Raw genomic sequence first — 54,870 nt, forward strand, 5'->3', positions numbered from 1 at the left:
CGGGCAGTGGGGCTGGGGGAGCGCGCGGGTCATCGGCCTGTTCGCCGGTGCCGCCGTGATCGGCGCCGTGTGGGCGCGGCAGCAGCTGCGGACCGACCGTCCGCTGGTGGACCTCCGGCTCGCCTCGGGCCGCCGCGTCGGCCTGCCCCACCTCGCCGCCCTGCTCGCGGGATTCGCCTTCTACGCCAATTCCCTCGTCACGGCGCAGCTCGTCCAGGCTCCCAAGGCGAGCGGCTACGGACTCGGCCTGAGCATCGTGCAGACCGGCCTGTGCCTGCTGCCCAACGGCGTGATCATGCTCCTGCTCTCCCCGGTGTCGGCCCGAATCTCGGCGGCGCGCGGCCCCCGCGTGAGCCTCGCGATCGGCGGCGCCGCCATGGCCCTCGGCTATGTCGTGCGGATCGCGGACAGCCGTGACCTGTGGGTGATCGTCCTGGGCGCCGCCATCGTGTCGACGGGCACCACGTTCGCGTACTCGGCGCTGCCCACGCTGATCCTGCGGGCCGTGCCGGCCGGCCAGACCGCGTCCGCGAACGGGGTCAACGTCCTGATGCGGACCATCGGCCAGGCCGTCTGCAGCGCCGCCGTCGCCGCGGTCCTCGTCCATCACGCGACCGGCGCCGGGTTCCCCTCGCTGCGCGGCTATCAGCTCGCGTTCGCCATGGCGGGTACGGTCGCACTCGTGGTGATCGCCGCGGCGTTCACCGTCCCCGCCGACGTGGCGAAGAACGACGGGCGCAGGTCCCTGTCCGGCAGGACCGGGAGCCTGGGCAAAGCACTTGAAGGAGCGTGACCTCGTGACGAGCCCGGCCCGGACCGTGTCCCCGGCCCGCCGTGACGCCGAAGCGACCAAGGCGGCGATCATCCGCGCGGCCCGCTACCTCCTCGCGCGGAACGCGCACACCGACATCACCCTCAAACACGTCGCCGAGCGCGCCGGGGTCAGCGCCCCGCTCATCCTCAAGTACTTCGGCAACAAGGACGCCCTGTTCTCCCAGGTCATGAACTTCGAGGCGGACGTGGACACCCTCCTCGACGCCCCGCTCGACGACCTCGGCCGGCACATGGTCCGCCACCTCCTCACCGGCCAGGCCGAACGCGGCACCGACCCCATCGTGCGCATCGTCTTCGCCCCCCTCCACGGCGAACAGGGCGAGATCCTGCGCGCCAACTTCCGCGCCCAGGTCAGCGACCGGCTCGCCCGGCGCCTGAGCGGACCCGACGCCGGCCTGCGCGCCGAACTGGCCGTCTCCCTGCTCCTCGGCCTCGGCGTCATGTACGGGATCGCACGCGGCCCCCATGTGCGCTCGGCGCCCGTCGAAGACGTCGTGGAACGCTACGGCCCGTCCGTACAGGAGCAGTTGACCCCTGGCACACTGGCCGGATGACCACAGCGGCGAAACATCCCGCGGACACGACCGACCTGCTGACCGGCTTTCTGGCCGGACTGCGCGAAGCGCTTCCCACCCCTTTCTCGCTCTGGGCGCACGGCTCGCTCGCCGGCGGGGACTACCAGGAAGGGCGCAGCGACCTCGACCTCATCGCCGTCGTGGCACGCCCGCTGACGCCGGACGACGAGGCACGGCTCACGGCGCTGCACGAGGGGCTCGACGCCGCGCTGCCGCTCGCCGCGCACCTCCACTGCTCGTACATCGCGCGCGGCGAGGCCGACGATCCGGACCGCCCCCACTTCACCTGGGCCCACCGGGAGGCGTACACCCGCCCGGTCACCCCGGTCACCCGGCGCGAGCTGCACGCCTTCGGGCTCGTGCTCCACGGGGATCCGGTCGACGGCACGCTGCCGCCGGTCGACGACCGCACCCTCAAGCGGTACATCGTCGACAACCTGGCCGAGTACTGGCGTCCCGTGGCGGAGCGGCGGGAGTTGTGGCTGGAGGACGTCTGGGTCGACCTGGGCCTGCTGGTACTGGCCCGTTCCAGGGTCACCCTCAGCGAGGGCACCCTCCCCAGCAAGGCCGAGGCCCTGACCGTCCTCACCGAACTGGGCGCACCCGCCGACGTCGTGGCCGACATCTCCCGCCGCCGGTACGGGAACGTCCCGGCGCAGGCCGCAGCCGACCCCGACTGGCCGGAACGCCGACGGGACCTGACTCTGGACTGGCTGGTCCCTGCGATCGAGCACACGGTGCGCACACACTCGGCCGACGCGTAGGTAACCGGCAGGTGGCTGACGGGCGGTGCGCCGATGGCGCAGGCCGAGCGATGCCCACGCCCACCTCACCCCAGCTCGCACCGCCGCTCAAGCCCCGCCGCGCGCACGCCCCCCCGGCGCAGCCCTCGCGCGCGCCCCCGGCGGAGAAGCCCCCCCGCACGCCCTCTCCAGCGCAGCGCCCCGCCACCGCAGCGCGCCGCCTCACGTATGAACGCGCGTCTCCGTCCCCATGTCGTAGAGCCGTTCCAGCAGCCACGCCTCGTTGCCCGCGAGCCCGGCGCGGGACAGGGCCTCGTCGGCCTCCGCGATCGGCACGGCGAGCAGTGACGCGGCCGTCGCCGGCTCACAACTGGTCAGCGCGGCGCGGGCGGTGTGCAGCAGGCGATGGCAGGCCTGGGCCGCGGCGATTTCGGCATTCCTGGTCGCGTTCATGTCGATGGACCCCTCAGCTCGGCTTCATGGCGAAGACAGGTGGAGACGCGTGGAGACAGGTGTCTCCACTGCCTCCACTCTTACGCACGGGTCTGACAATTCGTCCGCGACGCGGGGACCGGTCGTGATCAGTTTGCCGTGCGAACCTTCGTACGACGGCCCAGGTTGAGCCGCAGGCCCTCCGGCATCAGCGTGAGGCGTTCCGCGACGCGCAGTTGGTAGCCGGGCTCGGCGTGCAGGTCGTAGCGGCGCAGCAGCAGACCGAGGACCAACGTCGCCTCGTGCAGGGCGAATTGGCGGCCGATGCACGCGCGGGCGCCCGTGCCGAACGGCTTGAAGACGTGCGGCGCACGCGAGCGGACGGCCGCGGGATCGAAGCGATCGGGGTCGAAGGCCTCCGGGTCGTCGCCCCACGCCTCCGGGTCGCGGTGCAGGAGCGACGTCAGGACCAGCGCCCACGCACCCCTGCGCATCGGATGGATCCCGCCGAGCGTGGTGTCGGCCAGGGCCTCGCGGGCGAACGCCGGAGCCGTCGGCCACAGCCGCAGCGCCTCGTCGAGCACGCGGCGCAGATACCGGAGCTTGGCGACTTGCTCGTACGCGGGCTCGTCCACGCCGCCCCACACCCGGTCCACCTCCTCCTGCGCCCGCGCGAGGACGTCCGGGTTCTGGGCCAGGTAGTGCAGCGCGAAGGACAGTGCGCCCGACGTCGTCTCGTGCCCGGCGACGAGGAAGGTGATGACCTGACGCCGGATGTTCTCGGGGGAGAGCCGCTCGCCGGTCTCGGGGTGGGCGACCTCCAGCATCCGGTCGAGCAGGTCGCCCTGCGCGCCGGTCGGCCGCCCGGCCCCGGCCCGGCGTGCGGCGACGACCTCGTCCACGGTCCGGTTGAGGTAGGCCATGTCCGCCTCGTTGCGCCGCTCCGCGCCCCGCAGGAGCAGCCGGGAGAGGCCGGGCGGCACCGTGTTGCGGCGCTGCGCGAACGACAGGGTCCCGACCATGGCGGTCACGAAGGGGTGCAGCTGTTCGCGCTCGAACGACCCGAAGTCATGGCCGAATCCGGTCCGCGCGATCGTCTCCAGGGTCAGCTTCGTCATGTCGCCGGGCACGTCGACGGCCTCGCCCGCCGCCTCCTGAGTGTCCCACCTGGCCATCAGACGCCCGGCCACGTCCAGCATCAGCGGGTGGTATCCCGCCATGGCCTCACGCCCGAAGCCGGGGGCCAGCACGTCGTGCGCCAGCTGCCAGTTGGGCTCGTGGTTGTACGCGGTGAACAGCCCGTCGCCGGCCACCGGCCGCAGGTTGGCCACGCCGAGGCCGACATGCTTGGCGAAGCGCGACTCGTCCGCCATGTCGGCGGCGAACCGGGCACCCCACACGATCACGACCTCGTTGTTGAAGGCCTTGCGCCGGAACACGGGCCCGAGCTGCTTGCCGATCCGCATCGAGTCCTGCAACGGCGTGCGCACGTTCACCCCGAGGACGTCGCCGACCAACGGCAGGCGTCGCGGCGGGTGCGGGATCTTCTCGAGTTCGGGCCAGCCGAGTTCGGCGCTGCGAAAGCCCTTCGGTGGTGCCGTGTCCGCCGCCGGCCGCGTCAACTGAGCCATGATCCCCACCTGTTGGACGTAGAAGCTGTCTGTACCGGACCGTTGTTAGACGTGGGTTCAATACGGTTCCCAGTGTGGTCCCGCTATTGAATTCGCGTCAAGTAAGCCGGGTGGGGTGAGTAAGGTGCTGCCATGGTTGCCGGGGAGCAGGAGCGCACGCGCCGCCGGCTGAGCACCGAGGAGCGCCGCGAACAGCTGCTCTGCGTAGGTGCGCGGCTGTTCGCGGAGAGTGCGTACGACGACGTCTGGATCGAGCGGGTCGCCGAGATCGCCGGTGTCTCACGCGGGTTGCTGTACCACTACTTCCCGACGAAACGGGACTTCTTCGCCGCCGTCGTCCGGCGCGAGAGCGAGCGGATGCTGCGCCTGACGGCGGCCGTTCCCGGGGTGCCGGTACGCGAGCAGCTCGACGTGGGACTGGACGCGTTCCTCGGCTATGTGGAGGAGCACGCGGAGGGCTTCCGTGCCCTGCACCGGGCCGAAGCCGCGGGCGACCCGGCCGTGCGCGAGGTCTACCGGCAGGGCATGGCGGCGCAGGAACGCCAGATCGTCGAGGCCCTCGCCGCCGACCCCGACAGCGCCCACATCGACGGCGACGCCCCCGCACTCCGGCTCGCCGTCCGGGGCTGGCTGGCCTTCCTGGTGGCGGTGTGCCTGGAATGGCTGGACGAGCCGGGGCTGTCACGGGAGCAGGTGCGTGATTTGTGCGCGCGGGCGCTGCTCGGAGCGATCACGTCATGAGGCGCGGCACCCGCGATCTCAGCCCAGCGCCTCGTACAGCGCCCTGATCAGCGCCATCTTGCGTGGATCGTCGGCGATGTGCGGGCCCATCCTGTTCATCACGTAGCCCAGCGAGACGCCCGCCTCGGGGTCGGCCAGGCCGCAGGAGCCGCCGAAGCCGTCGTGGCCGACCGCGCGGGGGTTCGGCCCGTACGAGGCGTTCGGGCCGCTCAGCCACAGGCCGAGGCCCAGCTCCGTGTCGTGCGCGAACCCGGCGCCGAGCACCAGGTCGCGGCAGCTGCCCTGCCCCTCGCGGATCCGCTCGGCGCCCTCCGGGGACAGGATCTGCCGGCCGCCGGACCGGCCGCGGCCCGCGACGATGCCGTACAGCGCGGCGACGGCGCGCGCCGTGCCGTGTCCGTTGGCCGCCGGGATCTCGGCGGCGCGCCATGCCGCCGTGTTCGCCTCGGCCGCGCCCGCGAGCGGATTGGTGAGCGAGGCCAGCGCGGCGGGCGTCAACTGGGCGAAAACGGCGGCCTGTTCACTGGTCGCCTTGGCGCGCGGATGCACGAGTTCCGCCGCCCGTACCGACTCTTTCTCCGGCAGCCCGATCGTGAAGTCGATGCCGAGCGGCCCCGTCACCTCGCGCTCCAGGAACGCGCCGGGCAACAGCCCGCTGACTCGCCGGACGACCTCACCCACCAGGAACCCGTACGTCAGCGCGTGGTACCCGGACACCGAACCCGGCTCCCACCACGGCTCCTGCGCCGCGAGCCGGGACGTGGTGAGCTCCCAGTCGTAGAGCTGCGCCAGGGTGTGCGGCTCGCGCAGCCCGGCGAGCCCGGCCCGGTGCGACAGCAGATGCCGTACGAGTACGCGCTCTTTGCCTGCGGCGGCGAATTCGGGCCAGTACGTGGCGACCGGTGCGTCCGGGTCGAGCAGGCCGCGGTCGACGAGGATGTGGGCGCAGAGCGCGGTCGGCCCCTTCGTCGTCGACCACACGTTGACGACGGTGTCGCGCTCCCACGCGCGCGTGCGGGCCGCGTCGGCCCAGCCGCCCCACAGGTCGACGACAGGGGAGCCGTCGACCAGGACGGTGACGGCGGCGCCCAGCTCCTCGCGCTCGTCGAAGTTCTCCTCGAAGGCCGCGCGGACGGCGTCGAAGCGCGCGTCGCAGTGTCCTTGGATGCCGGGCGCGTGCTGGGTCATGGAATCTCCGTGGGCCGAAGCGATGAGTCCGGTGAAATCCGTAAGGGGAACATACCGACTGGTCGGAGTGGCGGGAAGGGGGTGGCGGTGAGGCGGGTGGGCGTGGTTCCTGAGGCAACCAGGCCGCTGCTGTCGCCCGGCACGCCCCGGCCGACGACCTCGGCTCCGCCGGACTGCAGCGCACCACCCAGTACATCGGCGCGATCACCGCGTCCAGCCTCATCGCCCTGGCGTACGGGCAGCGCGCCGACGACGGCGGGCTGCATGTGATGGCGGGCGTGTCCGTCGTGCTCGGCCTGCTGCTGATCGTGCTGACGGTCAGCGACAGGGCGCTACGCGGGCGCGCCTGACGCGAACGGGGCTCGGCGGCAGGGGAGTTACTCCGGGTCGCCGCGCCGCTCCTCGGTGCTGTCGAGCGGGTCCTCCAGAGCGGGGGGCGTCGCGAAGAAGTCGTCCACGGCAGGGGGAGGTGCGGGGGCTTCCTCGATGCCGGGGGGTGTCGCGGGGAGGTCGTCCACGGCGGCGGGCTGCGCGGGGAGGTCGTCCACGGGGGTGGGCGGCGGGGTGGGCTCCTCGGCCGGGGCGGGCGTGCCCTGGGCCGGTGTTCCGGGCGCCGGAGCTCCGGGGGCCTGGTTGGCCGCCCGCTCCAGGAAACGCAGCAGCTCCACCGGGAAGGGCAGGACCAGGGTGGAGTTCTTCTCGGCGGCGACGGCCACCACGGTCTGCAGCAGCCTGAGTTGGAGCGCGGCGGGCTGCTCGGACATCTGCTTGGCCGCCTCGGCGAGCTTCTTGGAGGCTTGGAGCTCGGCGTCCGCGTTGATGACGCGGGCGCGCCGCTCACGGTCCGCCTCGGCCTGCCGCGCCATGGAGCGCTTCATGGTCTCGGGCAGGGACACGTCCTTGATCTCGACCCGGTCGATCTGCACGCCCCAGCCGATCGCCGGGCTGTCGATCATCAGCTCCAGGCCCTGGTTGAGCTTCTCGCGGTTCGAGAGCAGGTCGTCCAGGTCGCTCTTGCCGATGATGGACCGCAGCGATGTCTGGGCCATCTGCGAGACGGCGAACCGGTAGTCCTCGACCATCACGACCGCGTTGGCCGCGTCGACGACCTTGAAGTAGATGACGGCGTCCACCCGCACCGTGACGTTGTCCCTCGTGATCCCGTCCTGAGCCGGCACCGGCATCGTCACGATCTGCATGTTGACCTTGTGCAGCCGGTCGATCATCGGGATGACGGTGGTGAACCCCGGCCCGCGGACGTCCCCGTACAGCCGGCCGAGCCGGAAGACCACGCCGCGTTCGTACTGCTTGACGACGCGGGCCGCCGCGGCGGCGTACACGGCGCCGGCCGATACGACCGCGACCACGGCCGTGACAACTTCCGCCACCATGACGACCCCCTGAGGTCCGAGTCGTCCAGCTCGGCGCGCGGAAAACCGGCTCGATGCGTGAAGCCGGCTCGACGCGCGTCAGCCGGTTCGATGTACGTAATCCACTCCGTAATCCACGATATGCCCGATGTGACCGTGGCGGCGAGAGAGCGTCCGCGCCCCGGACGCACTGGGTGAGCGAGCGATGACACAGGGGTGGTTCGGGCTGGCCCCGGCAGTGTGCTCCGCGGCCCCAACTCCCCGCCGGGCGCGGCGACCTCTGCGGTAGTGTTACCGCTCCCAGCAGCGCTTCGGCCGAGGAGGTGAGCCCCATTACCGCTGTGTCAGGTCGGGTGCTCCCCTCGCGGACCCGGGCGGTCCGCCCGGCGTAGGCGGCCGCGGGTCGTCGGGAGCCCCAGCGGCATCCCGAAAGGTCACGCTTCACATATGTCGGTTCCCGCGTCACACCCCGCAGTCGTCTCCGCGCTGCGCACGGCAGGCTGCGTCTTCGCCGAGGAAGAGGCGGACATCCTCGTCTCGACGGCCCGCACCCCGGACGAACTCACCGCGATGGTCGCGCGCCGTGTCGAGGGGCAGCCCCTCGAACACGTCGTCGGCTGGGCCGAGTTCTGCGGACTGCGCATCACACTCGAACCCGGCGTCTTCGTGCCGAGGCGCCGTACCGAATTCCTCGCCCGGCAGGCGGTGGCACTCGCGCCGCCAGGGGCCGTCGTCCTCGACCTGTGCTGCGGCAGCGGCGCGGTCGCGGCGGTCCTCGCCGGTCACGCCGAACCCGCCGAACTCCACGCGGCCGATCTGGACCCGGTCGCCGTGCGCTGCGCCCGCCGCAACGTGTCCCCGCTCGGCGGCCACGTCCACGAAGGCGATCTCTACGCGCCCCTGCCCACCGCACTGAGGGGCCGCGTCGACATCCTCGCCGCCAACGGCCCGTACGTCCCCACTGACGACGTCGCCCTGCTCCCGCCCGAGGCCCGCGACCACGAGCGGCGCATGGCCCTCGACGGGGGCGCCGACGGGCTCGACATCATGCGCCGCGTCGCCGCGGAGGCTGCCGACTGGCTCGCACCCGGCGGCCACCTCTTCGTGGAGACCAGCGAACGCCAGGCCGCCGAAGCCGTCGCGGCCGTCATCGGCGGCGGCCTCGCGGCCCGGGTCGTGACGGATGACGACCTGTACGCGACGGTCGTCATCGGTACGAAGGGGCGCTAGGGCCTTTCGTCTGGATCAGGCCGGGCCAGGGAGCGGGGTCTGGTGCCGTGCATCGCAAGGTGGAGGAGGGAGCCCACGCGATGGGGTGCCCCCGGCTGGAGCGCAGCCGAGAGCTGGGGGGGAGGCGAGTGACGACAACGCCGCGAGGTGCGGTGCCAGGCCCCCCCCGCGAGCCCGGCGTGATCCCAGCGAAGGGACCTAACTCCCGGGGACCGCCACGCGCCGGTTCCGTGTCCAGTCGAGGAGTTGGGCGGCCGGCCAGGTGTTCACCACGCGGTCGGGCGGTACGCCGCACTCCTCGGCGCGGGCGCAGCCGATGTCCTGCCAGTCGAGCTGGCCCGGCGCGTGCGCGTCCGTGTCCACGGAGAACAGCGTGCCCGCCGCCACGGCCTGGCGCAGCAGCCGGCGGGGCGGATCGCGGCGCTCCGGACGGCTGTTGATCTCGACGGCGGTGCCCGACTCCGCGCACGCCGTGAACACGGCCTCCGCGTCGAACCGCGACTCCGGCCGGCCCCGGCCCGAACCCCCTCCCCGAGGCATCAGCAGCCGTCCCGTGCAGTGCCCGAGCACGTCGGCAAGCGGGTTGGTGACGGCGGCCACCATCCGCCGCGTCATCGCGGGCGCGTCCATGCTCAGCTTGGAATGGACCGACACGACCACCAGGTCCACCTCGTCGAGGAGTTCCGGCTCCTGGTCGAGCGAGCCGTCGGCGAGGATGTCGCACTCGATACCGGTGAGCAGCCGGAACGGCGCCCACTGCTCGTTCAGCTCCGCCACCACCGCCAGCTGCTCGCGCAACCGCTCCGGCGACAGGCCCTTGGCCACGGTGAGCCGGGGCGAGTGGTCGGTCAGCACCGCCCACTCATGGCCGAGGGCGATCGCCGCGCGGCCCATGTCGTCGATCGGGCTGCCGCCGTCCGACCAGTCGGAGTGCAGATGACAGTCACCGCGCAACAGCGCACGCAGCTGCTCACCGCCCTCGGCGAGCGGGTCCGCCGCGCCCTCGCTCTCCAGGCGTGCGAAGTACGCGGGCACCTCGCCCGCCAGCGCCTCGCGCACCACCTGCGCCGTCTTGGGCCCGACGCCCTTGAGCGATTCGAGCGTCCCGGCGGCGGCGCGCTCGGCCACCTCCGACTCGGGCAGCGCGCGGACGACCTGGGCGGCGGTACGGAAGGCGCCCGCTCGGTACGGCGGCGCGAGTGTGCGCTCCAGCAGGAACGCGACCCGCTCCAGCGCCTCCACGGGATCCATCGCCACCTCCTGCGTCGCGGGGCCGGGTCCCTCCAGCGTCGCGTACGCGCGCCGGCCTCGCGACACGCGCGCGTGGCCCACTGCGAAGCGGACGCCGTGCGCGTGGCCCCCGCGAGGCGTGCGTCGCGCGCGTGGTCCACGCCGGGCAGACGTCGGCGGCCCGGGAGCGTATGAGTGCTCCCGGGCCGCCGAGACTCCAGATTCCGTTGGGTGCCGACTCCGTGAGGCGTGCGTGCCGACTCCGTGGGGACGGCGGTGTCCGTTACGTGTTCGCCCGGCCGTTTTTCATCGCCATGCCCGCGCACAGCAGCCCGAGCAGGACGGTGAGGCCACCGAGGATCACGTTGTTGAGGATGACGCCCTTGTCGGGACTCGATCCCACGACCCACGGCGCGATGATGAGCCAGGCACCCATGGCGCACATGGCCCAGCTCAGGCCGTACATACGGGTCGGCGTGACGGCGAACCCGATGGCCAGGACCCCGATCGCGATACCCACGATGAGGTTCATCGTCGCGAGATCGGCCTGCGTGGTCGTGAAGTGGACCACCCAGGGAGAGATGGCGCAGTACAGACCGATCAGGAAGACCGGGGCGTCCATGAGCGCCACATCGCGGCCACCGAGTACGCGCGCGTACCGGTCCCGCATTTCGGAGACATCAGGGTGACTGGCGAGGTCAGACCTGTGGTGTGACACGTCGGCCATGAGAATCGACTCCTTAGGTTTCGAAGTCTGACCGCGTTCGCGGCGGTATGCCGCATACCTTCATTCTGCGCTTACTTAATCCTTATGTGTAGTGGTGGAGGGCATGAGGTGCCGATTGGGGCGAATTGCCTCATCGGCGAGGTCGCCGATCTCCGCGACGACCACTCCCGCGCTCTCCAGGAGGCCGATGCCGTCGGCGCCCGGCACGAACGTGTCGGGCTCGCGCCAGGCCGTCACCACACGCCGAGCGCCGGCGTCGAGGATGAGCCGCGCGCACGGTTTCGGGCGCGAGGCGCGGCGGGCGCACGGTTCGAGGCTGCTGTACACGGTGGCCGTCCGCAGCCAGGGATCCGCCGGGTCGATCTTGGCGAGCGCGGCCTCCTCCGCGTGCACCACGGGGTCGCCGCCTTCGCGCGAGTGACCGCGGGCCAGCTCCGTACCGTCGCTCGCGACGATCACCGCGCCGACGCTGAACGCCGTGTCGGACGGCGGGCAGTCGGCGGCCAGTACGCAGGCCAGGGCGAGCCAGTGCCGGTCGGCGGCGGTGGGGGAGGAGTCGGTGCCGGGTGCGCTGGGGGCGTACCGCATCAGGACGACGTCGTCGACGGGGCGGGTCTCCAGGAGCCGCATCCGGTGCCGGGCGCCGCCGGGGTACGCGCCGGGGCCGAAGAGGCGGGGGGCGTCGGGTTCGCCCACCACGAGGGGCGCCACCGCCAGCTGCACCTCGTCGGCGAGTCCCTGCTGGAGCAGCTGGGTGTGCACCCGGGCGCCTCCCTCCACCATCAGGCGCCGCACACCGCGGGCCGACGCGAGGTCGTGCAGGACGGACGGCCAGTCGACCGTAGCCCCGAGCGCGACCACCTCGGCGAGCGCGCCCAGCCGCTCACGGGCGAGGACCGCCCCGGCGTCGGTCGTGTAGACGACCTTGTCGCCGCCCGTCGTCCAGAACAGGTCCTTCGCGTCCAGGTCACCCGACGCGGTCACCGTCACCTTGACCGGATCCGCGGGCAGCCCGGCGGCGACCCGGTCGGCGCGCCGCTGCTCCGACCTCACGAGCAGGCGCGGCCGGTCGGCGCGCAGCGTGCCCGCGCCCACCAGGATCGCGTCGCACGAGGCGCGCACCGCGTCGACCCGGTCGAAATCCGCCGCGTTGGAGAGGAGCAGCCGCTCGGGTCCCGAGTCGTCGAGACAGCCGTCGAGCGAGACCGCCGCCGACAGGAGGACGTAGGGACGGGACGGGCGGGACATGGCGGCTCCGGATACGGGGCGGGGCGAGCGGCGGCTCTTGGCTTCGGTGTGTCAGTTTGGGTTCTGAACAGTAGCGGGGCGCGTGCGCGAGGCCCTCACGGTGCCGAGGGAACGACCGGCGCCCCCGATGCGCGCACGCCCGCGCGGACGACGGACCAGCGAAGGACGGAACGCCATGACCACCCCGCACGACGGAATCACCGGCAGCTACGCCCCGCTCGACGACGGCCGCCCCGCCGTCCGCCTGCCGCGCGCCTTCGCCCACCCGATCGAGCGCGTCTGGCAGTACGTCTCCGACCCCGCCGAACTCGCCCGCTGGTTCCCGTCCCAGGTCGAGATCGAGCTGCGCTCCGGCGGTGCGATCCGCTTCCACGGCGACCCGAACATGCCGGTGTCGACCGGTCAGGTCCTTACGGCGGACGCCCCGCGCCATCTCTCCTTCAGCTGGGGCGCCGACGAGCTGCACTTCGACCTGGAAGCGCTCGACGAGGGCCGCACCCGCCTCACTCTGACCAATGTCCTGGAGACTGCCGACGCCGCCGCACGCAACGCGGCGGGCTGGGAGATCTGCCTCGCCGCGCTGGACGCCGTCGACCGGGGCGAAGGCCTCGGCGGCCCGCCCCTGGGGGCGTCCGCGCACTGGAAGGCGTACTACGACGCGTATGTCGAGGCGGGATTCCCTTCGGGGGCGCCGATTCCGGGGCTGGATGAGAAGTAGGCGCGTGGGGCGGGGCGAGCGACTGGGGGAGCGCGGCCTCAGGAACGGGGGGCGGGGGAGTGCGTGGCTGGCAGCGTGGGCGGCCGGGGGGACCGTGACGCAGAGGGAGCACGCGGGGCCCCGCCGTCCCCCCTAGGCCGGGTGACCGTGACGCCGAGGGGCACGCGGGGCCACCGCCGTCATCCCACCTACGCCCCCACCACACCTACGCCCCCACCACCCGCGGCGGCCACACCCCCGGCGCCAGCACCCCCGACGCATAGGCCCGCGCCACGAGTTCCGTCCGGTTAGCCGCGCCCCAGCGCTGTGACAGCCGCCGCAGGTGATAGTTCACGCCGTCCGTGGTCAGCCCCGTGTCATGCGCGGCCTGCGCCGTCGTGGCCCCGGCGGCGAGCAGCGCCAGGATGCGTGACTCCGTAGCGCTCGCCGTTGCGGACGCGTCCCCGGCGGGTGCCGGCGGCCGTGTCTCCATGACCCGCAGCATCACCAGCAGATCCGGCGTCCCGCCGGCCGTGTCGCTGACCGTGTCCACCGTCAGCTCGCCCTCGCGCGCGCTGCCGTCGGGGGAGTTCCACGTGACCGAGACGGGGTAGCGGGAGCGCCGTCGCAGGCGCAGCGCCTCGGCGATCCGGTACAGCTGGGCCTGGTCCTGCGGCCGGAACAGACCGAGCAGATCCTGGCCCTTGAGGCGGCCCGGAGTCGTGTCGCACTCGGCCGCCATCGCCGCGTTCGCCAGCATGATCGTCCCGGGTGGCCCGCACACCGCGACCGGCATCGGGATCCTGTCGAAGAGGATCATCGCGCGGTTGCGCCACAGCACGCCGTCCACCGCGGGCCCCTTTCCGTTACGCCATTCCGGGCGAGCCCGCCCCGGGTGTCACGTACGGGCCCCCGGCGCAAGAGCGGCGCGCCGCACCCCGCTACACAATCATGTAGTGCGCGGGCCAGGGCGGCCGGGGTCACGGGATCAAGCTGGTCAGGCACCGAATCTCGTACCGCGAAAGGCAGTTGCCGCACCATGCCCGACTCCGCGCTGCTCCCGCCGGCCCCCACCGACGGCCTTCCGCTCGTCGACATCTCCGACACGGGCCCCGGGCCCGCGCCCCTCCAGCAGGCGATGGAGCTGTCCCGCCGCCATGGCCCCGCGCTCGTGCGCCGGCTGCACGGCCGCGACGCCATCTTCGTCAGCGACCTCGACCTCGTCACCGAACTCGCCGACGAGACACGGTTCGCCAAGCACGTGGGACCCGCCCTGGAGAACGTCCGTGCCTTCGCCGCCGACGGCCTCTTCACGGCGTACAACGAGGAACCCAACTGGGCCCGCGCCCACGACATCCTCATGCCCGCTTTCGCCCTCGGCTCCATGCGGACCTACCACCCCGTGATGTACGAGGTGTCCCGCCGCGTCATCGAGGCCTGGGATCGTGCCGCGCGCTCGGGCAGCCCCGTGGACGTACCCGGCGACATGACGCGGATGACGCTCGACACCATCGGGCTCGCCGGATTCGGTTACGACTTCGGGTCCTTCGCGCGTTCCGAGCCGCACCCCTTCGTCGAGTCGATGGTGCGCTGCCTGGAATGGTCGATGAAGCGCGTGGCCCGCGTTCCCGGCGGCGACTACGCGGCCGCCGACGCCGCGTTCCGCACCGACGCGGACTATCTCGCCCAGGTCGTCGACGAGGTCATCGCGGCGCGGGCCGAGGCGCCCGACGGCGACGACCTGCTCGGCCTGATGCTCACCGCCCGCCACCCCGACGGCAGCGCGCTCGACACCGCGAACATCCGCAACCAGGTCATCACCTTCCTCATCGCCGGCCACGAGACCACCTCCGGCGCGATGTCCTTCGCGCTGTACTACCTGGCCAAGCACCCGGCCGTCCTCGACCTCGTCCGCCGCGAGGCCGACGCCCTGTTCGGGGACGCGGCCGACCCCGAGCCCACGTTCGACGACATCGGCCGGCTCACGTACACGCGGCAGGTCCTGAACGAGGCGCTGCGGCTGTGGCCGACCGCGGCCGCGTTCAGCCGCGAGGCCCGCGAGGACACCGTGCTCGGCGGACGCATCCCGCTGCGCGCCGGGCAGGCCGTCACCGTTCTCGCGCCGATGCTGCACCGGCAGCCCGTGTGGGGCGACAACCCGGAGCTGTTCGACCCGTCCCGCTTCACTCCCGAGGCGGAGGCCGCGCGCTCGCCGCACGCCTTCAAGCCGTTCGGCACCGGTGAACGCGCCTGCATCGGGCGGCAGTTCGCGCTCCACGAGGCCACGATGCTGCTCGCCCTCCTGGCCCACCGCTACCGCCTTGTCGACCACGCCGACTACCAGCTGAACGTCAAGGAGACCCTGACGCTCAAGCCCGAGGGCTTCACCCTCACCCTCGTCCCGCGCACCGCCGCAGACCGGAACCACCCCGCGCTGCCAGGCCACGCGCCCGCCCAGGACAAGGCCACCGCCCCTGACACGCTGCCCGCCCGGGTGCGACCCGGCACGAGCGTCCTGTTCCTGCACGGCAGCAACTACGGAACCTGCCGCGGCCTCGCCGAGCAGCTCGCCGACGACGCCGCCGCGCTCGGCTGCGACACGTCCGTCGCCCCGCTCGACGCCCACGCCGGAGCCCTGCCCACGGACCGCCCCGTCGTCGTGATCGCCGCTTCCTACAACGGCCGCCCCACCGACGACGCGGCCGCCTTCGCCACCTGGCTCGACGAGGCCCCGGACGGCGCAGCGGACGACGTCACGTACGCGGTCCTCGGTGTCGGCGACCGCAACTGGGCCGCCACCTACCAGCACGTCCCAACTCGCATCGACGAACGCCTCGACGCCCTCGGCGGCAGCCGCCTGTGCGAACGCGCCGCCGCCGACGCCTCCGGCGACCTCAACGCGACCGTCCTCACCTTCACCACCCGCCTGAGCGCCGCGCTCCTCGACATGTACGGGGACCCCGACGCCGTCGGCGCCGACGCGGCAGAGGACGAGGAGGCGTACGAGATCCGGGAGATCGGCGGAGGGCCGCTGGACGCGGTGGCCGCCCGGCACGGGCTCGTCCCGTTCACCGTCACCGAGACCCGCTCCCTCACCGCACCCGAACACCCCCGCACCAAGCGCTTCGTACGCCTCGCGCTGCCCGAGGGCGTCACGTATCGCACCGGCGACCACGTGACCGTCCTGCCCGTGCAGGACCCGGCGCTCGTCGAGCGGGCAGCGGCGGCATTCGGCGTCGACCTCGATGCCGTCCTCGACATCAGGGCACGGCGTCCGCGGCGCGACGGGCTCGCGGTCGACCGGCCGCTGACGGTACGTGAACTCCTGTCTCATCACGTGGAGTTGGGGCATGTGCCCACCCGCGAACAGGTCGCCCTGCTCGCCGACGCGAACCCCTGCCCGCCCGAGCAGGCCGCGCTGCGCAACCTCGCGGACGACGACCCGCGCACCCTCGTCGAACTCGCCGAGGACCACCCCGCCCTGCGCGGCGCCCTGACCTGGCCCCAGCTCCTGGAGCTGTTGCCGCCGCTGCGGACCCGCCACTACTCGATCTCGTCGAGCGCCGCCGGGAGCCCCGCGCACGCCGACCTCATGGTGTCCGTCCTCGACACCCCGGCCCGCTCAGGGCGAGGCAGGTTCCGTGGCACGGGATCGGCGTACCTCGCGGGCGTGCGGCCCGGCGACACGGTGCTCGCGCGTGTCCAGCCGTGCCGCGAGGCCTTCCGCGTACCGAACGACGCGGAGACCCCGGTCGTCATGATCGGCGCTGGCACGGGCCTCGCGCCGTTCCGTGGCGTCATCGCCGACCGGAGCGCGCTGCTCGCTGAAGGTGCGCAACTCGCCCCTGCGCTCTGCTACTTCGGCTGCGACCACCCCGAGGGCGACTTCCTGCACGCCGACGAACTGCGGGCCGCCGAGCGTGCGGGCGCGGTTTCGATGCGCCCTGTTTTCAGCGAGGCACCCGAGGCGGGACACGCCTTCGTGCAGCACCGGGTGGCCGCCGAGGCCGACGAGGTGTGGGCGCTGCTCGGGGCCGGGGCACGTGTGTACGTGTGCGGTGACGGGGCGCGGATGGCGCCGGGCGTCCGAGAGGCGTTCCGCTCGCTGTTCCGGGACCGTACGCCGGGTGCGGGCGAGCAGGAGGCGGAGGCCTGGCTCGCCGGCCTGATCGCGGACGGGCGCTACGTGGAGGACGTGTACGCGGGCTGAGTGCACCGGCGTGTGGGGTCCGGAGACGGGCTGAGCACACACGGGTGGGGTCCGGACGCGACGTCGTCGCGTCCGGACCCCACCCCACGCTCAGGCGGTGACCGGAGTCCGGTTCCAGTGCGGCAGCATGATCACTCCCGCGAGGGCCGCCGCGGCGGCGAAGCCGTAGAACAGCGTGGTCGTCGACAGGAAGCCCGGGAGGAGGCCGCCGAGGATGGCGCCGACGGAGCCGCAGCCGTTGACGAGCCCGGTGGCCGTGCCCGCCCCGGAGAGCCCGCCCGAGTCGACGGCCGCGACGCCCGCGATCAGCGCGTCGGCGGCGTAGAGGCCGAAGCCGATGACGGCCAGGACACAGACCATCGTCCAGGTGCTGCCCGTGGCGGTGAGGGGGACGAACGCCGCCAGCATCACCATCAGCAGGCCGAGCGAGAGGACGGTCGGCGGGACGCGCCGCGAGGCGAACAGCCGGTCGGAGAGCCAGCCGACCACCATCGGAGCCAGCACACCCGCCACGCCGAACGCCACCGGGATCAGCGTGGCCTCCAACTTGCCGATGTGGGGCAGCCGTTCACTGACGATGACCGGCCCCCACAGCAGCAGCGCGTACCGCGCGGGCTTGAGCAGGAAGTACGCGGCGCTGAGTGTGAGCACCATGCGGTCGCGAAGGATCTCGCGGTAGACCACCTTCGCCGGCGGGGGTGCGGCGGCGGGGTCGGCGGTGGCCTCCGTGGTCTCCTCTGCGTCGGGGTCGGGGAGATCCACGTCCCGGGGCGCGTTGCGCTGGAAGATCACGAACAGGACGAGCACGACGGCCAGCGTCGCCGATCCCGTGAGGAACGCGACGTGCCAGTCGTCGAAGAGCGAGTACGCCACCCAGCCGAGGAACGGCGGCGCCGCGAGGCCGCCGAACGCGTAGTTCGTGCACCACAGGCCGAGGAGCCGGCCGCGCTCCCGCACCGGCATGAAGCTGGTGACGTTCTTGCACAGTGGGGCCCAGCCCGTCGACTGCGCGAGCCCCTGCACGGCCATCGCGACGCCGAACACCGCGAGCGAGGTGCTGAAACCGATGACCGCCGACGCGAGCACCGCGCCCACCATGCCGCCGATCACGACGATGCGCGGGCCGAACCGGTCCGCCCACGAACCCCACGCGAACTGCCCCACCGCGTAGGCGGCGAGATAGATCGCGTCGATCACACCCAGCGTGTGCGACGTGAAGGTGTGGTTGATCGCGGGATCGTCCAGGATGCCGAGCTTGGCGACGGAGAACGCCTGCCGCACGAAGTAGAAGCCCGCGTACGCGATCCAGGTGACGGCGAAGATCTGCCAGCGCCAGCGCAGCGACCGCCGCCGGGAATCCGGGTCTGCCGCGGGGGACCGGTGGGGGGCGGGCGCGACCCCTGGTCTCGTGCCGTCGGGCATGGTGGTCTCCTTGTCCTCGGTGCCTGGTGAGCGATGTGCGCGGGGGGTGAGATGCCGCAGTTCTTCGCTGTGCCGGGCCACGCGCCGCCGGACGTGCCGGTGACGCGTGGCCCTCTGTGCCGGGGTGGAGAAGGCGGAGAAGGCCGGTGGTGCGGGCCGGTGGAGAAGGCCGGTGGAGAAGGCCGGTGGTGCGGGCAGGGTCAGGCCGTCGCCGCCAGGGACTCGTCGAACGTGGCGGCGGCGAGGCCGAAGGAGAGCGTCATGCCGATGCCCGACGTCACCGAGATCGCCCGGACGCCGGGTGCCATGTCGCGGACCAGGAGCGGACCCCGGGCACTGCTCGCGTACACGCCCTGCCAGCGTTCGGTCACCTGGAGCTCGTCGGCGCCGAGTACGCCGGCCGCCGCGTCGATCAGCAGTCGTGACGTCGCCTCGTCCTCGAAGGGGATCGCGGTCCGCCCGTACGCGTGCGAGTCGCCGACCAGCACCGTGCCGTCGGGCAGGCGCGTGAACATGATGTTCGCGACAACGTCGAGCAACTCGGGGCTGTGGCCCAGGACTTCCTCGCGAAGCCGGGGCGAGGACGGCGTGGCCGTGAAGGCGTCGTAACGCAGCATGGACGTCGCCGTCAGGACGGCCGCGTCGGTGCGGAAGGCGTCGGGTGCGGTGACGCGGGCCATGGTGAGCCGGCAGCGCTCGATGCCGTGTTCCTCCGCCGCCGTCGGGTACAGGCGGTCCAGGTCGTGGCCCACGCAGACGAGGACCCGGTCGCCGTGGACCGGGCCCCGGCTGGTGTGGACGATGCCCTCTTCGACGCCCGTGACATTGGTGCCCCAGACGACGGTGACGCCGGGTTGTATGGACAGCCACGCGGCCAGGTCCGGAGCGGCCTCGCGCGGGTTGACGCGCAGGTCGTCGGGGAGGAAGGCGCCGCCCACGATGTCGCCCGATTCGGCGCCACGGCCGAGCTCGTCCGCGACCTCCTCGGCGGTCCGCAGCCGTACGGTGTCCGCGCCGCGCTCCGCGCGCAACTCCTCCAGGACGGCAAGTTCCGTGGTCGACCTCGCCACCACGAGGGCGCCTGCCTCGCGGGCCCAAAGACCGGAGCTCTTCGCGGCCTCCAGCCAGCCCGAACGCGAACGGTAGGCAAGTTCCAGCAGGTCATCGCGCTGTGCCGTGATGCAGCAGTGTCCGAAGTTGCGTACCGAGGCGCCCACGGGCTGCCAGTCCCGCTCGATGACGGTCACGGTCAGGCCGCGCCGGGCGGCCTCGAAGGCGTGGGCGAGGCCGACGATCCCGGCACCGACGATCACCAGGTCGCTGCGGCCGCCCGGAAGGTCGGCGGCGGGCGAAGGGGCGGAGGAAGGCGCTGAAGTGATGCTCATGTCCTGCAGCGTGCGAGCTCGCGGACGGCGGGGCAAGACTTGTGTGTACAAGTTTTCCGTCTGTTTACCTTCCGTGCCCCGGGGCGGCCCGTACGACCCCGAGTCGTCATGCAAACGCCTTGTCGGGGCCTTGAGAAGTCCGCGTACGAGCTGCGATAGTCATCTTGTGAAGACAAGTAAGGGTGTGCCGCTGCACGAGCAGCTGGGCGCCGAGTTCCTGCGGCGCATCGAGTCCGGTGAGTGGCCGGAGAACGAACCGGTGCCGAGCGAGGCCCAGCTCTGCGAGGAGTTCGGGACGTCCCGCGGCCCGGTCCGGCAGGCCCTGTCCATACTGCGCACGGAGGGGCACCTCGTGGGCGGCCGCGGCAAACCGCCCGTCGCCCGCAAGACCGCCCCCTCCCAGCCCTTCGAGTCACTGATGTCGTTCACGCAGTGGGCCAGGTCCATCGGCCGTGAACCGGGACAGCTGACCGTAGAGGTGGCCCGCCGCCGCGCCTCCCCGGAGGCCGCCGCCCGGCTCGGCCTGGACGAGGGCGAACCGGTCATCGACCTGATCCGCCTCCGCCACCTGGACGGCGTGCCGGTCATGGTCGAGCGCTCCACCTTCGTCCTCTACGTCGGCCGCCACCTGTTCGACATGGACCCGGACGCGGGCTCGATATACGAGGCCCTGTGCGCGCGGAACGTCGACCTGCACCACGCCCGCCACACCATCGACGCCATCGCGGCCGACGACCAGGACGCGGCGCTGCTCGGCATCGAACCCGGCGAACCCCTGCTGCGCGTAAGGCGGTTGGCGTCCTCGCGGGACGACGTACCGCTGGAGTACGCCGACGACCGCTATCTGCCGGCACTCGCCAACTTCACCATCGAGAACACCGCCGAGGGACGCACCGTCGTCGGCCGGTACCGCACTGACGAGGAGAACCCCAGTGATTGAACTCGCCGTCTTCGACATGGCCGGCACCACCATCGAGGAGCACGGAGCCGTGTACGACGCGCTCCGCCACGCCGTCGAGTCGACCGGCGCGACCGTCGACGCGCAGGACCTCCAGACCTGGATGGGCACCGACAAGCGCGAGGCCATCGACGCCCTGGTGCGCCTCGGCGGCGGCACCCCCGACGCGGACCTGGTCGAGCGGCAGTACGGCGAGTTCCGCGCGTTCCTGAAGAAGCGCTACGAGGAGGTCCCGCCTCAGCCCATTGCCCAGGCGGACAAGGCCCTCGCGGCGCTGCGCGCCCGCGGCATCAAGGTCGCCCTGACCACGGGCTTCAGCGACGACGTCGCCCTGCCGCTGCTCGCGTCGCTCGGCTGGTCCACGGGCGAGGGCGGCAACCTCGACGCGGTCGTCACCTCCGACGAGGTGGTCCGCGGCCGCCCGGCGCCGTACATGATCCACCGGGCCATGGAGAAGACCGGCGTCGTCGACGTGCGCAAGGTGCTCGTCGCGGGCGACACCGCCGTCGACCTCCAGGCCGGACACAACGCGGGCGCCGGTGTCGTGGTCGGCGTCCTCACGGGCCAGCTTCCGCGCACCGCGCTCGAACAGGAGCCGCACTCCTACGTGTTGGAGAGCGTCGCCGAGGTGCCGGACATCGCTGAGGCGACGCCGGCCGAGTAATTCCCTATACGGCGAGTAATTCCCTTTGCGGGAGCGGCGGCGGTGCGTGGGGTCGGAACCCCGCGTACCGCCGCTCACTCATGCTCCCGTCTACTCCTCCGCCAGCGCCGCGTCCACGATCGACTGCGCTTCCGTCTGCACCTGCGCCAGATGCTCGGGACCTTGGAACGACTCCGCGTAGATCTTGTACACGTCCTCCGTACCGCTCGGCCGCGCCGCGAACCAGGCGTCGTCCGTCGTGACCTTCACCCCGCCGATCGCCGCCCCGTTGCCCGGCGCGTGGCTGAGCCGCCCGGTGATCGCCTCACCCGCGAGCCGGTCAGCGCCGATCGCGTCACCGCTGAGCTCGGCGAGCGCCGCCTTCTGCGCCTTGGTCGCCTTCGCGTCCACGCGTGCGTACGACGACGAGCCGTGCTCCGCGGCGAGTTCGGCGTAATACACCGACGGGGTCTTGCCCGTCACCGCGGTGATCTCCGCCGCGAGCAGGGCGAGGAGGATGCCGTCCTTGTCGGTCGTCCACACACCGCCGTCCTTGCGGACGAAGCTCGCGCCCGCGCTCTCCTCGCCGCCGAAGGCGACCGACCCGTCGACGAGCCCCGGCACGAACCACTTGAATCCGACGGGGACTTCGAGCAGTTCACGGCCGAGCGAGGCCACGATCCGGTCGATGACCGCGCTCGACACGAGGGTCTTGCCGATCGCGGCGTCGGACCGCCAGCCGGTGCGGTGCGTGCAGAGATAGTGGATCGCGACGGCCAGATAGTGGTTCGGGTTCATGAGGCCCGCGTCCGGGGTGACGATGCCGTGCCGGTCGGCGTCCGCATCGTTACCGGTGAGCAGGTCGAAGTCGTGGCGCTTCGCGAGGACGGACGCCATCGCGGGGGCCGACGAGGGATCCATCCGGATCTTGCCGTCCCAGTCGAGCGTCATGAACCGCCAGGTCGGATCGACCTCGGGGTTCACCACGGTCAGATCGAGCCCGTACATCTCGGCGATCCGCGCCCAGTAGTGCACACTCGCCCCGCCGAGCGGGTCGGCCCCGATCCGCAGCCCCGACGCCCGGATGGCGTCCGTGTCGATGACGCTGCCCAGATCCTCGACGTACCGCTCCCGGAAGTCGTACGTCTCCGGGGACGCCCCCGGCGTCGTGCGCACGCCCTGATTCCCGTCCGCGAGCAGCTCGTTGGCGCGGCGCGCGATCCAGGAGGTCGCCGTGGAGTCGGCGGGGCCGCCGTGCGGGGGGTTGTACTTGAAGCCGCCGTCGCGCGGCGGGTTGTGGCTCGGCGTGATGACGATGCCGTCGGCCTGCCCCTGCTCGTCGGACGCGGTGTTGTTCCAGCGCAGGATGGCGTGGCTGAGGGCGGGCGTCGGCACGAAACCGTCGTGCTCGTCGACGAAGACACGGACGCCGTTCGCGCTGAGGACGCTGAGGGCGGTCTCCAGCGCGGGGCGCGAGAGCGCGTGGGTGTCGGGCCCGATGAACAGCGGGCCCGTGATGCCCTCGGCCGTGCGGTACTCGACGATCGCCTGCGTGATCGCCGCGATGTGCCGTTCGTTGAACGCCCCGTCCAGGCTGGAGCCCCGGTGCCCGCTCGTGCCGAAGACGACGCGCTGTTCCGCGCGGTCCATGTCAGGGACCTTGGTGAAATACGCGTCGACCAGTGCGTCGACGTCGACGAGATCCTCGGGCTTGGCCTGGGTTCCTGCGCGCTCGGTCATGGGTGCAGTGTCCCATCCGGGACCGGGACGACAAGGGACCGCGCAGGTGTACACGAGGGGTCGGCCGAGTGACCGCACGGGTGCGCACCGGCACTCGGCCGACACCCCGAGCGGGTGCCTCGGGGCGCCGGGGACACGTTCCGCGCTCCGAGGCACCCTGGGCTGCCGACGCTTCGTCAGGACTCGCTCTGCGCCTGCTTCTTGGTGATCACGGCCAGCAGCTCCGCGATGTACGCCTCGGCCGCCTCCTTGGAGATCCCGAGGTCCGCCAGCACCCCCGCCCCGTTCTCCTGCTCCAGGAGCGCGAGGAGGATGTGCTCGGTACCGATGTAGTTGTGGCCGAGACGCAGGGCCTCGCGGAACGTGAGCTCCAGGGCCTTCTTGGCCGCCGCGTCGAACGGGACCAGGGCCGGCATCTCCTCGGCCGCGGGCGGCAGGGCAGCCGTCGCGGCCTCCCGCACGGAGTCGAGCGACACGCCCTGCTCGAGGATCGCCTTGGCGCCGATGCCGTCCGCTTCGTGCAGCAGGCCGAGCACCAGATGGGCGGTGCCGATCTGCGCGCTGCTCGCGGCGCGGGCCTCGTTCTGCGCGGTCACGACCACGTTGCGGGCGCGGGGTGTGTAGCGGCTGAAACCCTGGCTCGGGTCGATCTCGGTCTCGGTGGCCTTGGGGACGAACCGCTTCTGGGCGGCCTGGCGGGTGACCCCCATGCTCGAGCCGATCTCGGTCCAGGAGGCGCCGGAGCGGCGGGCCTGGTCGACGAAGTGGCCGATCAGATGGTCGGCGATGTCGCCGAGGTGGTCCGCCGCGATGACGGCGTCCTGCAACTGCTCCAGAGGCTGGTCGTGGGCCTTCTTGATGCCTGCGATGAGGTCGTCGAGGCGTACGGGCACGGTGACTTCGACAGGTTTCGTGGATTCCGTCATGTGACAACCTTAGGTTGACAGTCCAAGGGTGTCAACTGTCGGTTGACAGTGCTTGAGGGGGGCGCCGGAGCCGCGATCCCGGGGCGGAGGGAGGTCGCCCGCCCGTCGTAGGCTGAGGAGTTCACGAGGTACTTCGTGATGTACCGAGCGCTGAATGGGGAGAGTCATGCCGGCGGCCCGAGTGTCACTCGACGACGTCCTGCGGAAGGCGGAGGAGTCCCGGACGGGAGCCCTCTGGAAGCTCGACGGCGCGGCCCGGCAGCTCGACGCGAACCTCGTGAGGCTGCTGCCCGGCGCCGACGTCCCCGGGCATGTCGAGCCCGACCTGGACGTTCTGCTGGTGACGGTCGAGGGAAGCGGGACGCTCCGGCACGGCGGCGACGAGGAAGAGCTCGCACCCGGGGTGCTTGTCTTCCTGCCCCGCGGTGAGCGGCGCTCCGTGACCGCAGGGCCCGACGGCCTCGCCTACCTCACCGCCCACCGCAGGCGCCCCGGCCTCAGCATCGGACGGGCCCCTGTGCGCGAAGCAGGAGAGGCCACGGAGCGGACCCCCGCTCGTGAGGCTCGTGAGGGCGGCGAACCCGCCTGCCTGATCAACCGTGTCTGCCCCGCCTGCGACCGGGTCTCCGAGGATCCGTCGGCTTCTTACTGCGGCCGGTGCGGCGGGCGCCTGCCCACTCCCTGACCTGGGCGGGCGGGCGGACATTCGTGCAGGCTGGACGGTACGGCCTGCTGCGCCCGGCACCCGTACGCCCGTACGGTTCCCACGAGCAGGATCAGGCGAACGCAGTGAGGGAGAACCACCGACATGGCTGGCTACCGCATCGAGACCGTCCGTAACGGCTACCGCGACTGGACCGCACGCAACGACCGCGGCGCGGAGGTCCGTATCGCCGCCGCCGACGACCCTGAGGCGCAGCCGTCGTTCACCCCCGTCGAGCTGCTGCTCGCGGCCATCGGTGGCTGCGGCGGCCTCGTCACCGACCGCACGGCCCGCTCCGTCGTGCAGGACGGGATGCGCATCGTCGTGGAGTCCGTGTCGCGCCCGGAGGACGACGGCCGCGTGGGCGCGATCCGCGTCAGTTACGAGATCGAGCTGCCCGAGGGCGACGAGCACGCCGCCGACGCGCTCGCGCGCGGGGTCCGCCTGACCCACGACAAGTACTGCACCGTCAGCCGGACCGTGGAGCACGGCGCCCGCATCGAGGCGCGGCTCCCGGACGGCACGCTGGTCTTCATGGGGGGCTGAGCGGCCTCCGGGGTGCTCTGAACTGGCCGTGCGCGCCCGCCAGTTGGACTCCCAGGGGTCCAGCCGGCGGGCGCGTTCCGTTACGGCAGCGTGTGCACCTTCGGTCCGACCGTGTTCGACCACGCGTTGCCCGCCGTGGCGTCCCAGTTCGTCGACCAGGTCATCGCACCCCGCAGACCTGGGTAGGTCTTCGCGGGCTTGAAGGCGCCGCAACCGGTGCCACGGGTCAGGCAGTCGAGCGCGTTGTTGACCACCGACGGCTCCACGTAACCGCTGCCCGCGCCGCGCGTCGACGCGGGAACGCCGAGGCCGACCTGGGACGGATCGAGGCCGCCCTCCAACTGGATGCAGGCGAGCGCGGTGAGGAAGTCGACCGAGCCCTGGCTGTAGACCTTGCCGTCACAGCCCAGCATCGAACCGCTGTTGTAGTACTGGGTGTTGACGACGGTGAGGATGTCCTTCACGTTCAGCGCCGTCTTGAAGTACTCGCCGGACGTCGACTGCATGTCGATGGTCTGCGGCGCCATCGTGAGCACGAACTTCGATCCCGCCTTCGCGGCGAGCTGATGCAACGCCTTTGCCATGTATGTGGAGTTGAGGCCGTTCTCCAGGTCGATGTCGACGCCGTCGAACCCGTACTGCTGCATCAGCGCGTAGGCACTGTCGGCGAACGCGGTGGCCGACGCGTCGCTGTTCACGACGATCGTGCCCTTCTCGCCGCCGACCGAGAGGATCACGGACTTGCCCGAGGCCTGCTTCGCGGCGATGTCGGCCTTGAAGTCGGCGTCCGACGCGTATCCGACGGCCGGGTCCAGGGTGAAGGAGATCTGGCCGGGTGTGGTCGTCGCGTCGGCGAAGGACACCGCGATGATGTCGTATTGCGCGGGGACGTCCCGCAGCTTCTGCACGGTCGCGCCGTTGTTGAAGTTCTGCCAGTAGCCGGTCACCGCGTGCTTGGGCACGGTGCCGCCACCACCCCCGCCGCCTCCGGATGCGGCTGTCTTCGCGGTGACGGCGGCCGACTTGGCGGACTCGCCGGCCGAGTTGGTGGCGGTGACCTGGAAGCTGTACGACGTGGCGGCGGTGAGCCCGGTGACGGTGGCCGAAGCGCCGCTCACGGACGCGACCTTGGCGCCGTCGCGGTACACGTTGTAGCCGGTGGCCCCGGAGGACGCGGTCCACGACAGGTCGACCGTCGAGGACGTGGTGGCGCCCGCCGCGAGCCCGGCCGGCACGGGGGGTACGACGACGGGATCGCCACCGCCCCCGCCTCCTCCGTCGGGACCGAGCACGCTCACGTCGTCGACGTAGTACGCGCCCTGCCCGTACCAGCCGTGCGTGTAGACCGTCACGGACGTCGTGTTGGCGCCGGTCGTGAAGGTGGTGCTCAGCTGCTGCCAGCCGGAGGCGCCCGGTGTCCACGTCGACACATCGGTGGTACCGGTGCCGCTCGCACCCAGGTACACGTAACTGCCCTGGACCCAAGAGCTCAGCTTGTACGTCGAGTTGGGCTTGACCGCCACGCTCTGCGAACACTGCGCGGTGTCCTGCGTGGTCGGTGTGCCCTTGAGCGCCTTGGCGCCGCCGTGCACGGGGGAGCCGACAATGGAGCCGGTGCCGGCCGAGCAGGTCCAGTTGCTCAGGTCCGACTCGAACCCGGCGTTCTTGGCGACGTTGACGTCGGCGGCCTGCGCCGTGGTCGCCAGGGCGGTGACGCCGAGCGCGGTGGCCGCGGAGACGGCCAGCGCGCCCTCGATCCATCTGCGTGCACGGTTCACGTGCTGCCTCCGGTGGGGGAGTGAAGGGGGCGGGAGTGAACGGTGGCCACCGCTGTAGGGCTAAAAGCTGGTCCAGACCAATGGAGTTGTCAAGGTTCCGGTCACCGCGAATTCGAGCCGGGTTGCGATGAGTTCCGCGTACGGGAACGGTCTAGAAGGTGACGGAAGATGCCGAGGAGGCAGAGATGAGCACGTCCCGCACCCTGGACAAGGAGTTCAGCGCCGTCCTGGACAAGTCCCCGAGCGAAGGTGGCTGGACCTACGTCGTGTGGCCCGACTCGGCCGCCTTCTTCGGTACGCGCGGCCTGGTCAAGGTCAGGGGCACGGTCGACGGCCATCCGTTCCGGAGCTCGTTCATGGCGCTGGGGGACGGCCGGCACAAGCTGCCCGTCAAGGCCGACGTGCGCAAGGCGATCGGCAAGGAGGCGGGGGATCGGGTGACCGTGCGGCTGGAGGAACGGCTCGACGGGTGAGGCCAACGTGTGAGCCGGGCTATGAGGCCGGCGTACGAGGTCAGGGCGTGAGGCCGGCCCGCTCCGGGAGGAGGAAGGGAGCGGGCCGGGGGTGGATGGTGCTGACCGGGGCCGCCGGCCTGGGCGTGGGTTGGGAGTGACCGGCGGCCCCTCCACGCAGGAGCCGTCATTCCTGTGCGGGGTTCCACTGGTTAGTGGACTGCGCTGTTCCGATGGCTGGAAGCGTGCGAACAGCGTGTCTAGGTGTGTCTGGTTCACACGGGGTGTGAGAGGGCTTCGGGCGCGGGCCTCAGCGGCGTTCGAGCATCCCGCGTACGAAGGCCGCCTGCCCGGCGTGCTGAAGATCGTCGGCGACCACGCTCACCAGGCGCACGCCCAATGTCACCGGCGGCGACCAGGTGTCGTCGATCACCTGATCCAGCCGCTTGTCGCTGACTCCTGCCAGGTAGGCGAGGGTGCGCTCGTGCACGGCGTCGAAGTAGCCGAGCAGCTGGCCGGCCGATTCCACCCGCACCTTGGCCACCTGCGCGCCGCTGTGGCCGTACCCCGTGTCCGAGGGCGGCAGGCCGAGGCCGAAGCGGTCGGCCCAGCCGTCGGTGAGCCAGACCTGATCGGAACCGGATGCGTCGGCGACGTGATCGTCCTGGATCCGTGACAGATGCCAAATCAGCCACGCGATGGAGTTCGAGTCGTCGTGGAGCCGGGTGTTGAGTTCCTCGGCGGAGAGATCTTCCACAGCGGCGTGAACCGATTCGTGGATCCGGCCGAACGCGTCGATGAGAACGTCCTTGGAGTGCATGACGTGCTGCTTCCTCGGCGTTCGGGATTTCACACCCGGGCACCCGTTCCCTTCCGGCCATTCGGACCCGTGAATATGCCCGGAGCCTGGCCGGAAAGCCATGGTGACAGCGCGTCGGAAGTGGCGATACTCGTCTTCTGGGAGAGAAGTGCGGTCAGTGGTCGATGGATCACTTCGGATGAATGCGAGGCGCGCGGAGCGGCGGACCACCCGACGGGGGAGAACATGCACGACGAATTCCTGTGCCATGTCACCGCCTACGGAATCTGCGGCGGTCGGCGCGTCGGCGTACCCCTCGGGACGTATCGCGCGCCCACGCTGCCTCTCGCGATGTGGTGGCTTCGCGACCGGGCTTCCTGGATAGCCGAACGGCTCGATCCACGCCCCGGAATTCCCTATTTACCCGAGCACGCCATTACTCCGGTCGCAGACACTTTCCCCGACGTGCCCGGCGTGCTGCGCGCGTGGTGCGGGGATACCGAGCGGCAGGAACAAGTGGCGGAGGAACTCGCCACCGGAAAGCTCGTCCGCCTGATCACCCGCGACGACACCACGGAATACGAGTTCCTAGCCGAGTCGGTCGACGCCGTGCGGATGCACCGCACCGGAGCCTCGGTTCCCGCACTGGTTCCCCGCCCCTGACCGGCGCCTTTTCCCGGCCCCCCGGCCCGTATGATTCGGGCCCCGGTATCAAGGACCACGTGCAGGTCTACGAGAACCCGGGCCTCGTCGGCATCGGCACGGTGTGCCTCGCTCCCGTCCAGGAGATCGCCTCCGACAGCTGGGGCAACGACAGCGGCGACTCCCGTACATGGAAAATGAGCTGCTGACCTCGCACCCGGGATGACCGAAGCGGAACGGACGGCGGCCCCCGCCGTCCGTTCCGCCGGTTATGACTGCCGCACGCGCCACTGGGTATCAGGATGGCTGCAGGGGAGTTAACGTACCGACCGACCCAAATGAGAGAACCGCATGACCGAGTACCTGGACGGAGCCTTGATGCCGACCGGTGCTGCCGCCCCCGTCGAGCCGCTGCGCCGGGCGACGCAGTACACCGGAGAGCCGGGCTGCATCGCCGACGCACGCGCCTTCACCGAGGCGTTCCTGGAGCAGCTGCGCTCCGAGTGGTGTGCCGTCATCGACGCCAGGCAACGCGTCGACCTGCTGCTTCTGGTCAGCGAGCTGGTCACCAACGCGGACCGTCACAGCCACGGCCCGTACGTCCTCGACCTCGAAGGTTCGCGGGACGAGGTGGCCGTCACCGTCTACGACAGCAGCGCCGCCGTACCCCGTCGCTTCGTCAGGGATCCCTCGCGCATCGGCGGGCACGGACTCGAGATAGTCCACGCCCTCGCCACCGAGGTCATCGTCGAGCGGATCCCCGTCGGCAAGTGGATCAAGGCCGTCTTTAGACTGCGCGCGTAACCGAACGGTTCTCGCGCGAGGAGAAGACACCATCGACACCGCATCCGACCGTGAGCTCCTGAACGACCTGGCCGAGGCGCTGCCCGGCCTCACCCTGATCGAGGACGCCGACGTCCTCTCCGGGCTCAGCCATGACGACGCGGAATGGGCGCCGGTGGGCAAGGCACTCGCGGCCGTCCGGGTCACGGACGCCGACCAGGTGCAGCGCGTGGTTCGCGCCTGCGCGGCGCGCTCCATACCCGTCGTGACCCGAGGCGCGGGCACCGGACTCTCGGGCGGCGCCAACGCGACCGACGGATGCCTGGTCCTCGACCTGTCGAAGATGAACCGCATCCTGGAGATCGACACCGAGAACCTGATCGCCGTCGTCCAGCCCGGCGTCGTGAACAACGACCTCAAGGCGGCCGTCGCCGAGCACGGCCTCTGGTACCCGCCGGACCCCGCGAGCGCCCCCTGGTCCACCATCGGCGGCAACGTGTCGACGAACGCCGGCGGCCTCTGCTGCCTCAAATACGGCGTCACCAGGGACTACGTTCTCGGGCTCGAAGCCGTGATGGGCGGCCCGGCCGGCGAGTACGGCACCCGCGTCCGCTTCGGCCGGCGCACCAACAAGGGCGTCAGCGGCTACGACCTCACGGGCCTGTTCGTCGGGTCCGAAGGCACCTTCGGCGTGATCACGGAGATCACGCTCCGCCTGCGTCCCGCGCCCGTGGCCGAGCCCCGGACCGTCGTCGGCGCGTTCGACGGACTCGTCGCGGCGGGCGCGGCCGTCGCCCTGTGCACCCGGCGCGGCCTCCAGCCCGCCGCGCTGGAACTCCTCGACCGGCACTGTATGCAGGCCGTCGAGGACTGGAAGCACCTCGGGATCGAACCCGGCGCCGCGGCGATGCTCCTCGCGCGGATCGACTCCCCTGGGGAGGCGGGCGCGGCCGAGGCCGCGGCGGTCGCCGAGGCGTTCACGGAGGCGGGGGCGCTGTGGGCGGAACAGTCCACCGACGCCGTCGAGGCCGAGGCCCTCTTCGACGTGCGCAGGCTCGCGTACCCGGCCCTTGAGCGCCTTGGGCCCGTACTCACCGAGGACATCTGCGTACCGCGCTCCGCCGTGCCCGCGATGCTCGCCACCATCGAGGAGATCGGGCAGCGGCACGGTGTGCGGATCGCCACCCTCGCGCACGCCGGGGACGGGAACCTGCACCCGCTGTTGATCACGCCGCCCGGGGACGCGGACGCGCGGCGCGCGGCGCAGGCCGCGTTCGAGGAACTGCTGACCGCAGCGGTCGCCGCCGGCGGCACCGTCACCGGGGAGCACGGCGTCGGCCTGCTCAAGCGGGGCGGTATGCGCCACGAACTCGGTCCGGAGGTGTGCGCCGTCCAGCGCGCGGTGAAGAGCACCCTCGACCCGCTGGACCTGTTCAACCCGGGGAAGGTCGTCGGGGACCCGGAGACGGACTGATCCGGGACCCGGGGCACGTTTTGATCCGGGACCCGGACACGTTGTGATCGGGCACCCCGCGACGGACTGATCCGGGGCCCACCGCCCCCAGCCCCGGGACCCCCACTGCCCCAGCCCGGGGTCACCCGCTACCCCAGCCCAGGGACCCCCACCACCCCAGCCCCGGGTCACCCACCCGACCGGTCGCCCCCTGCATGGCGGTACATTGCTCGCCGCGCCGCCGTAAATCAGTCATTTATGTACTTATCGGACTTAGCGTGCCTGTGTTGCCAGGGGGGTCGCGCAACGTGTCCCTCGTGGACGCGGGTTGGGATGCCGATGAGTGAGATCAGCCGCAGAAGCGCCGTGGGCCTGGGACTCGGGGTCGGCCTGGGCGCCGCAGCCGCGGGGCTCGCCGGATGCGGGGCCGACGAGAACCCCGCCCGCCCGCCCGCGGGCCCCGGCCGGCAGCCCGACCGGGGCGCCCCCAAGGGCGCGAAGACGGCGCCCCGGCTGATCGGTGACGGCTCGACGGCGTACACCGGCAGACAGCCCAACCAGCCCGCTGCGCCCACCCGCCTCGAACCCGGCCAGAAGCCACCGCAGTTCGTGATCTTCTCCTGGGACGGCGCGGGCGAGGTCGGCAACGGGCTCTTCCCGCGCTTCCTGGAACTGGCCAAGAACCACGGCGCCCACATGACCTTCTTCCTCTCCGGCGTGTACCTCCTGCCCGAGTCGAAGAAGCGGCTCTACGACCCGCCGAACAACCCCCTCGGCGCCTCCGACATCGGGTACCTCACCGACGCGCACCTCAAGGAGACGCTGCGGTACACCCGCGAGGCCTGGCTCGACGGCCACGAGATCGGCACCCACTTCAACGGCCACTTCTGTGCCGGTACGGGATCGGTGGCCAACTGGACGCCCGCACAGTGGCGCAGCGAGATCGAACAGGCCCGCTCCTTCATCAAGACCTGGCGTACGAACACGGGTTGGCACGGGCACGACCCCCTGCCGTTCGACTACGACAAGGAACTCGTCGGCGGCCGCACGCCCTGTCTGCTGGGCCAGGACAACCTGCTGCCCGCCGCCCGCGAGCTGGGCTGGCGCTACGACGCCTCCTCGCCCGGCGGTGTCCAGCGCTGGCCGAGCAAGCGCCAGGGACTGTGGGACCTGCCGCTCCAGGGCATCCCGTTCCCCGGCCACAGCTTCGAAGTCCTCTCGATGGACTACAACATCCTGGCCAACCAGTCTAAGAACTCCACCCGTGCGCCGTCCTACAACTACGACGGCTGGCGCCGGCAGGCGAGCGAGTCGTACATGGCCGGGTTCAACAGGGCGTACGAGACGAACCGTGCGCCGTTCTTCATCGGCAACCACTTCGAGGAGTGGAACGGCGGCATCTACATGGACGCCGTCGAGTCCGCCCTCAAGCAGGTCGCCGACAAGAAGGACGTACGGCTCGTCTCCTTCCGGCAGTTCGTCGACTGGCTGGACGCGCAGGACCCGATGGTCCTCGACCGGCTCCGCTCGCTGCAGGTCGGCGAGGCGCCCACCGGCGGCTGGGCACGCTTCATGTCGGGGGCGGCACCGTCACCGACGGCCGGCGCCCGCACCTGAGTCGTCCGGCACAATCGGTGTCCGTCCGCCAGGGCACCCGGGCGGCGGACACGGCCAGTGACTGAGAGGCAGGCGCATGACCCGTCGGATCGCCGTGGGAGTGGACGGATCACCGGAGAGCTCGGCCGCGGCGGCGTGGGCGGCGCGCGAAGCCGTCCGGCGCGGTGCCGAGCTTCGCCTGCTGCACGCATGGACGCCGCTCCCGGACCTGGCGGTGGCCACCCCCGACGCGGAGGCGCAGGCAGAGTGGGCCAGGAGCGTCGCCGAGGAGGCCGGGCGCGCCGTGACGAGCGGCCACCCCGGCCTCCCGGTGACCGTAGACTCCCCGTCCGGCGACGCCGTGCCCGAGCTCCTCACCGCCGCGTCGGACGCGGACCTCCTCGTGCTCGGCTCCCGGGGGCACGGGCCGCTGGTCGGTTTCCTCGTCGGGTCGGTCGGCCAGCAGGTCATCGCCGAGTCCCGGCACCCCGTCGCCCTGGTCAGGGAGGACGACCGCCCCGAGCTGGAGGCGGGCGGCCGCGAGATCGTCGTGGGCCAGGAGGGCGACCCCGAGGACAGCCGGGCAGCCCTCGAATTCGCCTTCGCCACGGCCGCCGCCCGAGGCGCGACCCTGCGCGTCGTCCGCGCCTGGACCCTGCCGCCCCTCTACGCCTACAGCCCCGCCTCCCTGCAACTGCTCGACGACGCGGGCGGCATGGAACCGTACGAGCGGAAGGCGCTCGGGGAGGCGCTCGCCCCGCTGCGCGAGCGGTACCCCGAGGTGCCGGTGGTCGAGCACGTCGAGATCGGCAGCGCGGCCCAGGTGCTGCTCGCGTCGGCCGCGGCGGCCCAGCTCGTGGTCGTGGGCCGCCGCGCACGCCGCTCGACGGTCGGGTCCCGGATCGGGTCCGTCGCGCACGCGGTGATGCACCACGCGCCCTGCCCGGTGGCCGTGGTTCCGCCCGCCTGAGCGTCGCCCGTCAGCCGTCGGCGAGCGTGATGGCCCGCACCGGACAGGCGCGGGCCGCCTCCCGCACCAGCGGGTCGCCGCCGCCGTCTTCGCGGCCCGCAAGGACCTCGCTGAAGCCGTCGTCGTCCTGGGTGAACACGCCCGGTGCCGTCAGCGCGCACATGCCCGCGCCCACACAGCTGTCCTTGTCGATCCGGATCCGCACAGTCCGCGCCTCTCTCACTGGTAGGTGCCCAACGTTCACCAGGTGACCGGGAGTTCGAGCATTCCCTGGATGGTGTCCCCCGGCTTGAACGGAATCTCCTCGGCCGGAGCCGCGAGCCGCAGCCCGGGGAACCGTGCGAACAGCGAGCGCAGGGCGATCTCCATCTCGGCCCGGGCGAGGTTCTGCCCCAGACACTGATGGACCCCGTAGCCGAACGCGAGGTGATGGCGGGAGGGACGGTGCCAGTCGAGCGAGTCGGGGGACGCGTAGGTGTCGCCGTCGCGATTGAGGATCGACGTGGAGAAGACGATCCCGTCGTCCGCCCGGATGGTCTCGCCGGCGACCTCGATGTCCTCCGTGGCGACGCGCAGGATGCCGTCGGCGATGGACAGGAAACGCAGCAGCTCCTCGATGGCGGCGGGCAGCAGGGCGTCCTCCGAGCGCAGTTCGGCCAGCTGTTCCGGGTGCCGGAGCAGCGTGAACGTACCGAGCGAGATCATGTTGGCCGTCGTCTCGTGCCCCGCGACGAGCAGGACCGTGGCGAGGCTGATCAGCTCCTCGCGGTCGGGCACCCGCACCGAGCCGTCGCCCTGCCCGCGCTGGATGAGCTCGTCGAGGAGCCCGTCACCCGGGGAGCGGCGCTTGTGGTCGATCAGCGAACCGAGGTAGGCGTCCAGCTGGGCGCGCGCCTCCTCCGTGTCCGCCTGCGTCGGACCGCGCAGCAGCCGCCGTGACTGCTCCTCGAAGAAGTCGTGGTCGGCGTAGGGCACCCCGAGCAGGGCGCAGATCACCATGGACGGCACGGGCAGCGCGAACGCGTTCACCAGCTCGGCCGGCGGGCCCTGCTCGGCCATCGCGTCGAGGAGCCGGTCGACGGTCTCCTGGATGCGGGGCCGCAGAGCGGTGATCCGCTTGAGGGTGAAGCTCGGGATCAGCATCCGGCGCTGGGCGTTGTGCTCGGGGTCGTCGACGCCGAGGAGGGCGATACGGCGGTCGCGCTGGCTCGCGACGCGTGCCGTGGGCATCGGGAACGCGTGGTTCCGCCGATCGGTGGACAGACGGGGGTCGACGAGCAGATCGCGCGCGACCGACTGACCGGTCACCACCCACACCGTCCGCCCGTCGAAGAGCGAGACACGGGAGAGTGGGCGCTCCGCGCGCAGCGGGTCGTAGGAGGCGGGCGGGTGGTAGGGGCAGGTGCGGCTCTGGGGGTAGGCGACGGTTTCCGGGGTGGGGGGTGTCACGGTCATGGATGACCTCGCAGCCGGTGTGTCTTCCTTGGCGATCTTTATTAGATGCCTCAGGCATCTATTCGTCCACGCGAAGACCGGCCAGTCGAGCTGGGAGGGGCATCTGGCCGAAGGTCGCTGTTGCCCTGCGCCCGGAGGCGCTTCTTATCAGGTCGGGGGATGCCGAAGGCTCGGGATCATGGGTGCGGTGCGTGTCGGGCGGCCGGAGCCGGTGGGGTGTCATCGGGCGTGGCGCGGCTGGTTCACGCCCCGTAGACGCCTCACGCTCAGGGCCCCCGGGGATATCCGGATGCTTGTGCGAGCACCGCTGGGTATCGTCGCCGCACGTGGAACCACTGAACGAGAAACAGATCCGGGAATCCTTCGTGAACTGCACGAAGGGCGAGGCCGCCCGGATGAAGCTCCCCCTCGACTTCGCCGAGCTCCCCTGGGACGACCTGGACTTCCTCGGCTGGGTCGACCCGGGAGCGCCGCTCCGCGCCCACCTCGTGCGCCCCGGCACCGACGGGCCGCTCGGCATCACTCTGCGCGTCCCCTCGGTGAGCCGCACCAGCGCCGTGAAGTCCAGCATGTGCCAGGTCTGCCTCACCGGGCACGCGTCCTCCGGCGTCGCCCTCCTCGCGGCGCCGCTCGCCGGGACGAAGGGGCGGGAGGGCAACACCGTCGGCATCTACGTGTGCGCGGACCTCGCCTGCTCCCTCTATCTGCGCGGCAGGCGCCAGCCCAAGCTGAGGGCGGGCCGCCACGAGGAGTCACTGTCGCTGGACGAGCGGATCGCCCGCGCGATGACCAACCTGGACGCCTTCACGGCGAAGGTCACCGGCACGGCCTGAGGCAGTTTTTTTACGTGTGCTGCGTCGCCGCCGCGTCGAGTCGTGGACGGCCTTGGTCGCGCCGCCGCACGAGGCCATGCCGGTCACGTTCGACCTTGTTGATGGCCCAAGGTCGACCCGGCAGTCACGGGCGAGACCCGGGTCAGGACGGATGCGCGCAGGCGAGCGAATTGGTACGGCCCCGCGGTGACGCCACCGCGGGGCCGTTGCGGACTCAAGTCCCGTACGCCTACTGGACCTTGGCCTGGATCGCCGAGATGCAGGAGGCGATCGCCTGCTGGAGGTCTTCGAGGCGCTTGAGCATGTCGTCCTCGAAGACGTCGTCCTCCGCGTCGTCGAGCGTCAGCTCCTCGAACACCTTCGTCGCCTTCTGCAGGCTGTTGTAGAACTTCGCCCTGCGCTCCTTCACCCGGAGTTCGGGGTCGCTCTCGACGGTCTTGGTGACGAGTTCGCGGACGCTGTCGTAGGCCTCACGCGCCCACTCGCCGGCCTCCTCGTCGCCGTCCAGCTCGTCGAGCAGCGACAGGTGGCGCTCGGCCTCCTCGCGCAGCTCGCGCGGCGCCTCGATCTTCTGCCCGGCCGGCGTCTTGATCTGGCCGACCTCCGCGATCTGGCGGACGTACTCGACCCGGTCACCGGTCTTCGCCTCTTCGGCAACGGCCTTCTTCAGGTCGTCGGCGCGCACGATGTCCCTGACCAGCTCCGTGCGGAGCGCGGGGTCCTCCTCCAGGCGGTCCATCAGGGCCTTCCTGGCGGCCTCGGCGGTGCCGGGGTCGGCGAGGATCGCGGCACGCAGCGCGGTCGGGTTCTCGGCGACCTCCAGGGCCTTCGTCGGGCGGATGCCCTCGGCCTCGGCGGCGGCGGAGATCGCGTGACCGCGCGGCGAACCGGCGCTGGAACGGGAGGAGTAGTACGACAACCAGGCGTCGGCGTCCGGGAGTTCGACCTCCTGGCCCGGGGTGAGCGCTTCGAACTGCGGCACGAGACCGTCGTCCGCCGCGCTGTCCCACGCCTTGTAGAACCGCATGACGCGCTCGGCGGAGCAGCCGGCCAGCTCGCTGAACTTCCGGGCCGAGACCTTCGGCGTCTCGCCCACGGCCTGCCCGCCGGGACGCACACTGCGGGCGACCATGAGCGCGAACGCCCAGCCGCCGGTCCGCGCGTAGACACCGAAGGCGCGCGCGTCCTCGGCGATCTGCGCGGGGACCTCGACGGTGTCGTCCGCGGTGTCGTCCGCGCTGTCGTCCTGGGCCTCGTCCGAAATGTCCTCGGTGGTGAGGTTCGGTGCCTCGTCCGAAACGCCCTCCGTGGCGGGGTCCGGCGCCTCGTCCGTGGCCCCGCCCGGGATCCAGATGTTCGCCTCAGCCTCGGTCGCGGCCTCCGAGGCCCCGGCGTCGGCTGCCCCGGCCTGAGCCGGCAGCGCCTCTTCGGACGTGAGGCCGGGCGCGGCGGATTCGGTCGCTTCGGTCGGGGAGATCGCTGCGGTCACGTATGTTCTCCTGAGGCGTCACGGTCGTACGAAGGTTGACGCGCCACTTTATCCCTCCTAATCGACCGTTTTGTACGCGACCGCTCGCGTGACCGTCCGCGTGCCCGACTACGCCCGGTGCTCGACCTTGCCGCCCACCACGACCGTCTCGGCCACCGTGCCAGGGATGTCCTCGGGCGCGGCGCGCAGGATGTCGCGGGACAGGACGACGAAGTCCGCAGCCTTGCCCACGCTCAGCGAACCCCGTTCGTTCTCAAGGAAGTTGGCGTACGCGGAACCCATCGTGTACCCGTACACTGCGGTCTCCACGTCCACGGTCTCGCCCGGCATCCACGGCTCGCCGCCGTCCAGCGGGCGCCGGGTCACGGCGGTGTAGATGCCGACCATCGGGTCCATCTCGGCTACGTTCCAGTCGCTGGAGAACGCGAGGACGGCACCCGACTCGTGCAGGCTGCGCATCGGCCAGGCCTTGTGCCAGCGGTCCGTGCCGACGTTCTCCGCCCAGTCCTTGCCCGGCCCGGCGACATCGGGCGCGCAGTGCCTCGGCTGCATACAGGCCACCACACCGAGCGCGGCGAAACGCGCCGTGTCGGCCGGGTCGAGGCACTCGACGTGGACGACCTGGTGCCGGGCGTCACGCTCACCGTTGACCGTACGGGCGTGCTCGACGGAGTCCAGGACCGTACGGATGCCGCGGTCGCCCGTCGCGTGGACGAAGCACTGGAAGCCGCGCGAGTCGAGCTTGGCGAGGAGGTCCGCGAACTCCTCCGGCGGGTAGAACGTCTCGCCGCGGTGGTGGCCGCAGCCCACGTACGGCTCCAGGAGCGCGGCGGTGCGCGGCTCGACGACGTCGTCGATGTAGAGCTTCAGCGGTCCGACGCGCAGCCGGTCGTCGGCGTGGCGCTCCGCGGCGGCCGCGAAGTCGTCGAGGTCGGCGTCGGTCGTGCCGCGCGGGTGGAACAGCGCCGCGACGATCCGCGAGCGCAGCCGGCCCTCGGCGCGGGCGCGCTCGTACAGGGCGAGGTCGTCGAGCGAGTTCTGCGGTTCGACGACGGTCGTGATGCCGAAGCGGATCGCGTCGTCGAGGGACTTGGCGAGGCGCCCGTACTGCCGGTCGGCCGAGGCCCACGGCACGCCGAGCTCCTTGAGCGCGCGGTGTCCGTCGCGCGACAGGCCCTTGACGGCGAAGTCCTTGACGAATCCGGTCGGTTCGCCGGTCTCGGGGTCGGTCGCTGCCTCGCCGAACGGCAGGCTCGTGTGGTCCTTGTCGATGCCGAGAGCGCGCAGCGCGGCCGTGTTCAGCCATGCGGTGTGCACGTCGTAGCTGAGGACGAACGCGGGCGTGTCGCCGGTCACCGGGTCCAGGTCGGCGGCCGTGGGCATACGGCCGTCGGGGATCGCCGAGTAGTCGAACGCCTCCGCCTCGATCCACGCGGCGTCGGCGTTCGCGGCCAGCCACGTGCTGATGCGGTGGTGGATCTCGTCGAGGGTGTCCACGCCGGCCAGTTGCACGCACGCGTCGTCGGAGCCGAGGCGTACGTGGTTGTGCGCGTCGATGAAGCCGGGCAGGACCAGCTTGCCGCCGGCGTCGACGACCTCGGTGCCGGGCCCCGTCCAGGCCTCGGCGTCCGCGTCCGAGCCGAGCCAGACGATCTTCCCGTCGCGCACGGCCAGCGCCTGCGCCTCGGGCAGCTCCGGGTCGACCGTGTGGACACGCGCGCCGCGCAGGACGAGGTCGGCGGGTGCGGGGGAGTGGGACATGAGGGGCAACTCCTAGAGAGATGAGGGGAGTTAAGGAGAAGGGTTACGCGGCAGGCTTGACGGTCCGCCGGGCGAGCACCCAGTACACGAGTGCGGAGACGACGGAGCCGAGCAGGGTCAGGTCGGCGCCGCCGAGCGGGGCCACCAGTGGTCCGGTCCAGAGTTCGGAGTCGCAGGTCAGCGCGGCGAAGGCCATGCCGGCGAGCAGGGCGACGATCCCGGCCGGGTGGTAGCCGCCCCGGTACCAGTAGGCGCCCTCACGCCCGGCGTGCAGCGCCGGTGCGTCGTACCAGCAGCGGCGCATCACCATGTCGGCGAGGAAGACACCGCCCCACGGCGCGAACACGATGATCAGCAGGGAGAGGAACGACAGCAGCGACTCGGTGAAGTCGGTGAAGAACAGCGCGTACAGCGAACCGGCCACCGTCACGCCCGCGCTGATCAGGATGGCCTTGGCGCGGCTCCACGGGATGCCCAGGACCTGGAGGTTCAGGCTGGACGAGTACAGCGTGATGATCGAGTTGGTGACCGATCCGCCGAGCACCAGGGCGAGGAAGAGCGGCTGGAACCAGCCCGGCAGAAGCCCCTCCGTACCGGCCACCGCGTCCGTCATGTCGGCCTGCGTGGCGGCCGCGACGCCCGCGATGCCGAGCGCGACCGACGACACGAGCCCGCCGAGCGCCCCGCTCCACGTGATCGACTTCAGCGAGGTGGTGCGCGGCAGGTAACGCGTGTAGTCGGCGGGCATCGGGACGTACGAGAACGGTCCCGCCAGCATCACGACGAACGCGAGGCTCCAGCCTGAGGCACCCGGGGAGCCGCCCGTCGACGCGCCGGTCTCGGCGCCCGGCAGCAGGAAGACGAGCAGCGCGGCGAAGCCCACGGCCAGGATGTACGCCATCCAGCGCTCGGCGAACTGCACGGTCGCGTGGCCCCACAGGGCGACGGCGAAGGTGAGGACCATCGTGACGGTCAGCGCGAAGGCGCGGGTGAGCGGGCCGTGCCAGCCGAGGTCGGCGCAGAACGCCTCGAGGGCGAGCGCCCCGACCACCGTGTTCACGATGGTGTAGCCGATCGAGACGATCCAGTTCAGCAGACCGGCCGGCCAGTTCCCGCGGATGCCGAAGGGTGCCCGCGAGATCACCAGGGTCGCCGTGCCGGTGCGGATGCCGCTCAGACCGGCGGCGCTGATGACGAAGAACGACAGCCCGCCGAGCACGACCGCCGCCGTGGCCTGCCAGAACGAGAGACCGAAGGACACCGCGAGAGCGCCGTTGATCACGTACGTGAAGGTCAGGTTCGAGCCGAACCAGAGCCAGAAAAGATCCTTCGCGCCGCCGTGCCGCTCCGCGTCGGGGATGGGGTCGATGCCGTGGGTCTCGACCTGGAAAACCTCGTCACCTGTGGCGGCGACGGCTGCCTGAGGTCCGGCGGCCGCCGGACCGGCGTCCACGGTGTGCTGCTGGGTCATCCCACCGTCCTTGCTGGTGTTTCTCGGAGTTGCGCACCTGAACGACACCTTGAATGTCGTTCTAAGTTCTTGAATGGCATTCAAGATGCGCTGCCGTAGTCCCGTACGTCAAGACCCCGCCGGGAATTCGCCGGATAGGGTCAGGGCGTCGGACCACGGGATCAACGGGATCAGCGGGTCGGGCCACGGGATCAGGGAGGCGCGGCTGTGGCGGCTACGGCGCGACGGCGTGACGGGCGGATCGCACAGGAGCGGATGCTGGAGGAGGCGATGACGGCCATCGCCGAGGACGGCCTGGCGTCGCTCACGATGTCGGCGCTCGGCAAGCGCCTCGGCACCAGCGGCGGCCACATCCTGTACTACTTCGGCAGCAAGGACCGCCTCCTCCTCGAAGCCCTGCGCTGGAGCGAGAACGGCCTCGCGGAGGAACGCCGGGCGCTGCTATCCCGCCGCGTCACGGCCGAGCGCAAACTCGACCAGTTCATGGAGCTGTACCTGCCGCGCGGCCCCCGCGACCCACGCTGGACCCTCTGGATCGAACTGTGGGCCCGCACCTCCACCGACGACGAGCTGCGGCAGGCTCAGGACGAGCTGGACCGCGCCTGGCAGGAGGACTTGGTCGCCCTGCTCGACAAGGGGGTCCGGCAAGGACGCTTCGCTCCCCTGGACGACGCCGCCGAGTCCGCGTCCCAACTCCTCGCCCTGCTCGACGGGTTGAGCACGCGCATCGTGCTCGGGCAGCGAGGTTCCGAGCCATCTGCGGTGCTCGCCACGGCACGGTCGGCGGCGCAGCGGCTGGTGGCGCGGGCCTGACGAGCGGGGGCCGCATCGGGGGGTGGCGTTCGCCGGTAGTGGGCACTGGCATGATCGGTGTCATGGCAGAACGAGTGATCGCCGCATGTGACGGGGCCTCCAAGGGAAACCCGGGGCCCGCCGGCTGGGCCTGGGTCGTCGCCGACGCCGGGGAGACCCCGGTCCGCTGGGAGGCCGGAGCCCTGGGCAAGGCGACGAACAACGTCGCGGAGCTCACCGCCCTGGAGCGTCTCCTTGCGGCAACGGATCCGAGCGTGCCTCTTGAGGTGCGGATGGACTCCCAGTACGCGATGAAGGCGGTCACGACGTGGCTGCCCGGCTGGAAGCGGAACGGCTGGAAGACCGCCGCGGGCAAGCCGGTCGCCAACCAGGAACTCGTCACCCGTATCGACGCGCTGCTCGACGGTCGCACCGTCGAGTTCCGTTACGTCCCCGCGCACCAGGTCGACGGCGACCCCCTCAACGATTTCGCCGACCGGGCCGCGAGCCAGGCCGCCGTCGTCCAGGCCCCGGCCGGCACCGAGCACGGCTCCCCGGAGCCCCCGCCGTCACCGGACACCGTCCCCTCCCGCAGCCCGGCGAAGAAGCGCCCCGCCGCCCGTACGAAGGCGGGCTCGACCCGCACGCTGAACGCCAAGTTCCCCGGCCGCTGCGTGTGCGGCCGCTCCTACGCGGCCGGGGAACAGATCGCCAAGAACCCCAAGGGCTGGGGCCACCCGGAGTGCCGTACGGGGGCGGGTGCGGAGGGGTGACGGTCCCGTTCCGCGGGGTGGACGTTCCGTTCCGCCCGGAACCGGCGCTGCCCGGTCCGTGGGCGGGCGCCCCGTCGCTGTGGCTGCTCAGGGTGTCGGCGTCGGATGAAAGGGCCTCGCGGGACGGCTCCCGACCGGAGGCCTCTGACCCGGAGGCCTCTGACCTGGACGACGCGGACCTGGACGTCTCCTGTCTCGACGCCGACGAGCGCTCCCGCGCCGCCGCCTTCGTACGCGACTCGGACCGGAATCTGTACCTGACCGCACACATCGCGCTACGCAAGCTCCTCGGCGCGAACCTGGATGTGCCGCCCGGCGAGGTCCGGTTCACTCGTGAGCCATGCGCCGAGTGCGGCGGCCCGCACGGGCGCCCCGTCCTGGCAGGCCTCCACTCCCCGCTGCACTTCTCCCTCTCGCACTGCGAAGGCCTCGTCCTGATCGGTACGGCGGCAGGACCGGTCGGCGTAGACGTGGAACGGGTGCCGGACCCCGACGCCGTGGACAGCCTGGCGAAGGAGCTGCACCCCGGTGAGCGGGCGGACCTGGCGGCGGTCCCGGCCGGCGCGCGCGCCGAGGCGTTCTGCCGGGTGTGGGCCCGCAAGGAGGCGTACCTCAAGGGCATCGGCGTAGGACTCACCCGCGCCCTGGACGCCGACTACGTGGGAGACCGCCCACGCCACGGCGCGGCCCACCCCTCCGGCTGGCACCTGCACTCGCTCGACCTCGGCCCGCATCGCGGCACACACGCCGCCGCGGTCGCCCTGCGCGAGCCCGCACCACCCGTGCTGCACGTCCTGCCCGACACGTACGCGTACGCACGTCAACACGGGTGACTCACGTAGCACCAGTTGCCGGAACTGGTGAGCGCCTACGTGGGGTGGCGGCGTCGAGCGGGCCTGTCGACGGTGATCCGGGGACCCGGCCGCAGCGCGGTGCCGAGGGGAGCCATTAGGGTTCAGGTACCGGACCTTCCAGGGGAGTTGCGTTGACCAGACTGCGCTGCGCCGTGCTCGACGACTACCAAGGCGTGGCCTTGTCGATGGCCGACTGGACCAGAGTCGGGACGGACGTCGAAGTCCGTTCCCTGCAGCGGCACTTGCTGACCGAGGACGCCGTCGCCGCTGCGACAGCCGACTGCGAGATCGTGGTCGCGATGCGGGAACGCACCCCCTTCACCGAGAGCCTTTTCGCCCGTCTTCCCGAGCTGCGCCTCCTCATCACCTCTGGGATGCGCAACGCCTCCATCGACCTCGCAGCCGCGGCCCGGCACGGCGTCACGGTGTGCGGCACGGTCAGCAACACCGAGCCGCCGGCCGAGCTGACCTGGGCGCTCCTCCTGGGCCTCGCCCGGAACGTGGTGCGCGAGAACAACGCCCTGCGTGACGTAGGCCCCTGGCAGAGCACGCTCGGCGCCGACCTGCACGGACGGCGGCTGGGCGTCCTCGGGCTCGGGAAGATCGGCACGAAGGTCGCCCGCGTCGGGCAGGCCTTCGGAATGGACGTCATCGCGTGGAGCGAGAACCTCACGGAGGAGCGCGCGGCGGAGGCCGGTGTGTCTCTCGCGTCCTCCAAGGAGGAGCTGCTGGAGACCAGTGACTTCGTCTCCGTCCACCTCGTCCTCAGCGACCGCACGCGCGGCCTCATCGGCGCGGACGACCTCAGGCGTATGCGCCGCACCGCCTACCTGGTCAACACGTCGCGCGCCGCGATCGTCGACCAGGACGCGCTGGTACGCGCCCTGCACGAGGGCTGGATCGCCGGTGCCGGCGCCGACGTCTTCGAGGCGGAACCGCTCCCGGCCGACCACCCTTTGCGCAGCGCCCCGAACTTCCTCGGCCTGCCGCACCTCGGCTATGTCACCCGCCGCAACTACGAGGGTTACTTCGAGGGCGCGGTCGAGGACATCGAGGCGTACCTCGCGGGCACACCGATCCGCACGATCACGGCCTGAGCGCAGTTGGTCCGGGCCGGACGTGGGGCGCGGTGATGCTCCGGGTAGGGTCCGGCCGTACGTGTGACGCCACGGGGGCCGCACGGCGGTGACGGGGGCGGGGACGGATGCGGCGCTGGATCAAGGTGGCGGTGACGGCCGCGGCCGTGCTCGGACTTGGCGGGTACATCGCCGAGCCGTACGCGCGTGACTGGATGGCCGTCGGCAGCGCGTGCGACGGCGCGCTGCCACGCGACGCCGTCGAACAACTGCGGCCCGAGAGCGCGCAGTTCACGGGCGGGGAGTCCCAACGGATTCCGGGACTCGGCTTCTACCGCTGCAGTCTGAGCTTTCAGGGCGAGCAGCGCTGGGATGTGCCACTGATCGGCCTGGCGGCGTACACCGGGCACGACGATCAGGACCGGGATTTGATGACCGCCTTCCCGGACATGCACCTCTCGAGTCACATGGTCCTGTCCGGCGGACTGCCCGGAATCGTCGACGACTTGGGGGTCGTCCGCATCGTGATGCCCTGCCCCGCGCTGGGCAAGGACGACGAGGGCAGGCCCCGCAAGATGCTCGTGCGTTTCGAGCCCGGGGAGGCGTGGAAGCGCGAGTCCGAAGCGGTGCACCGTACTGCTGTGAGCCTCGCCAACTCGGCCTCGGGCAAGCTCGGTTGCGGCGCGCGACCGCTCAGCGCGCCGCAGAAGACCGCGTCGCTCGACTGGAAGAAACGTCAGCGGTCGGCCGTACCCGTCGAGCGGGCCGCGGGCACCGGCTGCGACTGGCTGGCCCGGGCGGGCCTGGCCAGGGAGACGGGCTGGCGCGTCATGGCGGAGGTGAACGACTCCGCTCCCGCGAACTCCTGTGAGCTGCGGGGGAAGGAAACCGCGTCCGGCCGTGAGCCCGCGATGGTGTTCTCCGCCTGGTACGGAGACTGGGGCAACCGCCTCACGGCCGACGACGGCAACGGTGAACGCCTGCCCCTGACCGCTGTCGCCCGCTGCGACGGCGAGGCGGCCAACTTCCGTATCGACGCGGCGAAGAACACCCCCGGACTGGCCGAGGCCGACCGGCCGCGGCTGCTCAAGATGTTCGCCGAGGACCAGGTGCGGCGCCGCGGCTGCTCGGGGCTTCGGCTGTACTGAGCGACGCAGTTGGTGTGTCAGCGGCGGTCGGCCCTGACCATCCACATCTCGCGCACGTAATAGTCACCCATCAACTGCCGCATGGACGCCGCGCGTTGGGCCGGGACCTGGCGCTCTTTCGCCCACCGGTCGAGCACCGTGAACATCTGGTGCCGGCCGTTCATGACGTCGCCCCGGAGGGGTCCGGACGTGGGCCGGTCGGCGATGTCGCCCATCGGGGGCCGCGTCGTGAGTTGTCGCGCGGCGGGCCGGAACGTGCCACGGGTGTGCCGACGCACGGACGCGTCGAACGCGGCGATGTCGCGGATCGTGCCGTTCTTCGCGTAGTCGGAGCGCAGCGCCATGAGGGTTCCGATGTGGCCGGCCAGGTCCTGGAGGTCGTTGTCGGTCCAGGTCGTGGGGGTCGAGTACTCGGGGTCGGGGCGGTGGTCCGGGTCGCCGCCCTGACGGGTCAGCCGCTCCAGGTAGTGGGCGAGCTGGGCGCGGTGCGCGTCGTAGAGGACGGCGAACGCCTCTGGATTCTTTGCGAGTTCGGCCACCAGGGCGGGGACATTGGCTCCCACGCTCGTGTACGGGACCGAGTATTCGAAGGTGGCGTGGGCCTCGCCGGGGGCGAGAAAACGGCCGAGGTGGTTCCAGCCGTGAGTGTCGAGTGTGGCGTCGGCCGCGGGCGCGGCGGGGCCGGACAAGTCGTCCCCCGAGTGGTTGCCGTCGCGCAGGGCGTCCACCTCGTACTCGGCGACCATCCGGGCCACCCACGGTGCCAGCTCCGCCGGGATCTCGCGGTCGTCGAGGGCGGCGACCACGGAGTAGGCGCTACGGGCCTGGGCCATGGTGTGCGGTTTTCCGTGCCCGGACGCCCGGGTGGCCGCGTCGACGACCCGGCCGAGGGCACGTGCGCCGTCCCCGCAGAACGCGTCGTGCGCGAGGAGCTTCTTCGCCGCGCCGATCCGGCCCAGGTCGTCGCCGGGGTCCAACTCCTTTGTCGCGGCGGCGGGTTCATCGGCGAGGGCGCGCGTCCTGGCGGACACGGAGGTGCAGGGTTCGGCGTCGGCTCCGCCGGACCCGACGAGGACCAGTGGCACGGTCACGGCGGCGATCACGACGACCGCCAGGGCCGAGGACAACAACAACCAGTGCGCCCGCAACCGCCCGACCAGCCCCCGCACCGGCTCCACCACCTCGACGTCACCGCGTTCGCTGCCGCCCATGTCCCCGCCGCCGCTTCCCCCATCACGCATCCGGGCAGAGTAGCGACCGGACTCGGGAAGCGCGCGCCCGGGGGAGCGATGACGGACGGCGATACTGAGGCGGTGCTGATCGTGGACGCCGTAACGGAAACCGTGGACACCGCCGACTTCGCTCTCTGGCCGGTGGCCGACCTGCCCCCGTATCAGCGCCTGCCCCTGTCCGGCCGTATGTCCGCCCTCGAAGTGGGCTCCGCGATGGCGACCCTGGTCGACTACAACGCCGACACGTCGGACGGGCCCCACTCGGCTGACGACGCGCACGAGCACATCCGTCGCCTGCTGGAGACGGAGGACGTCATCGCGCCGGGCGGTCTGCGTATCCGGCACACCGGGAGCCGCGTCACCGTGAGCCCGGGATGCTGCTGCGGCCTGGAGAACTGGCGCGACTGGCTCGACATGACGAGCGGGGACGCCCCATGGTTCGGCCACGACCCCTCGCCGAGGGTCGAGCACGCCGGTCCGATAGTCCGCCTTTGGCCCGACGGCGGAGACGCGTCCGAGGCTCCCGCCGGGCGTCCCATCGATATCCCGCTGGACGACCTGCCAGGCATCCTGCACGGCGTACGCGAGAGACTGCTGGGCTTCCTGTCCCTCACCGAGCAGTGGGCTGCCCGCCATGTCCCGTCCCTCGCCAACGACCTGGTGGCGAAACTCGACCACGACCTGGCCATCAGCGGACCACTGCCGTAAGAGCCCTGGTCCGGGCCGTCGCGTAAAGTGCCGTGGTGAGGGCCTCAAGGTCCGGGCTCGTGGCCCGGCGGTGGGGCCTCGCTTCATGTACGGGCCGACGAGCCACGAGGAACGGGCTCCGCGGCCGGACGATCCGGAAGGACAGCGCGATGGCACTGCAGATTCTGCGGGCGCAGGACAGGACACCCGCACCGTGGAAGAACGGCGGAGGTGTCACCTCCGAGGTGGCCGTCCACCCCGAGGGAGCGGGGACGGACGACTTCGTCTGGCGTGTCAGCGTCGCCGATGTCGCGCAGGCCGGGCCGTTCTCCGTCTTCGAGGGCGTGGACCGGATCATCGCCGTCGTCGACGGTGCGGGGATGGCCCTTGCGGTCGACGGCGCCCCGCAGGTGCTGGACACGCCTTACGAGCCGTTCGCCTTCTCCGGTGACTCCGACACGACGTGCGAGCTGCTGGGCGGCCCGATCGTCGACTTCAACGTCATGGTGCGGCGCTCCGAGGCGTCGGCCCAGATCCGCATCGTGCGCGACCGCGCCGAGGTGCGGCCGGAAGCCGGGACGCGCGCGCTCGCCGTGGTCCTGGAGGGGGCGGCCACCCTCGGCCGGGAGTCCGTACGCCTCGGCCGCCTCGACGCGGTGCTGTTCGACGCGGGGGACGCCGACGACATCGCCGTGGACGGAGTCCTCGCGCTCATCACGATCGCCGACCGCGCCGCGGTCTGACCAACTGGTGGTGCGTTCCCGCGCCGGCTCTCACAGACCGAACCGGCGCGTGGAATGCTCCTCCTGCGCGATCCTGCGCAGCATGAGAAGGACCGGCTCGACCAGGATCACGCCCGCGACCGCCGCCTCGACCTTCTCAGCCTCTCCGGGGAACGTGTCCAGGCGGTCGATGTCGTGCTCCGCGACCCGCTCCATGTGCCGGGCGTACGGGGCGAGTTCGGCCGTCCCGCAGGTGTAGCCGAGACGGTTGAGAGTGGCCACCGTCGCGACGAGCGAGCGGTACGACGGCGAGAGGCTGCCGACGTCGCGCGAGGTGGTCCAGCCGAGCTCCTCCAGGAGCTGGTCGACGATCGCCGTCGCCTTGATGATGTCCGGATCGTCCGCGGGTTCCTCGGGCGGCTGCGGCAGTGCCCACAGCGCCCCGCCCAGGCGGAACGTCCGGCCGAGCGAATCGTCGTCCACCGCCGCGAGAACCTCGCGCGCCGTCGCCACGGGCACCCGGCCGACCTGGATCAGCGCCCGCACGAACCGCAGCCGGCGCAGATGCGAGTCGTCGTACTCGGCCTGTGTCGCCGTCACCCGCCGCCCCGGGGGCAGGAGTTGCTCCCGCAGGTAGTACTTGATCGTGGGGATCGGGACCCCGCTCAGTTCGCTGAGTTCCGCGAGCCGCATCTCTTGTACTCCAAGTTAGGAAGTGCCACTATCCAAACATGGGTGCCTGGATAGCGGCACTCTCCAATGATGTCGAACCGGGGGCTCCATGCGTACGAAGACACACATCGGACGGACGACCGCGGGTGAGCAGGGCGATGTCGTGGTCTTCCTCATCGGTATGCGCATCAACCGCTTCTGGGCGGTCCACCGCTGGCTGCCGGTGTTCCTGGCGATGCCCATGATGCTCAAGGAGCTGAGCCGCGACCGCTCCCTCGGCCTCCTCAACCACGTACTCCTCAGCGGCTCCCCGCGCACCTACGTCGTCGTCCAGTACTGGGAGTCGAAGGAAAAGCTCCTCGCCTACGCCGCCGCGCCGGAGAGCAAGCACCACCCCTGGTGGGGGCGGATCAACCGCTACCTCCGCAACAGCAAGGGCCACGTCGGCCTCTGGCACGAGACGTACGTCGTGCCCGAGGGCTCGTACGAGACGATCTACGGCGACATGCCTGAGTACGGTCTGGCCAAGGCGTACGGAGTCGCGAGCCTCGCGGAGGGCGTGCACGCGAAGGACCGGCTGAAGATCTGACGAGGCGCTGTCCCTGGCCGGGGCGTGCGGGCCGGGGCGCTCCCCCAGCCGGGACGGGGGCCCGCGCTTCCCAGCCGGGCGGAGGGCCCGGGCTCCCCAGCCCTCCGTCCTCGTCCGGGCGCAGCCGCCGCTCAAGTGGATTGTCAGTGCCACCAGGCACGATGGCAGCATGACAACGACTTCTGGTGAGTTCGTCCTGGCCGACGCCGCTGCCTACGCCCAGGCCGTCGCCGACGCCTCCATGGCGGCGGGGGCGTACTACGAGGGCGGGACGTCCGCCCTCGACGACGACGCGTACGACCGGCTCGTCCGCACCGTCGCCGCTTACGAGGAAGCTCACCCCGACGAGGTGCTGCCACACTCGCCGACCGGCAAGGTCGCGGGCGGCGCCGTCGAGGGGGACGTGCCGCACACGGTGCCGATGCTCAGCCTGGACAACGTCTTCGACGGTGAGCAGTTCACCACCTGGACCGCCTCCGTGGCCCGCCGGATCGGCCACGAGGTGACCCGGTGGAACGTCCAGCCCAAGCTGGACGGCCTGGCCATCGCCGCGCGGTACCACGAAGGCCGCCTCACCCGCCTGATCACCCGGGGCGACGGGACGGCGGGGGAGGACGTCTCGCACGCCATCGGCACTATCGAGGGCCTGCCCGACCGGCTCACCGAACCGCACACCGTCGAGGTGCGGGGCGAAGTCCTCATGACCATCAGCCAGTTCGAGCATGCGAACGAGGTCCGCACGGCACACGGCGGCGCCCCCTTCGCCAACCCGAGGAACGCCGCGGCCGGCACCCTCAGGGCCAAGGAGCGCTCCTACACGGTGCCGATGACCTTCTTCGGATACGGGCTGCTGCCCCTGCCGGACACTCCGGCCGAGCACACCGAGGAGCTGCGCACCCTCGCCCACGGCGAGCTGATGGACCGCGCCGCCGTACTCGGTGTCAACACCCCTTCCACGACGGCGGTTTCGGGACTCACCGTCGACACCGTGGAGGAAGTCCTCGCGCGCGTCGAGTACATCGCGGGCCTGCGCGCCGAGCTGCCGTTCGGAATCGACGGGATCGTCATCAAGGCGGATCTCGCGGCCGACCAGGAAGCCGCCGGTACGGGCACGCGCGCCCCGCGCTGGGCCATCGCCTTCAAGCTGCCCGCCGTCGAGAAGATCACCCGCCTGCTCGACGTCGAGTGGAACGTCGGCCGCACCGGCATCATCGCCCCGCGTGCCGTCCTCACTCCCGTAGACATCGACGGCAGCACGGTCGCGTACGCCACGCTGCATAATCCGGCCGACATCACCCGGCGCGACCTGCGGATCGGCGACCACGTGATGGTCTACAAGGCGGGCGACATCATCCCCCGCATCGAGGCGCCCGTCGCCCACCTGCGCACCGGCGACGAAAAGCCGATCGTGTTCCCCGAGACCTGCCCGCAGTGCGGCTCCGGCATCGACATGAGCGAACAGCGCTGGCGCTGCGAGCGCGGCCGGAACTGCCACGTGGTCGCCTCCCTCTCGTACGCCGCCGGGCGCGACCAGCTCGACATCGAAGGCCTCGGCGCCACCCGCGTCGTGCAACTCGTCGACGCCGGCCTCGTCGCCGATCTCGCCGACCTGTTCGCCCTCACCCGCGAGGGGCTGCTCGCCCTCGACCGGATGGGGGAGACCAGTACGGACAACCTCCTCGCCGCCATCGAGGCCGCCAAGGCCCAGCCGCTCTCCCGGGTGCTGTGCGCGCTCGGGGTGCGGGGCACCGGACGTTCCATGTCCCGCCGGATAGCCCGCCACTTCGCCACGATGGACCACATCCGCGCGGCGGACGCCGAGGCCATGCAGCGGGTCGAGGGCATCGGCGCCGAGAAGGCCCCGGTCATCGTCGCCGAACTCGCCGAACTCGCCCCGCTCATCGACCGGCTCGCGGCGGCGGGGCTGAACATGACGGAACCCGGCGCCACCCCGCCCGCCCCTGAAAGCGAGACAGAGGACGGGAACGAGGGCGGCGAGGCGGCGACCGCCGGACCCCTCGACGGCCTGACCGTCGTCGTCACGGGATCCATGACCGGCCCCCTGGAAAAGCTGAGCCGCAATCAGATGAACGAACTCATCGAGCGCGCCGGCGGCAAGTCGTCCTCCAGCGTTTCCAAGCGCACGGGGCTCGTGGTCGCGGGAGAGGGCGCCGGATCCAAGCGGACCAAGGCCGAGGACCTGGGTATCCGGCTCGCCACGCCGGACGAGTTCGCCGAACTCGTCGCGGACCTCCTGGACTGACGCTGCAACGACCCGCGCGGTCACGGTTGGAGAGTCCGCGAACGTACCCGGCCCGGCCAGATCCGTGGCTTAGAATGCACGGCCGGTGCGGGGTCCGGCGTGAGACCCGGAGGAAACGACGGCCGTGAACCGGCCGGGCACGGAGGACACATGGCAACGGGGGGATGGGGACCGGCCAACGGCCCCGGGAACAACGGAGGGCAGCCACCGGCGGGCCCACCGACGGGCCCCGGCTGGGGCAACCCGTACGGTCCACCCCCGACCGGTCCCCAGGGCCCGCCACCGGGAACCGGCCCCTACGGGCCTCCGCCGGGAGCGGCACCCGGGCCTCCGCCCGGAGCCGCGCCGCACATCCCGCCCCAGGGCGGGCCGTACCCCTACGGCCCGCCGCGGGTGCCCCGCCGCCGAAACCCGCTGCGCCGCGTCCCGTTCGTCAACATCATCTCCGGGATCATCCATTCGGCACACCGCGCGGCGGACCGGCTCTTCGTGCAGGACGACGGGGTCCGGATCAACGACCCCGTGGTGATGCGCGTCCAGCTCTTCCGCTCGGTGCTCGGCCTCCTCGCCACGCTCGCCCTCGCCTTCTACTACGGCAAGGGCACCGACGCCTGGCACGGTGCGGCGGGCGACGGCCTGGGCAACCTGATCATCACGCCCGTCCTGCTCATCGTCACAGGACCGCTCGTCGTCCTGGGCTTCGTCCTGTACGCACCGCCGCACCTGCGGCCCTCGCTTCGCTCCCGGCTCAAGGTGCCGCTCAAGACGGTGGCCTGGTATGTGCTGGCGGTGAGCATCTTCGCCGGGGTGCTGGTGTACGCGGGCACCAGCGACTACCTGAACACGCTCCCCAAGTGGGCGGCCGCCGTGGTCGCCTGTGTCGTCGTGGCCCTCTTCGTCTGGGGCCTGCCGTTCCTCTTCTTCGCCTCGCTCTACTCGGCGAAGACGTCCTTCAACACCGCTCACGTGCATCCGATGCTGCCCGCCGTGCTCACCGCCGTACTGGTCTGGGTGGTCGCGGTCTTCAACCTGATCCTGGAAGGTATGCCGGAAGGCCCGATGGCCGCGCAGCTCTGCTCCCTGCTGGGCGGCCCGCTGTCGGTCACGGCCGTCTCCCTTTGGGAGCTGCGGAGGATGCGCACCCGCCATGGAGTCACCGTGCGTGGCTGATCTCGGCCGCATCGTGGTGGCCCACCGAGGAGTTGACCCTGAGTGACCCAGTCGCACGGACAGCAGATTCCCATGGACCCCGCAGGCCCGCACCGCGGCGGCCACCGGCCGCCGGCGGGGCGCAGACCCCGGGCCCTGCGCGAGTACGGCACGCTCCTGATGGCGGTCGTGGGGCTCGCGCTGTCGCTCAGTACGTTCTTGGCGATGGCCCTGCGCTGACGCGAGTGGCGATGGCCCTGCGCTGACATCCAGGACCGGCGGGGCGTCGCCGCCCGGACGAGCCACGACTCCAGAAGCGCCGAAGGCGTCGGCGCTTCTGGAGCCTTCAGGCCATGCGCGCCCCGATCTGGATGCCATGGAAGGGGCGCGCGGCGTGATCATCGTGACGGGCCCGGGGGCTGAGATGCGCACGGTTCACCCAGATGCGGAGAAAGCTTTCACCATCTTCACAATTTGTCGCGACGCCCCTACCCGGAGTGGCTGCCGCCTGGCCCGGCCGGGGCGGGGCAAGGCGCCGTAGACTTTGACTCATGGATGTCACGCGGCTCGCGCGGCTCGGCGCCGGGAAGTATCTGCTGGTCACCAGCTTCCGGAAGAACGGCAGTCCGGTAGCGACCCCGGTCTGGGTGGTCAGGGACGGGTCCTCGCTCGGCGTGTGGACCCCCACCGACTCGTGGAAGGTGAAGCGGATCCGGCGGCGCGGCGATGTGCTGGTGGGGCCGTGCGACGCCCGCGGAAACCCGACCGGTGAGCAGACGCCCGCCACGGCCGAGATCTGCACTCCCGAGGTCACCGCCCGCTACCGCACCCTGATCCGCAGGAAATACGGCGTGCTCGGCGCAGTGACGCTGGCGGGCAGCCGCGTGCGGCGGGGCCTGCGCGGGACAGTGGGTATCCGCATCACACTGGCGGAGTGAACACGGCTGGGTGCGGGCCGCGTCCGGGCCACCAGGTCGATCAACTCGAGCGAAAGCAGGGCCAATTGGAGCGGCGAGCCGTTGCGGTAGACAGTCGTGCGAGTCTTTTGAGCCAGGCGGGAGGAGCGCGGGTCATGGCGACGGCCATGACGACCGAACGGCTCGAACTCCTGCCGCTGGACCCCGAGTTCGCCGACGAGATGGCCGTCGTGCTCGGCGACCCGGCGCTCCACGTCTTCATCGGCGGAGAGCCAATGTCACGCCGAGAGCTGCGCGAGCGCTACCAGCGCCTGGCCGGCGGTTCGCCCGACCCTGCCGTCTCGTGGTGCAACTGGGTTCTGCGGCTCAAGGGTGACGGAAGCCTGGCCGGCACGGTGCAGGCGACGGTCGTGCCCGGTGACGACGGGCTCGACGCCGAGATCGCCTGGGTCGTCGGCGTGCCGTGGCAAGGGCGCGGCCTCGCGACCGAGGCGGCGCGCGGCCTTGTCGACTGGCTGCGGCAGCGGCCCGTACGCACGCTCGTCGCGCACATCCACCCGGACCACGCCGCGTCGGCCGCCGTCGCCGCGGCCTGCGGGCTGACGCCCACGGACCGGACGCACGACGGCGAGGTCAGGTGGCAGCGCGACCTCTGACACGCGACCTCTGACACGCGACCTCTGAAATAGCGCGACCTCTGAAATAGGAGGAGCGGTCGTCAGGCGCGGGTCTTCGCCAGGAGCTCGATGATCTCGGCGGTCGTGCCGGACTCGCCGAGGCGCGGGAAGATCCGCTCCAGGCTGTTGCGGTGCGCCTCCGCGTCCAGGTCCGACATCGCGTCCGTCGCCAGGGTCACGTGGTAGCCGTGCTCATAGGCGGCGCGGGCCGTGGACTCGACGCCGATGCTGGTCGCGATGCCGGTCAGCACGATCTGCGTGACACCGCGGCGGCGGAGCTGAAGGTCCAGGTCGGTGCCGAAGAAGGCGCCCCAGTTGCGCTTCGTGACGGTGATGTCGCCCGGGTGACCGGACAGTTCGTCCACGACGGTGTCCCAGCCGTCGGGCCGGGCGCCGGTGCGCGCCACGGCTTCGTTGCGCCCCGGCGCGACGTCAGCCCCGTCGGGTGCGAAGGTGACGCGTACGAGGACGACCGGCAGGCCGTGCGCGCGGAAGGAGTCGGCCAACTCGACCGTGCGGGCGACCACTTCGGGGCCGGGATACGGGGTGGTCGGCGCGGCGACGATGCCCTTCTGCAGGTCGATGACGACGAGCGCGGTGCGGGCGTCGAGGGTGGTGAGTGCCATGGGGGACCTTTCGGGGTGGGGCGAGGTGCCGG

The 54,870-nt window shown here is 71.4% G+C and carries 54 protein-coding genes and 1 pseudogene (1 of these 55 only partly in view); 33 read left to right on the plus strand and 22 right to left on the minus strand.

Annotated elements, in window-relative coordinates:
• The 3 genes in view from ABZ893_RS08085 to ABZ893_RS08095 are tightly spaced (at most 4 nt apart) and all read left to right on the plus strand, a layout consistent with a single transcriptional unit that may run on beyond the window.
• On the plus strand, positions 1-793 hold the 3' portion of the coding sequence (locus ABZ893_RS08085; RefSeq protein ID WP_361398617.1) for an MFS transporter. 689 nt of this gene lie to the left of the window's left edge; only the last 793 of its 1,482 coding nucleotides appear in the window; its start codon lies off the left edge, out of view; the stop codon is at positions 791-793.
• Positions 794-797: 4 nt separating this feature from the next.
• Positions 798-1,388, plus strand: coding sequence for a TetR family transcriptional regulator (locus ABZ893_RS08090; RefSeq protein WP_361398620.1), 591 nt, complete (start codon positions 798-800; stop codon positions 1,386-1,388).
• Entirely contained in the window at positions 1,385-2,173 is a 789-nt protein-coding gene (locus tag ABZ893_RS08095; protein WP_361398623.1) for a nucleotidyltransferase domain-containing protein, read from the plus strand. The genes ABZ893_RS08090 and ABZ893_RS08095 overlap by 4 nt, the downstream gene beginning before the upstream one ends.
• A 201-nt stretch (positions 2,174-2,374) precedes the next feature.
• Here the strand turns inward: ABZ893_RS08095 and ABZ893_RS08100 are convergent, their stop codons facing one another.
• Positions 2,375-2,605, minus strand: coding sequence for a hypothetical protein (locus tag ABZ893_RS08100; RefSeq protein ID WP_361398626.1), 231 nt, complete (start codon positions 2,603-2,605; stop codon positions 2,375-2,377).
• Positions 2,606-2,733: 128 nt separating this feature from the next.
• A complete protein-coding gene (locus tag ABZ893_RS08105; RefSeq protein WP_361398629.1) occupies positions 2,734-4,215 on the minus strand; it encodes a cytochrome P450 in 1,482 nt (493 codons plus the stop codon).
• 132 nt (positions 4,216-4,347) lie between these two features.
• On the opposite strand from ABZ893_RS08105, the gene ABZ893_RS08110 reads away from it, so the two are divergent.
• Positions 4,348-4,956: a TetR/AcrR family transcriptional regulator gene (locus tag ABZ893_RS08110; protein WP_361398632.1), complete on the plus strand. Its 609-nt coding sequence runs from the start codon at positions 4,348-4,350 to the stop codon at positions 4,954-4,956.
• An 18-nt stretch (positions 4,957-4,974) separates the two neighbouring features.
• Here ABZ893_RS08110 and ABZ893_RS08115 read toward each other — a convergent pair whose 3' ends face one another.
• Positions 4,975-6,144 (minus strand): serine hydrolase domain-containing protein, encoded by a 1,170-nt coding sequence (locus ABZ893_RS08115; RefSeq protein ID WP_361398635.1) that lies wholly within the window; start codon positions 6,142-6,144, stop codon positions 4,975-4,977.
• A 125-nt stretch (positions 6,145-6,269) separates the two neighbouring features.
• On the opposite strand from ABZ893_RS08115, the pseudogene ABZ893_RS08120 reads away from it, so the two are divergent.
• Positions 6,270-6,494 (plus strand): annotated as a pseudogene (locus tag ABZ893_RS08120) (MFS transporter); the annotation flags it as partial.
• A 27-nt stretch (positions 6,495-6,521) separates the two neighbouring features.
• Here the strand turns inward: ABZ893_RS08120 and ABZ893_RS08125 are convergent.
• Entirely contained in the window at positions 6,522-7,535 is a 1,014-nt protein-coding gene (locus ABZ893_RS08125; RefSeq protein WP_361398638.1) for a slipin family protein, read from the minus strand.
• Positions 7,536-7,961: 426 nt separating this feature from the next.
• Between ABZ893_RS08125 and ABZ893_RS08130 the strand changes: the two genes are divergently transcribed.
• Positions 7,962-8,744, plus strand: coding sequence for a putative protein N(5)-glutamine methyltransferase (locus ABZ893_RS08130; protein ID WP_361398640.1), 783 nt, complete (start codon positions 7,962-7,964; stop codon positions 8,742-8,744).
• Positions 8,745-8,942: 198 nt separating this feature from the next.
• Here ABZ893_RS08130 and ABZ893_RS08135 read toward each other — a convergent pair whose 3' ends face one another.
• The 3 genes from ABZ893_RS08135 to ABZ893_RS08145 all read right to left on the minus strand — a co-directional run bounded on the left by ABZ893_RS08135 (position 8,943) and on the right by ABZ893_RS08145 (position 11,949).
• A complete protein-coding gene (locus ABZ893_RS08135) occupies positions 8,943-9,995 on the minus strand; it encodes a PHP domain-containing protein (protein ID WP_361398642.1) in 1,053 nt (350 codons plus the stop codon).
• 262 nt (positions 9,996-10,257) lie between these two features.
• Complete coding sequence (locus ABZ893_RS08140; protein WP_361398645.1) at positions 10,258-10,701, minus strand: SPW repeat protein; 444 nt, start codon at positions 10,699-10,701, stop codon at positions 10,258-10,260.
• A 75-nt stretch (positions 10,702-10,776) separates the two neighbouring features.
• Positions 10,777-11,949 (minus strand): dihydrofolate reductase family protein, encoded by a 1,173-nt coding sequence (locus ABZ893_RS08145; RefSeq protein ID WP_361398648.1) that lies wholly within the window; start codon positions 11,947-11,949, stop codon positions 10,777-10,779.
• Between the two features lie 175 nt (positions 11,950-12,124).
• Between ABZ893_RS08145 and ABZ893_RS08150 the strand changes: the two genes are divergently transcribed.
• The gene (locus ABZ893_RS08150; RefSeq protein WP_361398651.1) at positions 12,125-12,667 is read left to right on the plus strand and encodes an SRPBCC family protein; all 543 of its coding nucleotides are present in this window, start codon (positions 12,125-12,127) and stop codon (positions 12,665-12,667) included.
• Positions 12,668-12,872: 205 nt separating this feature from the next.
• Here the strand turns inward: ABZ893_RS08150 and ABZ893_RS08155 are convergent, their stop codons facing one another.
• Positions 12,873-13,466 carry a PAS domain-containing protein gene (locus ABZ893_RS08155; RefSeq protein WP_361399008.1) on the minus strand — a complete coding sequence of 198 codons (594 nt, stop codon included), beginning with the start codon at positions 13,464-13,466 and terminating at the stop codon, positions 12,873-12,875.
• 219 nt (positions 13,467-13,685) lie between these two features.
• On the opposite strand from ABZ893_RS08155, the gene ABZ893_RS08160 reads away from it, so the two are divergent.
• The gene (locus ABZ893_RS08160) at positions 13,686-16,856 is read left to right on the plus strand and encodes a cytochrome P450 (RefSeq protein ID WP_361398654.1); all 3,171 of its coding nucleotides are present in this window, start codon (positions 13,686-13,688) and stop codon (positions 16,854-16,856) included.
• A 90-nt stretch (positions 16,857-16,946) separates the two neighbouring features.
• Here ABZ893_RS08160 and ABZ893_RS08165 read toward each other — a convergent pair whose 3' ends face one another.
• On the minus strand, positions 16,947-18,278 hold the full coding sequence (locus tag ABZ893_RS08165; protein ID WP_361398657.1) for an MFS transporter: 1,332 nt from the start codon (positions 18,276-18,278) through the stop codon (positions 16,947-16,949).
• A 200-nt stretch (positions 18,279-18,478) separates the two neighbouring features.
• On the minus strand, positions 18,479-19,663 hold the full coding sequence (locus ABZ893_RS08170) for a TIGR03364 family FAD-dependent oxidoreductase (RefSeq protein WP_361398660.1): 1,185 nt from the start codon (positions 19,661-19,663) through the stop codon (positions 18,479-18,481).
• Positions 19,664-19,829: 166 nt separating this feature from the next.
• Between ABZ893_RS08170 and ABZ893_RS08175 the strand changes: the two genes are divergently transcribed.
• Both ABZ893_RS08175 and ABZ893_RS08180 read left to right on the plus strand, forming a co-directional pair.
• Positions 19,830-20,603, plus strand: coding sequence for a GntR family transcriptional regulator (locus ABZ893_RS08175; RefSeq protein WP_361398663.1), 774 nt, complete (start codon positions 19,830-19,832; stop codon positions 20,601-20,603).
• A complete protein-coding gene (locus ABZ893_RS08180; protein ID WP_361398665.1) occupies positions 20,596-21,285 on the plus strand; it encodes a phosphonatase-like hydrolase in 690 nt (229 codons plus the stop codon). Before ABZ893_RS08175 ends, ABZ893_RS08180 begins: the two co-directional genes overlap by 8 nt.
• Positions 21,286-21,375: 90 nt before the next feature.
• Here the strand turns inward: ABZ893_RS08180 and pgm are convergent, their stop codons facing one another.
• The gene (pgm, locus tag ABZ893_RS08185) at positions 21,376-23,004 is read right to left on the minus strand and encodes a phosphoglucomutase (alpha-D-glucose-1,6-bisphosphate-dependent) (protein WP_361398668.1); all 1,629 of its coding nucleotides are present in this window, start codon (positions 23,002-23,004) and stop codon (positions 21,376-21,378) included.
• A gap of 176 nt (positions 23,005-23,180) precedes the next feature.
• A complete protein-coding gene (locus tag ABZ893_RS08190) occupies positions 23,181-23,930 on the minus strand; it encodes a Clp protease N-terminal domain-containing protein (RefSeq protein ID WP_361398670.1) in 750 nt (249 codons plus the stop codon).
• Positions 23,931-24,096: 166 nt separating this feature from the next.
• Here ABZ893_RS08190 and ABZ893_RS08195 point away from each other — a divergent pair, with 166 nt between their 5' ends.
• Positions 24,097-24,615: a hypothetical protein gene (locus ABZ893_RS08195; protein WP_361398673.1), complete on the plus strand. Its 519-nt coding sequence runs from the start codon at positions 24,097-24,099 to the stop codon at positions 24,613-24,615.
• 123 nt (positions 24,616-24,738) lie between these two features.
• On the plus strand, positions 24,739-25,179 hold the full coding sequence (locus ABZ893_RS08200; protein ID WP_361398676.1) for an OsmC family protein: 441 nt from the start codon (positions 24,739-24,741) through the stop codon (positions 25,177-25,179).
• A gap of 80 nt (positions 25,180-25,259) precedes the next feature.
• Here the strand turns inward: ABZ893_RS08200 and ABZ893_RS08205 are convergent, their stop codons facing one another.
• Positions 25,260-26,957, minus strand: coding sequence for a glycosyl hydrolase family 18 protein (locus ABZ893_RS08205; protein ID WP_361398678.1), 1,698 nt, complete (start codon positions 26,955-26,957; stop codon positions 25,260-25,262).
• A 185-nt stretch (positions 26,958-27,142) separates the two neighbouring features.
• On the opposite strand from ABZ893_RS08205, the gene ABZ893_RS08210 reads away from it, so the two are divergent.
• Positions 27,143-27,430, plus strand: a complete 288-nt coding sequence (locus ABZ893_RS08210; RefSeq protein WP_361398681.1) for a DUF1905 domain-containing protein — start codon at positions 27,143-27,145, stop codon at positions 27,428-27,430.
• 289 nt (positions 27,431-27,719) lie between these two features.
• On the opposite strand, the gene ABZ893_RS08215 is transcribed toward ABZ893_RS08210, so the two are convergent.
• The gene (locus ABZ893_RS08215; RefSeq protein WP_361398684.1) at positions 27,720-28,229 is read right to left on the minus strand and encodes a DinB family protein; all 510 of its coding nucleotides are present in this window, start codon (positions 28,227-28,229) and stop codon (positions 27,720-27,722) included.
• A 225-nt stretch (positions 28,230-28,454) separates the two neighbouring features.
• On the opposite strand from ABZ893_RS08215, the gene ABZ893_RS08220 reads away from it, so the two are divergent.
• The 6 genes from ABZ893_RS08220 to ABZ893_RS08245 all read left to right on the plus strand — a co-directional run bounded on the left by ABZ893_RS08220 (position 28,455) and on the right by ABZ893_RS08245 (position 33,652).
• On the plus strand, positions 28,455-28,871 hold the full coding sequence (locus ABZ893_RS08220; protein ID WP_361398687.1) for a hypothetical protein: 417 nt from the start codon (positions 28,455-28,457) through the stop codon (positions 28,869-28,871).
• Positions 28,872-28,930: 59 nt separating this feature from the next.
• Positions 28,931-29,059, plus strand: a complete 129-nt coding sequence (locus tag ABZ893_RS08225) for a hypothetical protein (RefSeq protein ID WP_361398690.1) — start codon at positions 28,931-28,933, stop codon at positions 29,057-29,059.
• 142 nt (positions 29,060-29,201) lie between these two features.
• Entirely contained in the window at positions 29,202-29,654 is a 453-nt protein-coding gene (locus tag ABZ893_RS08230; RefSeq protein WP_361398693.1) for an ATP-binding protein, read from the plus strand.
• A 79-nt stretch (positions 29,655-29,733) separates the two neighbouring features.
• Positions 29,734-31,107, plus strand: a complete 1,374-nt coding sequence (locus tag ABZ893_RS08235) for an FAD-linked oxidase C-terminal domain-containing protein (protein ID WP_361399011.1) — start codon at positions 29,734-29,736, stop codon at positions 31,105-31,107.
• Positions 31,108-31,425: 318 nt separating this feature from the next.
• Positions 31,426-32,703, plus strand: a complete 1,278-nt coding sequence (locus tag ABZ893_RS08240; RefSeq protein ID WP_361398695.1) for a hypothetical protein — start codon at positions 31,426-31,428, stop codon at positions 32,701-32,703.
• 76 nt (positions 32,704-32,779) lie between these two features.
• Positions 32,780-33,652 (plus strand): universal stress protein, encoded by an 873-nt coding sequence (locus tag ABZ893_RS08245; protein WP_361398698.1) that lies wholly within the window; start codon positions 32,780-32,782, stop codon positions 33,650-33,652.
• A gap of 10 nt (positions 33,653-33,662) precedes the next feature.
• On the opposite strand, the gene ABZ893_RS08250 is transcribed toward ABZ893_RS08245, so the two are convergent.
• On the minus strand, positions 33,663-33,857 hold the full coding sequence (locus ABZ893_RS08250; protein ID WP_361398701.1) for a ferredoxin: 195 nt from the start codon (positions 33,855-33,857) through the stop codon (positions 33,663-33,665).
• 35 nt (positions 33,858-33,892) lie between these two features.
• Entirely contained in the window at positions 33,893-35,107 is a 1,215-nt protein-coding gene (locus tag ABZ893_RS08255) for a cytochrome P450 (RefSeq protein ID WP_361398704.1), read from the minus strand.
• Between the two features lie 326 nt (positions 35,108-35,433).
• Here ABZ893_RS08255 and ABZ893_RS08260 point away from each other — a divergent pair, with 326 nt between their 5' ends.
• A complete protein-coding gene (locus ABZ893_RS08260; protein WP_361398707.1) occupies positions 35,434-35,940 on the plus strand; it encodes an FBP domain-containing protein in 507 nt (168 codons plus the stop codon).
• Between the two features lie 229 nt (positions 35,941-36,169).
• On the opposite strand, the gene ABZ893_RS08265 is transcribed toward ABZ893_RS08260, so the two are convergent.
• From ABZ893_RS08265 to ABZ893_RS08275, 3 genes are all read right to left on the minus strand, one after another.
• A complete protein-coding gene (locus ABZ893_RS08265) occupies positions 36,170-37,135 on the minus strand; it encodes a hypothetical protein (protein WP_361399014.1) in 966 nt (321 codons plus the stop codon).
• 402 nt (positions 37,136-37,537) lie between these two features.
• Complete coding sequence (locus tag ABZ893_RS08270) at positions 37,538-39,190, minus strand: amidohydrolase (protein ID WP_361398710.1); 1,653 nt, start codon at positions 39,188-39,190, stop codon at positions 37,538-37,540.
• 43 nt (positions 39,191-39,233) lie between these two features.
• On the minus strand, positions 39,234-40,661 hold the full coding sequence (locus ABZ893_RS08275; protein ID WP_361398713.1) for a cytosine permease: 1,428 nt from the start codon (positions 40,659-40,661) through the stop codon (positions 39,234-39,236).
• A 207-nt stretch (positions 40,662-40,868) separates the two neighbouring features.
• Between ABZ893_RS08275 and ABZ893_RS08280 the strand changes: the two genes are divergently transcribed.
• The 5 genes from ABZ893_RS08280 to ABZ893_RS08300 all read left to right on the plus strand — a co-directional run bounded on the left by ABZ893_RS08280 (position 40,869) and on the right by ABZ893_RS08300 (position 45,304).
• Complete coding sequence (locus tag ABZ893_RS08280; RefSeq protein ID WP_361398715.1) at positions 40,869-41,474, plus strand: TetR/AcrR family transcriptional regulator; 606 nt, start codon at positions 40,869-40,871, stop codon at positions 41,472-41,474.
• A gap of 50 nt (positions 41,475-41,524) precedes the next feature.
• Positions 41,525-42,226: a ribonuclease H gene (locus ABZ893_RS08285; protein ID WP_361398718.1), complete on the plus strand. Its 702-nt coding sequence runs from the start codon at positions 41,525-41,527 to the stop codon at positions 42,224-42,226.
• On the plus strand, positions 42,223-43,059 hold the full coding sequence (locus ABZ893_RS08290) for a 4'-phosphopantetheinyl transferase superfamily protein (protein WP_361398721.1): 837 nt from the start codon (positions 42,223-42,225) through the stop codon (positions 43,057-43,059). Before ABZ893_RS08285 ends, ABZ893_RS08290 begins: the two co-directional genes overlap by 4 nt.
• Before the next feature lie 206 nt (positions 43,060-43,265).
• The gene (locus ABZ893_RS08295) at positions 43,266-44,177 is read left to right on the plus strand and encodes a D-2-hydroxyacid dehydrogenase family protein (protein WP_361399017.1); all 912 of its coding nucleotides are present in this window, start codon (positions 43,266-43,268) and stop codon (positions 44,175-44,177) included.
• 107 nt (positions 44,178-44,284) lie between these two features.
• The gene (locus ABZ893_RS08300) at positions 44,285-45,304 is read left to right on the plus strand and encodes a hypothetical protein (RefSeq protein ID WP_361398724.1); all 1,020 of its coding nucleotides are present in this window, start codon (positions 44,285-44,287) and stop codon (positions 45,302-45,304) included.
• Positions 45,305-45,321: 17 nt separating this feature from the next.
• Here the strand turns inward: ABZ893_RS08300 and ABZ893_RS08305 are convergent, their stop codons facing one another.
• On the minus strand, positions 45,322-46,545 hold the full coding sequence (locus ABZ893_RS08305; protein ID WP_361398727.1) for a hypothetical protein: 1,224 nt from the start codon (positions 46,543-46,545) through the stop codon (positions 45,322-45,324).
• Positions 46,546-46,593: 48 nt separating this feature from the next.
• Between ABZ893_RS08305 and ABZ893_RS08310 the strand changes: the two genes are divergently transcribed.
• On the plus strand, positions 46,594-47,244 hold the full coding sequence (locus ABZ893_RS08310; RefSeq protein WP_361398730.1) for a hypothetical protein: 651 nt from the start codon (positions 46,594-46,596) through the stop codon (positions 47,242-47,244).
• 149 nt (positions 47,245-47,393) lie between these two features.
• Positions 47,394-47,966, plus strand: coding sequence for a HutD family protein (locus ABZ893_RS08315; RefSeq protein WP_361398732.1), 573 nt, complete (start codon positions 47,394-47,396; stop codon positions 47,964-47,966).
• 30 nt (positions 47,967-47,996) lie between these two features.
• On the opposite strand, the gene ABZ893_RS08320 is transcribed toward ABZ893_RS08315, so the two are convergent.
• Positions 47,997-48,638: a MerR family transcriptional regulator gene (locus ABZ893_RS08320; RefSeq protein ID WP_361398735.1), complete on the minus strand. Its 642-nt coding sequence runs from the start codon at positions 48,636-48,638 to the stop codon at positions 47,997-47,999.
• Between the two features lie 88 nt (positions 48,639-48,726).
• Between ABZ893_RS08320 and ABZ893_RS08325 the strand changes: the two genes are divergently transcribed.
• From ABZ893_RS08325 to ABZ893_RS08350, 6 genes are all read left to right on the plus strand, one after another.
• Complete coding sequence (locus ABZ893_RS08325) at positions 48,727-49,206, plus strand: DUF4188 domain-containing protein (protein WP_361398738.1); 480 nt, start codon at positions 48,727-48,729, stop codon at positions 49,204-49,206.
• A 169-nt stretch (positions 49,207-49,375) separates the two neighbouring features.
• On the plus strand, positions 49,376-51,469 hold the full coding sequence (ligA, locus tag ABZ893_RS08330) for an NAD-dependent DNA ligase LigA (RefSeq protein ID WP_361398741.1): 2,094 nt from the start codon (positions 49,376-49,378) through the stop codon (positions 51,467-51,469).
• A 393-nt stretch (positions 51,470-51,862) separates the two neighbouring features.
• Entirely contained in the window at positions 51,863-52,639 is a 777-nt protein-coding gene (locus ABZ893_RS08335; protein WP_361398744.1) for a hypothetical protein, read from the plus strand.
• Positions 52,640-52,681: 42 nt separating this feature from the next.
• Positions 52,682-52,858, plus strand: a complete 177-nt coding sequence (locus ABZ893_RS08340) for a hypothetical protein (RefSeq protein WP_361398747.1) — start codon at positions 52,682-52,684, stop codon at positions 52,856-52,858.
• A gap of 311 nt (positions 52,859-53,169) precedes the next feature.
• Entirely contained in the window at positions 53,170-53,556 is a 387-nt protein-coding gene (locus ABZ893_RS08345) for a PPOX class F420-dependent oxidoreductase (protein WP_361398751.1), read from the plus strand.
• 134 nt (positions 53,557-53,690) lie between these two features.
• Positions 53,691-54,191: a GNAT family N-acetyltransferase gene (locus ABZ893_RS08350; protein WP_361398753.1), complete on the plus strand. Its 501-nt coding sequence runs from the start codon at positions 53,691-53,693 to the stop codon at positions 54,189-54,191.
• 62 nt (positions 54,192-54,253) lie between these two features.
• On the opposite strand, the gene ABZ893_RS08355 is transcribed toward ABZ893_RS08350, so the two are convergent.
• Positions 54,254-54,838: a hydrolase gene (locus tag ABZ893_RS08355; RefSeq protein WP_361398756.1), complete on the minus strand. Its 585-nt coding sequence runs from the start codon at positions 54,836-54,838 to the stop codon at positions 54,254-54,256.
• Positions 54,839-54,870: the final 32 nt, after the last annotated feature.

Source organism: Streptomyces sp. NPDC046821, assembly GCF_040645335.1.
GTDB lineage: Bacteria > Actinomycetota > Actinomycetes > Streptomycetales > Streptomycetaceae > Streptomyces.

What these genes read in the sequence shown, in the direction of transcription:
- ABZ893_RS08210 (WP_361398681.1), top strand. Translation starts at nt 27,143, where the DNA reads ATGAGCACGTCCCGCACCCTGGACAAGGAGTTCAGCGCCGTCCTGGAC.
- ABZ893_RS08285 (WP_361398718.1), top strand. Translation starts at nt 41,525, where the DNA reads ATGATCGGTGTCATGGCAGAACGAGTGATCGCCGCATGTGACGGGGCC.
- ABZ893_RS08165 (WP_361398657.1), bottom strand. Translation starts at nt 18,278, where the DNA reads ATGCCCGACGGCACGAGACCAGGGGTCGCGCCCGCCCCCCACCGGTCC.
- ABZ893_RS08105 (WP_361398629.1), bottom strand. Translation starts at nt 4,215, where the DNA reads ATGGCTCAGTTGACGCGGCCGGCGGCGGACACGGCACCACCGAAGGGC.
- ABZ893_RS08240 (WP_361398695.1), top strand. Translation starts at nt 31,426, where the DNA reads ATGAGTGAGATCAGCCGCAGAAGCGCCGTGGGCCTGGGACTCGGGGTC.
- ABZ893_RS08200 (WP_361398676.1), top strand. Translation starts at nt 24,739, where the DNA reads ATGGCTGGCTACCGCATCGAGACCGTCCGTAACGGCTACCGCGACTGG.
- ABZ893_RS08220 (WP_361398687.1), top strand. Translation starts at nt 28,455, where the DNA reads ATGCACGACGAATTCCTGTGCCATGTCACCGCCTACGGAATCTGCGGC.
- ABZ893_RS08155 (WP_361399008.1), bottom strand. Translation starts at nt 13,466, where the DNA reads ATGATCCTCTTCGACAGGATCCCGATGCCGGTCGCGGTGTGCGGGCCA.
- ABZ893_RS08160 (WP_361398654.1), top strand. Translation starts at nt 13,686, where the DNA reads ATGCCCGACTCCGCGCTGCTCCCGCCGGCCCCCACCGACGGCCTTCCG.
- ABZ893_RS08355 (WP_361398756.1), bottom strand. Translation starts at nt 54,838, where the DNA reads ATGGCACTCACCACCCTCGACGCCCGCACCGCGCTCGTCGTCATCGAC.
- ABZ893_RS08145 (WP_361398648.1), bottom strand. Translation starts at nt 11,949, where the DNA reads ATGTCCCGCCCGTCCCGTCCCTACGTCCTCCTGTCGGCGGCGGTCTCG.
- ABZ893_RS08150 (WP_361398651.1), top strand. Translation starts at nt 12,125, where the DNA reads ATGACCACCCCGCACGACGGAATCACCGGCAGCTACGCCCCGCTCGAC.
- ABZ893_RS08315 (WP_361398732.1), top strand. Translation starts at nt 47,394, where the DNA reads ATGGCACTGCAGATTCTGCGGGCGCAGGACAGGACACCCGCACCGTGG.
- ABZ893_RS08255 (WP_361398704.1), bottom strand. Translation starts at nt 35,107, where the DNA reads ATGACCGTGACACCCCCCACCCCGGAAACCGTCGCCTACCCCCAGAGC.
- ABZ893_RS08110 (WP_361398632.1), top strand. Translation starts at nt 4,348, where the DNA reads ATGGTTGCCGGGGAGCAGGAGCGCACGCGCCGCCGGCTGAGCACCGAG.
- ABZ893_RS08140 (WP_361398645.1), bottom strand. Translation starts at nt 10,701, where the DNA reads ATGGCCGACGTGTCACACCACAGGTCTGACCTCGCCAGTCACCCTGAT.
- ABZ893_RS08300 (WP_361398724.1), top strand. Translation starts at nt 44,285, where the DNA reads ATGCGGCGCTGGATCAAGGTGGCGGTGACGGCCGCGGCCGTGCTCGGA.
- ABZ893_RS08320 (WP_361398735.1), bottom strand. Translation starts at nt 48,638, where the DNA reads ATGCGGCTCGCGGAACTCAGCGAACTGAGCGGGGTCCCGATCCCCACG.
- ABZ893_RS08170 (WP_361398660.1), bottom strand. Translation starts at nt 19,663, where the DNA reads ATGAGCATCACTTCAGCGCCTTCCTCCGCCCCTTCGCCCGCCGCCGAC.
- pgm (WP_361398668.1), bottom strand. Translation starts at nt 23,004, where the DNA reads ATGACCGAGCGCGCAGGAACCCAGGCCAAGCCCGAGGATCTCGTCGAC.
- ABZ893_RS08130 (WP_361398640.1), top strand. Translation starts at nt 7,962, where the DNA reads ATGTCGGTTCCCGCGTCACACCCCGCAGTCGTCTCCGCGCTGCGCACG.
- ABZ893_RS08215 (WP_361398684.1), bottom strand. Translation starts at nt 28,229, where the DNA reads ATGCACTCCAAGGACGTTCTCATCGACGCGTTCGGCCGGATCCACGAA.
- ABZ893_RS08275 (WP_361398713.1), bottom strand. Translation starts at nt 40,661, where the DNA reads ATGACCCAGCAGCACACCGTGGACGCCGGTCCGGCGGCCGCCGGACCT.
- ABZ893_RS08270 (WP_361398710.1), bottom strand. Translation starts at nt 39,190, where the DNA reads ATGTCCCACTCCCCCGCACCCGCCGACCTCGTCCTGCGCGGCGCGCGT.
- ABZ893_RS08095 (WP_361398623.1), top strand. Translation starts at nt 1,385, where the DNA reads ATGACCACAGCGGCGAAACATCCCGCGGACACGACCGACCTGCTGACC.
- ABZ893_RS08305 (WP_361398727.1), bottom strand. Translation starts at nt 46,545, where the DNA reads ATGCGTGATGGGGGAAGCGGCGGCGGGGACATGGGCGGCAGCGAACGC.
- ABZ893_RS08195 (WP_361398673.1), top strand. Translation starts at nt 24,097, where the DNA reads ATGCCGGCGGCCCGAGTGTCACTCGACGACGTCCTGCGGAAGGCGGAG.
- ABZ893_RS08350 (WP_361398753.1), top strand. Translation starts at nt 53,691, where the DNA reads ATGGCGACGGCCATGACGACCGAACGGCTCGAACTCCTGCCGCTGGAC.
- ABZ893_RS08310 (WP_361398730.1), top strand. Translation starts at nt 46,594, where the DNA reads ATGACGGACGGCGATACTGAGGCGGTGCTGATCGTGGACGCCGTAACG.
- ABZ893_RS08190 (WP_361398670.1), bottom strand. Translation starts at nt 23,930, where the DNA reads ATGACGGAATCCACGAAACCTGTCGAAGTCACCGTGCCCGTACGCCTC.
- ligA (WP_361398741.1), top strand. Translation starts at nt 49,376, where the DNA reads ATGACAACGACTTCTGGTGAGTTCGTCCTGGCCGACGCCGCTGCCTAC.
- ABZ893_RS08115 (WP_361398635.1), bottom strand. Translation starts at nt 6,144, where the DNA reads ATGACCCAGCACGCGCCCGGCATCCAAGGACACTGCGACGCGCGCTTC.
- ABZ893_RS08100 (WP_361398626.1), bottom strand. Translation starts at nt 2,605, where the DNA reads ATGAACGCGACCAGGAATGCCGAAATCGCCGCGGCCCAGGCCTGCCAT.
- ABZ893_RS08135 (WP_361398642.1), bottom strand. Translation starts at nt 9,995, where the DNA reads ATGGATCCCGTGGAGGCGCTGGAGCGGGTCGCGTTCCTGCTGGAGCGC.
- ABZ893_RS08230 (WP_361398693.1), top strand. Translation starts at nt 29,202, where the DNA reads ATGACCGAGTACCTGGACGGAGCCTTGATGCCGACCGGTGCTGCCGCC.
- ABZ893_RS08295 (WP_361399017.1), top strand. Translation starts at nt 43,266, where the DNA reads ATGGCCGACTGGACCAGAGTCGGGACGGACGTCGAAGTCCGTTCCCTG.
- ABZ893_RS08325 (WP_361398738.1), top strand. Translation starts at nt 48,727, where the DNA reads ATGCGTACGAAGACACACATCGGACGGACGACCGCGGGTGAGCAGGGC.
- ABZ893_RS08125 (WP_361398638.1), bottom strand. Translation starts at nt 7,535, where the DNA reads ATGGTGGCGGAAGTTGTCACGGCCGTGGTCGCGGTCGTATCGGCCGGC.
- ABZ893_RS08345 (WP_361398751.1), top strand. Translation starts at nt 53,170, where the DNA reads ATGGATGTCACGCGGCTCGCGCGGCTCGGCGCCGGGAAGTATCTGCTG.
- ABZ893_RS08245 (WP_361398698.1), top strand. Translation starts at nt 32,780, where the DNA reads ATGACCCGTCGGATCGCCGTGGGAGTGGACGGATCACCGGAGAGCTCG.